47 protein-coding genes and 4 tRNA genes are annotated in these 46,739 nt (G+C 67.0%); 24 read left to right on the forward strand and 27 right to left on the reverse strand.

Going from position 1 to position 46,739, the window contains the following annotated elements; all coding sequences use genetic code 11:
• The first annotated feature begins 255 nt into the window (after nt 1-255).
• Complete coding sequence (gene htpG, locus V3B25_RS12365) at nt 256-2,145, forward strand: molecular chaperone HtpG (protein WP_329810781.1); 1,890 nt, start codon at nt 256-258, stop codon at nt 2,143-2,145.
• A gap of 325 nt (nt 2,146-2,470) precedes the next feature.
• On the opposite strand, the gene V3B25_RS12370 is transcribed toward htpG, so the two are convergent.
• The gene (locus tag V3B25_RS12370; protein WP_201118746.1) at nt 2,471-2,770 is read right to left on the reverse strand and encodes a hypothetical protein; all 300 of its coding nucleotides are present in this window, start codon (nt 2,768-2,770) and stop codon (nt 2,471-2,473) included.
• Nucleotides 2,771-2,899: 129 nt separating this feature from the next.
• On the opposite strand from V3B25_RS12370, the gene ftsY reads away from it, so the two are divergent.
• The 3 genes from ftsY to V3B25_RS12385 all read left to right on the forward strand — a co-directional run bounded on the left by ftsY (nt 2,900) and on the right by V3B25_RS12385 (nt 5,709).
• Nucleotides 2,900-4,228: a signal recognition particle-docking protein FtsY gene (gene ftsY, locus V3B25_RS12375; protein ID WP_201118745.1), complete on the forward strand. Its 1,329-nt coding sequence runs from the start codon at nt 2,900-2,902 to the stop codon at nt 4,226-4,228.
• Nucleotides 4,229-4,309: 81 nt separating this feature from the next.
• The gene (mutY, locus tag V3B25_RS12380) at nt 4,310-5,434 is read left to right on the forward strand and encodes an A/G-specific adenine glycosylase (RefSeq protein ID WP_049423543.1); all 1,125 of its coding nucleotides are present in this window, start codon (nt 4,310-4,312) and stop codon (nt 5,432-5,434) included.
• Nucleotides 5,435-5,439: 5 nt separating this feature from the next.
• Nucleotides 5,440-5,709, forward strand: a complete 270-nt coding sequence (locus V3B25_RS12385; protein ID WP_049423664.1) for an oxidative damage protection protein — start codon at nt 5,440-5,442, stop codon at nt 5,707-5,709.
• 74 nt (nt 5,710-5,783) lie between these two features.
• Here V3B25_RS12385 and V3B25_RS12390 read toward each other — a convergent pair whose 3' ends face one another.
• The 10 genes from V3B25_RS12390 to V3B25_RS12435 all read right to left on the reverse strand — a co-directional run bounded on the left by V3B25_RS12390 (nt 5,784) and on the right by V3B25_RS12435 (nt 12,832).
• Nucleotides 5,784-6,233 (reverse strand): DUF6491 family protein, encoded by a 450-nt coding sequence (locus tag V3B25_RS12390; protein ID WP_049423541.1) that lies wholly within the window; start codon nt 6,231-6,233, stop codon nt 5,784-5,786.
• A 204-nt stretch (nt 6,234-6,437) separates the two neighbouring features.
• The gene (lolD, locus tag V3B25_RS12395; protein WP_005409083.1) at nt 6,438-7,151 is read right to left on the reverse strand and encodes a lipoprotein-releasing ABC transporter ATP-binding protein LolD; all 714 of its coding nucleotides are present in this window, start codon (nt 7,149-7,151) and stop codon (nt 6,438-6,440) included.
• Complete coding sequence (locus V3B25_RS12400; protein ID WP_049423538.1) at nt 7,144-8,385, reverse strand: lipoprotein-releasing ABC transporter permease subunit; 1,242 nt, start codon at nt 8,383-8,385, stop codon at nt 7,144-7,146. Before V3B25_RS12400 ends, lolD begins: the two co-directional genes overlap by 8 nt.
• Before the next feature lie 23 nt (nt 8,386-8,408).
• The gene (locus V3B25_RS12405) at nt 8,409-8,858 is read right to left on the reverse strand and encodes a hypothetical protein (protein ID WP_032128867.1); all 450 of its coding nucleotides are present in this window, start codon (nt 8,856-8,858) and stop codon (nt 8,409-8,411) included.
• Nucleotides 8,809-9,057 carry a succinate dehydrogenase assembly factor 2 gene (locus V3B25_RS12410; protein ID WP_286075518.1) on the reverse strand — a complete coding sequence of 83 codons (249 nt, stop codon included), beginning with the start codon at nt 9,055-9,057 and terminating at the stop codon, nt 8,809-8,811. Before V3B25_RS12410 ends, V3B25_RS12405 begins: the two co-directional genes overlap by 50 nt.
• A 98-nt stretch (nt 9,058-9,155) precedes the next feature.
• The gene (locus V3B25_RS12415) at nt 9,156-9,941 is read right to left on the reverse strand and encodes a succinate dehydrogenase iron-sulfur subunit (RefSeq protein ID WP_005409079.1); all 786 of its coding nucleotides are present in this window, start codon (nt 9,939-9,941) and stop codon (nt 9,156-9,158) included.
• Between the two features lie 66 nt (nt 9,942-10,007).
• Complete coding sequence (gene sdhA, locus V3B25_RS12420) at nt 10,008-11,798, reverse strand: succinate dehydrogenase flavoprotein subunit (RefSeq protein ID WP_107432904.1); 1,791 nt, start codon at nt 11,796-11,798, stop codon at nt 10,008-10,010.
• A gap of 31 nt (nt 11,799-11,829) precedes the next feature.
• Nucleotides 11,830-12,216 (reverse strand): succinate dehydrogenase, hydrophobic membrane anchor protein, encoded by a 387-nt coding sequence (sdhD, locus tag V3B25_RS12425; RefSeq protein ID WP_005409077.1) that lies wholly within the window; start codon nt 12,214-12,216, stop codon nt 11,830-11,832.
• A complete protein-coding gene (gene sdhC / locus V3B25_RS12430) occupies nt 12,213-12,605 on the reverse strand; it encodes a succinate dehydrogenase, cytochrome b556 subunit (RefSeq protein ID WP_024958620.1) in 393 nt (130 codons plus the stop codon). The genes sdhD and sdhC overlap by 4 nt, the downstream gene beginning before the upstream one ends.
• A 56-nt stretch (nt 12,606-12,661) precedes the next feature.
• Entirely contained in the window at nt 12,662-12,832 is a 171-nt protein-coding gene (locus V3B25_RS12435; RefSeq protein ID WP_005409075.1) for a DUF1674 domain-containing protein, read from the reverse strand.
• Nucleotides 12,833-12,871: 39 nt separating this feature from the next.
• Between V3B25_RS12435 and V3B25_RS12440 the strand changes: the two genes are divergently transcribed.
• Nucleotides 12,872-13,747 (forward strand): folate-binding protein, encoded by an 876-nt coding sequence (locus V3B25_RS12440; protein ID WP_329810783.1) that lies wholly within the window; start codon nt 12,872-12,874, stop codon nt 13,745-13,747.
• A 224-nt stretch (nt 13,748-13,971) separates the two neighbouring features.
• On the opposite strand, the gene ugpC is transcribed toward V3B25_RS12440, so the two are convergent.
• Nucleotides 13,972-15,054, reverse strand: coding sequence for a sn-glycerol-3-phosphate ABC transporter ATP-binding protein UgpC (gene ugpC / locus V3B25_RS12445; protein ID WP_049423532.1), 1,083 nt, complete (start codon nt 15,052-15,054; stop codon nt 13,972-13,974).
• A gap of 352 nt (nt 15,055-15,406) precedes the next feature.
• On the opposite strand from ugpC, the gene zwf reads away from it, so the two are divergent.
• The 5 genes from zwf to V3B25_RS12470 all read left to right on the forward strand — a co-directional run bounded on the left by zwf (nt 15,407) and on the right by V3B25_RS12470 (nt 21,435).
• A complete protein-coding gene (gene zwf / locus V3B25_RS12450) occupies nt 15,407-16,843 on the forward strand; it encodes a glucose-6-phosphate dehydrogenase (protein WP_329810784.1) in 1,437 nt (478 codons plus the stop codon).
• Complete coding sequence (gene glk, locus V3B25_RS12455) at nt 16,840-17,847, forward strand: glucokinase (protein WP_049400948.1); 1,008 nt, start codon at nt 16,840-16,842, stop codon at nt 17,845-17,847. Before zwf ends, glk begins: the two co-directional genes overlap by 4 nt.
• Complete coding sequence (gene pgl, locus V3B25_RS12460; protein WP_012510707.1) at nt 17,844-18,569, forward strand: 6-phosphogluconolactonase; 726 nt, start codon at nt 17,844-17,846, stop codon at nt 18,567-18,569. The genes glk and pgl overlap by 4 nt, the downstream gene beginning before the upstream one ends.
• 58 nt (nt 18,570-18,627) lie before the next feature.
• Nucleotides 18,628-20,544 (forward strand): phosphogluconate dehydratase, encoded by a 1,917-nt coding sequence (gene edd / locus V3B25_RS12465; RefSeq protein ID WP_097047853.1) that lies wholly within the window; start codon nt 18,628-18,630, stop codon nt 20,542-20,544.
• A gap of 231 nt (nt 20,545-20,775) precedes the next feature.
• Nucleotides 20,776-21,435, forward strand: a complete 660-nt coding sequence (locus V3B25_RS12470; RefSeq protein WP_004153124.1) for a bifunctional 4-hydroxy-2-oxoglutarate aldolase/2-dehydro-3-deoxy-phosphogluconate aldolase — start codon at nt 20,776-20,778, stop codon at nt 21,433-21,435.
• A 330-nt stretch (nt 21,436-21,765) separates the two neighbouring features.
• On the opposite strand, the gene V3B25_RS12475 is transcribed toward V3B25_RS12470, so the two are convergent.
• The 3 genes from V3B25_RS12475 to ispG all read right to left on the reverse strand — a co-directional run bounded on the left by V3B25_RS12475 (nt 21,766) and on the right by ispG (nt 24,610).
• A complete protein-coding gene (locus V3B25_RS12475) occupies nt 21,766-22,413 on the reverse strand; it encodes a response regulator (RefSeq protein ID WP_004153112.1) in 648 nt (215 codons plus the stop codon).
• A gap of 201 nt (nt 22,414-22,614) precedes the next feature.
• Nucleotides 22,615-23,364 (reverse strand): phosphatase PAP2 family protein, encoded by a 750-nt coding sequence (locus V3B25_RS12480; RefSeq protein WP_032128858.1) that lies wholly within the window; start codon nt 23,362-23,364, stop codon nt 22,615-22,617.
• A complete protein-coding gene (gene ispG / locus V3B25_RS12485) occupies nt 23,345-24,610 on the reverse strand; it encodes a flavodoxin-dependent (E)-4-hydroxy-3-methylbut-2-enyl-diphosphate synthase (protein ID WP_032128857.1) in 1,266 nt (421 codons plus the stop codon). The genes V3B25_RS12480 and ispG overlap by 20 nt, the downstream gene beginning before the upstream one ends.
• 114 nt (nt 24,611-24,724) lie before the next feature.
• Here ispG and V3B25_RS12490 point away from each other — a divergent pair, with 114 nt between their 5' ends.
• Both V3B25_RS12490 and V3B25_RS12495 read left to right on the forward strand, forming a co-directional pair.
• Nucleotides 24,725-25,951, forward strand: a complete 1,227-nt coding sequence (locus V3B25_RS12490; RefSeq protein WP_032128856.1) for an ATP-binding protein — start codon at nt 24,725-24,727, stop codon at nt 25,949-25,951.
• A complete protein-coding gene (locus V3B25_RS12495; RefSeq protein ID WP_012510702.1) occupies nt 25,948-26,517 on the forward strand; it encodes a response regulator transcription factor in 570 nt (189 codons plus the stop codon). The genes V3B25_RS12490 and V3B25_RS12495 overlap by 4 nt, the downstream gene beginning before the upstream one ends.
• 18 nt (nt 26,518-26,535) lie before the next feature.
• Here the strand turns inward: V3B25_RS12495 and V3B25_RS12500 are convergent, their stop codons facing one another.
• The 9 genes from V3B25_RS12500 to pcnB all read right to left on the reverse strand — a co-directional run bounded on the left by V3B25_RS12500 (nt 26,536) and on the right by pcnB (nt 36,134).
• A complete protein-coding gene (locus tag V3B25_RS12500; protein ID WP_329810785.1) occupies nt 26,536-29,433 on the reverse strand; it encodes a type 2 lanthipeptide synthetase LanM family protein in 2,898 nt (965 codons plus the stop codon).
• An 80-nt stretch (nt 29,434-29,513) separates the two neighbouring features.
• A complete protein-coding gene (locus tag V3B25_RS12505; protein WP_049400943.1) occupies nt 29,514-29,720 on the reverse strand; it encodes a DUF6229 family protein in 207 nt (68 codons plus the stop codon).
• A gap of 316 nt (nt 29,721-30,036) precedes the next feature.
• A complete protein-coding gene (pgi, locus tag V3B25_RS12510) occupies nt 30,037-31,551 on the reverse strand; it encodes a glucose-6-phosphate isomerase (protein ID WP_329810786.1) in 1,515 nt (504 codons plus the stop codon).
• Entirely contained in the window at nt 31,548-31,928 is a 381-nt protein-coding gene (panD, locus tag V3B25_RS12515) for an aspartate 1-decarboxylase (RefSeq protein WP_032128853.1), read from the reverse strand. The genes pgi and panD overlap by 4 nt, the downstream gene beginning before the upstream one ends.
• Before the next feature lie 87 nt (nt 31,929-32,015).
• Nucleotides 32,016-32,513: a hypothetical protein gene (locus V3B25_RS12520; RefSeq protein ID WP_329810787.1), complete on the reverse strand. Its 498-nt coding sequence runs from the start codon at nt 32,511-32,513 to the stop codon at nt 32,016-32,018.
• A 66-nt stretch (nt 32,514-32,579) separates the two neighbouring features.
• Entirely contained in the window at nt 32,580-33,419 is an 840-nt protein-coding gene (gene panC / locus V3B25_RS12525; protein WP_329810788.1) for a pantoate--beta-alanine ligase, read from the reverse strand.
• Nucleotides 33,416-34,231 carry a 3-methyl-2-oxobutanoate hydroxymethyltransferase gene (panB, locus tag V3B25_RS12530; protein ID WP_005416119.1) on the reverse strand — a complete coding sequence of 272 codons (816 nt, stop codon included), beginning with the start codon at nt 34,229-34,231 and terminating at the stop codon, nt 33,416-33,418. The genes panC and panB overlap by 4 nt, the downstream gene beginning before the upstream one ends.
• 34 nt (nt 34,232-34,265) lie before the next feature.
• Nucleotides 34,266-34,751, reverse strand: a complete 486-nt coding sequence (gene folK, locus V3B25_RS12535; protein ID WP_032128850.1) for a 2-amino-4-hydroxy-6-hydroxymethyldihydropteridine diphosphokinase — start codon at nt 34,749-34,751, stop codon at nt 34,266-34,268.
• A gap of 3 nt (nt 34,752-34,754) precedes the next feature.
• Nucleotides 34,755-36,134: a polynucleotide adenylyltransferase PcnB gene (pcnB, locus tag V3B25_RS12540; protein WP_032128849.1), complete on the reverse strand. Its 1,380-nt coding sequence runs from the start codon at nt 36,132-36,134 to the stop codon at nt 34,755-34,757.
• A 52-nt stretch (nt 36,135-36,186) separates the two neighbouring features.
• On the opposite strand from pcnB, the gene V3B25_RS12545 reads away from it, so the two are divergent.
• Nucleotides 36,187-36,261 (forward strand) — tRNA-Glu (locus V3B25_RS12545).
• A 527-nt stretch (nt 36,262-36,788) separates the two neighbouring features.
• Here the strand turns inward: V3B25_RS12545 and V3B25_RS12550 are convergent.
• On the reverse strand, nt 36,789-38,213 hold the full coding sequence (locus V3B25_RS12550; protein ID WP_329810789.1) for a sugar porter family MFS transporter: 1,425 nt from the start codon (nt 38,211-38,213) through the stop codon (nt 36,789-36,791).
• A 192-nt stretch (nt 38,214-38,405) separates the two neighbouring features.
• On the opposite strand from V3B25_RS12550, the gene fdxA reads away from it, so the two are divergent.
• Nucleotides 38,406-38,729, forward strand: coding sequence for a ferredoxin FdxA (gene fdxA / locus V3B25_RS12555; RefSeq protein ID WP_004153066.1), 324 nt, complete (start codon nt 38,406-38,408; stop codon nt 38,727-38,729).
• Nucleotides 38,730-38,949: 220 nt separating this feature from the next.
• Here the strand turns inward: fdxA and V3B25_RS12560 are convergent, their stop codons facing one another.
• Nucleotides 38,950-39,465, reverse strand: coding sequence for a hypothetical protein (locus tag V3B25_RS12560; protein ID WP_006432432.1), 516 nt, complete (start codon nt 39,463-39,465; stop codon nt 38,950-38,952).
• 32 nt (nt 39,466-39,497) lie between these two features.
• The gene (gene dapA, locus V3B25_RS12565) at nt 39,498-40,391 is read right to left on the reverse strand and encodes a 4-hydroxy-tetrahydrodipicolinate synthase (RefSeq protein WP_049423505.1); all 894 of its coding nucleotides are present in this window, start codon (nt 40,389-40,391) and stop codon (nt 39,498-39,500) included.
• 164 nt (nt 40,392-40,555) lie between these two features.
• Between dapA and V3B25_RS12570 the strand changes: the two genes are divergently transcribed.
• The 10 genes from V3B25_RS12570 (at nt 40,556) to V3B25_RS12615 (ending at nt 46,463) form a co-directional block, all read left to right on the forward strand.
• Nucleotides 40,556-41,116, forward strand: a complete 561-nt coding sequence (locus tag V3B25_RS12570) for a glycine cleavage system protein R (protein ID WP_005409051.1) — start codon at nt 40,556-40,558, stop codon at nt 41,114-41,116.
• Nucleotides 41,117-41,195: 79 nt separating this feature from the next.
• Nucleotides 41,196-41,675 carry a peroxiredoxin gene (locus V3B25_RS12575; protein WP_201118733.1) on the forward strand — a complete coding sequence of 160 codons (480 nt, stop codon included), beginning with the start codon at nt 41,196-41,198 and terminating at the stop codon, nt 41,673-41,675.
• An 84-nt stretch (nt 41,676-41,759) separates the two neighbouring features.
• A complete protein-coding gene (locus tag V3B25_RS12580) occupies nt 41,760-43,160 on the forward strand; it encodes a PhoH family protein (RefSeq protein ID WP_010484287.1) in 1,401 nt (466 codons plus the stop codon).
• A complete protein-coding gene (locus V3B25_RS12585) occupies nt 43,157-43,663 on the forward strand; it encodes a hypothetical protein (RefSeq protein ID WP_004153046.1) in 507 nt (168 codons plus the stop codon). Before V3B25_RS12580 ends, V3B25_RS12585 begins: the two co-directional genes overlap by 4 nt.
• A 12-nt stretch (nt 43,664-43,675) precedes the next feature.
• On the forward strand, nt 43,676-44,344 hold the full coding sequence (locus tag V3B25_RS12590; protein WP_049463692.1) for a YoaK family protein: 669 nt from the start codon (nt 43,676-43,678) through the stop codon (nt 44,342-44,344).
• A 64-nt stretch (nt 44,345-44,408) separates the two neighbouring features.
• Nucleotides 44,409-45,218 (forward strand): bifunctional hydroxymethylpyrimidine kinase/phosphomethylpyrimidine kinase, encoded by an 810-nt coding sequence (thiD, locus tag V3B25_RS12595; RefSeq protein ID WP_032128843.1) that lies wholly within the window; start codon nt 44,409-44,411, stop codon nt 45,216-45,218.
• On the forward strand, nt 45,215-46,141 hold the full coding sequence (locus tag V3B25_RS12600; RefSeq protein WP_329810790.1) for an alpha/beta fold hydrolase: 927 nt from the start codon (nt 45,215-45,217) through the stop codon (nt 46,139-46,141). Before thiD ends, V3B25_RS12600 begins: the two co-directional genes overlap by 4 nt.
• Nucleotides 46,132-46,208 (forward strand) — tRNA-Arg (locus V3B25_RS12605). The genes V3B25_RS12600 and V3B25_RS12605 overlap by 10 nt, the downstream gene beginning before the upstream one ends.
• 69 nt (nt 46,209-46,277) lie before the next feature.
• Nucleotides 46,278-46,354: transfer RNA gene (locus tag V3B25_RS12610), tRNA-Arg, on the forward strand.
• Between the two features lie 32 nt (nt 46,355-46,386).
• A tRNA-Arg gene (locus V3B25_RS12615) sits at nt 46,387-46,463 on the forward strand.
• Nucleotides 46,464-46,739 lie beyond the last annotated feature (276 nt).

Genomic DNA, 46,739 nt, shown 5'->3' on the forward strand with positions numbered 1-46,739 from the left:
CGGTGTGGGTTGGCAGGACCGTTGGCGCCATGGATGGCGCCATCGAGCCCCCAGGGACGGGTTTACGGCGTGTCCTGCCAACCCACACCGCCCCGCCATCTCACGGAATGCCTGCTGTTGCTGTTGCTGTTGCTTCGGCCTCTGCGGGTGCAGGGCGCAGCCCTGCCAGAACAACCCCTTGATTTCGGGACAATCAGCCATACCCCTTGGCGAGGCCGCACGCGCTGGCGCGGCATTGCACACGGAGCCTTATCGATGACCGAGACCACCCAGACCGAAACCCTTGGCTTCCAGACCGAAGTCAAGCAGCTGCTGCAGCTGATGATCCACTCGCTGTACTCCAACAAGGAAATCTTCCTGCGCGAGCTGGTCTCCAACGCCGCCGACGCCGCCGACAAGCTGCGTTTCGAGGCCCTGACCCAGCCGGCCCTGCTGGAAGGCGACAGCGAACTGCGCGTGCGCGTCAGCTTCGACCCCACCGCCCGCACCATCACCATCGAAGACAACGGCATCGGCATGAGCCGCGCCGAAGCCATCGCCCACCTCGGCACGATTGCAAAGTCCGGCACCGGCGATTTCCTGCGCCAGCTGTCCGGCGACCAGAAGAAGGATTCGCAGCTGATCGGCCAGTTCGGCGTCGGCTTCTACAGTGCCTTCATCGTCGCCGACGAAGTGGAAGTGACCTCGCGCCGGGCTGGCCTGGCTGCAGGCGAAGGCGTGCGCTGGACCTCGCGCGGCGAAGGCGATTTCGAAGTCGCCACGATCGACAAGGCCGAGCGCGGCACCCGCATCGTGCTGCACCTGAAGGACGGCGAGCACGACTTCGCCGATGGTTGGCGCCTGCGCAGCATTCTCAAGAAGTATTCGGACCACATCGGCCTGCCGATCCAGATGCCCAAGGAGGGCGAAGACGGCGCTGCCGGCGAGTGGGAGACCGTCAACCGCGCCAGCGCGCTGTGGACCCGCCCGCGCACTGAGATCAGCGACGCCGAGTACACCGAGTTCTACAAGCACGTGGCACACGACCACAGCGATCCGCTGGCGTGGAGCCACAACAAGGTCGAGGGCAAGCTGGAGTACACCTCGCTGCTGTATGTGCCCGGCCGCGCACCGTTCGACCTGTATCACCGCGATGCACCCAAGGGCCTGAAGCTGTACGTGCAGCGCGTGTTCGTGATGGACCAGGCCGAGCAGTTCCTGCCGCTGTACCTGCGCTTCATCAAGGGTGTGGTCGACTCCAACGACCTGTCGCTGAACGTCTCGCGCGAGATCCTGCAGTCCGGCCCGGTCATCGATTCGATGAAGGCGGCGCTGACCAAGCGCTCGCTGGACATGCTGGAAAAGCTGGCCGCCGACAAGCCGGAGCAGTACGCCACGTTCTGGAAGGAATTCGGCCAGGTGCTGAAGGAAGGCCCGGCCGAGGACTACAACAACCGCGAGAAGGTGGCCGGCCTGCTGCGCTTCGCCTCCACCCGTGGCGACGGCGATGCGCAGAGCGTGTCGCTGGCCGACTACCTCGGCCGCATGACCGAAGGCCAGGACAAGATCTACTACCTGACCGGCGAGAGCTACAGCCAGGTGCGCAACAGCCCGCATCTGGAGGTGTTCCGCAAGAAGGGCGTGGAAGTGCTGCTGCTGACCGACCGCATCGACGAGTGGCTGATGGGCTACCTGACCGATTTCGACGGCAAGGGCTTCGTCGACATCGCCCGTGGTGACCTCGACCTGGGCGCGCTGGAAACCGAAGCGGACAAGCAGGAACAGGAAGCGGCGGCCAAGGACAAGCAGGGCCTGGTCGAGCGCCTGAAGACGGTGCTGGGCGATGACGTGGCCGAAGTGCGCGTCTCGCACCGCCTGACCGATTCGCCGGCGGTGCTGGCCATCGGCGAGCAGGACCTGGGCCTGCAGATGCGCCAGATCCTGGAGGCCAGCGGCCAGAAGGTACCGGACAGCAAGCCGGTGCTGGAGATCAACCCGGGCCACCCGCTGATCGCCAAGCTTGATGCCGAAGCCGATGGCGCGCGTTTCGACGACCTTGGCCGGGTGCTGTTCGACCAGGCTGCGCTGGCCGCCGGCGACAGCCTGAAGGACCCGGGTGCCTATGTGGCGCGCCTGAACAAGCTGCTGCTGGAGCTGTCGGTCTGATCGAGGCGGTGGTCGCCGGGCATGGCCTGGCGCTACCGGGTGCTGGTGGATGCCAACCTTGGTTGGCATTCCTGCTTTGGTAGGTGCCAACCTTGGTTGGCACTGCTGCCCTGGTAGAGGCCAACCTTGGTTGGCGCCCCAAAAGCGTGCCAACCAAGGTTGGCACCTACCAGGGCGGGTCGAGCGTGCCGACCAAGGTTGGCACCTACCAGGCTGGGTCGAAGCGTGCCAACCAAGGTTGGCACCTACCAGGGCGGGTCGAGCGTGCCGACCAAGGTTGGCACCCACCAAGGGCGGCGGTTGGCACCTGCCAAAACGGTGTTGCTCAGGCGTCCCGATCCAGCAGTGAGCCCAGCATCTGGTCCTGGCGGCGGATCACCGCAGCATTGGCAGCGAAGGCCACGACCTCGGCTTTCGCGGCCAGCAGATCACCCAGCGGTGCGGCGGCATCGGCGCCGGTGGAAGTCATCGAGGCCTGCACCCCGCCCTGCTCCACTGGACTACGCTGCAGCTGCAGGCGCTGGGCATCCGGGGTCGCCAGGTTGACCACGTTGTGCGCGGCCACCTGCACGCCCTGCTGGGCCGCCTGCATCCCACTGAGAGCAATTCCCATCACGTTGTTCATGGCGGTCTCCGGGCCGCCGTGCGCAGCCCTCCGGACCGGTTAACGGCCGGCAGGCCGCGATGTTGAGTCCACATCGGCCCGACAGGCCCGAGTGGTAGCATATCCCCCTGATTTCAGCGCCTTTTGCCAATGCTCAGTTTTTTCCGCCGCAAGAAGCCCCAGGATGCCCCCGCAGCGGAGGCACCCAAGACCCAGCACTACTCGGCTGAAGAGCTGGCGGCGGCATTCCCGTCGGCCGCGCCGGTCGAGGACAAGGAGCCGGCGCCGGTAGCAGTACCGGCCGAGCCTGTACCGGTCGAGCCGCCCCCAGCAACCGCCGTTCCGGTCGCTGTCGAGCCCACCCCGGTTATTCCGGCCCCAGCCGCACCGGTTCCGGCAGCTCCTGCGCCGACGGCTCAGATCGACGTCGCCCCTATCGCGACTCCGGCCATCGAACCGGCCCCCGTACCGCTGCCTGAGCCCACCCCGGCACCGACACCGGCACCGGTCACCGACGACCTGCCTGCCGCCGCCTCGATCGACGCCGTTCCGGCGCCGGCTGGCAAGCCCGGCTGGCGCGAGCGCCTGCGCAACAGCGTCATCGCGCGCAGCTTTGGTGGCCTGTTCTCGCGCAACCCCAAGCTTGACGACGACCTGCTGGACGAGCTGGAAACCGCACTGATCACCGCCGACGTCGGCGTAGGTGCCACCACCGACCTGGTCGAGGGCCTGCGCAAGCGCATGAAGTCGCGCGAATTCGCTGACGCCAATGCGCTGCTGGCCGCGCTGCGCAGCGAACTGATCGCGATCCTGCGGCCGGTGGCCAAGCCGCTGGTGATCGACCGCACTGCCAAGCCCTTCGTGGTGCTTACCGTCGGCGTCAACGGCGTTGGCAAGACCACCACCATCGGCAAGCTGGCCAAGCGCTTCAAGGACGAGGGCCACAGCCTGATGCTGGCCGCCGGTGACACCTTCCGCGCCGCCGCCGTGGCACAGCTGCAGGCCTGGGGCGAGCGCAATGGCGTGGCCGTGGTCGCGCAGGGGCAGAACGCCGATGCCGCCTCGGTGGCATTCGACGCGCTGCAGGCCGGCAAGGCCCGTGGCACCTCGGTGCTGATCGCCGACACCGCCGGCCGCCTGCATACCCAGTCCGGCCTGATGAACGAGCTGGGCAAGATCCGCCGCGTGCTCGGCAAGATCGACCCCACCGCCCCGCACGAAGTGCTGATGGTGATCGACGGCACCACTGGCCAGAACGCGCTGTCGCAGCTGCGCCAGTTCAATGCCGCAGTGAACGTGACCGGGCTGGTGGTGACCAAGCTGGACGGCACCGCCAAGGGCGGCGTGGTGTTTGCACTGGCCCGCGAGTTCGGCATTCCGATCCGTTTCGCCGGCATCGGCGAGCGCCCGGAAGACCTGCGCGTGTTCGACCCGGAAGCCTTCGTCGACGCCCTGCTGCCCGAAGCGCTGGGCGCCTGATACACCGTGCAGCCACGCATGGCGTGGCTCTACTGCAATCCAGTAGAGCCACCCCACGGGTGGCTCCTCTCTGGAACACCGATGCCCCGCCAGCCGCACGCCAGCGCCGGAACCACGCAGACCGATGGCTTCGTCGCCCACCTGCTGCATTGGTTCGACGACCACGGCCGCCACGACCTGCCCTGGCAGCACCCACGCAGTCCCTACCGGGTCTGGCTGTCGGAAATCATGCTGCAGCAGACCCAGGTGAGTACGGTCATCCCGTATTTCCAGCGGTTCCTGCAGCACTTCCCGACCCTGCCCGACCTTGCCGCAGCCAGCAACGACGCGGTAATGGCGCAGTGGGCCGGGCTCGGCTACTACGCCCGCGCACGCAACCTGCATGCCGCTGCGAAGCGCTGCGTGGAACTGCACGACGGCGACCTGCCGCGTGATTTCGATGCATTGCATGCCCTGCCCGGCATCGGCCGCAGCACCGCCGGTGCGATCCTCAGCCAGGCCTGGAACGACCCGTTCGCGATCCTCGATGGCAACGTCAAGCGGGTGCTCAGCCGTTACCACGGCATCGATGGTTTCCCCGGGCTGCCGGCCATCGAGAAGCAGCTGTGGGCGATCGCCGAGGCGCATGTGGCGCAGGTGCCGGCCGGGCGCATGGCCGACTACACGCAGGCGCAGATGGACCTGGGCGCGACGGTGTGCAGCCGTGCCAAACCGGCCTGCGTGATCTGCCCGTTGCAGGATGACTGCGTGGCACGGCGCGAAGGCCGCACCGCTGAACTACCCACGCCCAAGCCCAGCAAGACCCTGCCCGAGCGCGAGGCCGTTGCGCTGCTGCTGCGCGACGCCCAGCAGCGTGTGCTGCTGCAGAAGCGGCCGGACACCGGCATCTGGGCGCAGTTGTGGACGCTGCCGCAGGCCGATGCCGGCAGCGTGCTGCAGGACTGGTTCGACGTGCACGTCGACGGCTCGCTGGAAGAGGCCGAAGAGCTGCCAGTGCTGCAGCACACCTTCAGCCACTACAAGCTGCATCTGCAGGTATTGTCGCGGCAGGTACACGGACTGCGCGTGGAAGAACCCACGCTGCGCTGGGTCGCCAGCGACGAACTGCACGCGCTGGGCCTACCGGCACCGATCCGCAAACTGCTCGACGGCGCAACGATCAAGACGCCGAAACGAAATTCCAAGAAACCCCGCAACCACGAGTGAATGCCATGTCCCGAACCGTCTTCTGCCAGTACGAACAACGCGATGCCGAGGGCCTGGACTTCGTGCCCTACCCCGGCGAACTGGGCCAGCGCATCTTCAACAACATCGGCAAGCAGGCCTGGGCTGCGTGGCTGGCGCACCAGACCATGCTGATCAACGAGAACCGCCTGTCGCCGCGTACGCCGGAACATCGCGCGTTCCTTGAAGGCGAACTGGTCAAGTTCCTGTTCGAGAAGGACGCGCAAAAGCCGGCCGGCTTCACTCCGGAAGCCTGACGCACAGGTAGTGGCGGGTGCTGGCCGGCAACCTGGCATCTGCGCGATGCCGGCCAGCGGCCGGCACTACCGCGCTATTTCGTGCTTTCCTCGCGCTCCTGCACCTGCGCCTGGCGCAGCTCCTGCTCGGAGGCGCGCAGCGCCTTCACGTCCAGCTTGCGGATGCTGTCGATGAAGCACGGCATGCGCGGGCCACCGGCAGGGTCCCGCACCAGCACCTTGTCGAAGCGCGCCGAAACACGGTTCATCTGGCTGGTCAGGCCGATGGCGGTGGCATACGGCAGGTCCTGGCAGGGACCCCTCAATTCCAGCAGATAGGCCTCGCTGGGACGCGTCCACACCGCCAGCGCGTTGTCACCCAGTTCGGTCCAGCCGTTGAGGCTGCCGAAGAACTGCATGTCGTTCTGAGGCGCGCCGGCATGGGCACGGTACAGGTCAAGTTTCTCGGCAGAGCTGAGCCGGCCGGTGGTCGCGCAGGCGGCCAGCGCCAGGCAGAGTCCGGCCATCAGGATCGGGGTCTTCATGGCGATCTCCTCGGGGAACTGTCGCCATCATGCGCCTGCGCAGACAACGCCGGCGCGAAAGCCAGTACCCCATTCAGCAGCCGGTCGGCGGTCGCCCCAAGCAGGCCCAAGGCTCCGGATTCCGGTAGTCGCCAACCTTGGTTGGTGCTTGCCCTGCAAGAGCAGCCGACCAAGGTCGGCTTCCACCAAAGCGGGCCCAGCGCCTCAGACGTCGGCGTGGGCCAGCGCGTGCAGGCGCCCCTCGCGCAGCTCCAGCACCCGGTCCAGGCGCCGTGCCAGGCTGCGGTCGTGGGTCACCAACACCAGGCTGGTATGCCGCGCACGATTCAGTTCCAGCATCAGCTCGAACACCGTCGCCGCGGTGCGGTCATCGAGGTTGCCGGTCGGCTCGTCCCCGAGCACGCAGGCCGGATGATTGACCAGCGCACGCGCCACTGCGGCACGCTGGCGTTCGCCACCGGACAGTTCGCCGGGCTTGTGGTCCAGGCGATGGCCAAGGCCGACCGCTTCCAGCAGCGTGGTGGCCCGGCTGCTCGCCTCGGCCACTGCAGTACCGGCCAGCAGCACCGGCATCATCACGTTTTCCAGCGCGGTGAACTCAGGCAGCAGGTGGTGGAACTGGTAGACGAAGCCCAGCGCCTGGTTGCGCAGCAGGCCGCGCGCGGTATCGGACAGCGCTGACATGCGCTGGCCGGTCACATAGACCTCGCCGGCGGTCGGAATGTCCAGGCCACCCAGCAGGTGCAGCAGCGTACTCTTGCCGGCACCGGAAGCACCGATGATCGCCACCGTTTCGCCGGCGGTCACGGTCAGGTCCAGGCCATCGAACACCGGGGTCTGCATGCGCCCTTCGGCGTAGGTCTTGCCCAGTGCTTCGGCGCGGATCACTTCATCGCCGCGGTTGAAGACCTTATTCATAACGCAGGGCCTCCGCCGGCTGGGTGCGTGCTGCCCGCCAGGCGGGATACAGGGTGGCCAGGAAGCTCATCAGCAGCGCGACCACGGTGATCGCCACCACGTCGCCGGTCTGCATGTCGGTCGGCAGGCCGGTGATGTAGTACACATCCTCCGGCATCAGCTTGACGTTGAACACACTCTCGATGGCACCCAGGATGCGCTCCAGGTTGAGTGTGAGGGTGATGCCACCGAGCAGGCCGGCCAGCGTGCCGAAGATGCCGATCAGCGAGCCCTGCACCATGAACACCTGCATCACCCCGCCCGGGGTCAGGCCGAGCGTGCGCAGGATGGCGATGTCGGCCTGCTTGTCAGTGACCAGCATCACCTGCGAGGACACCAGGTTGAACGCGCCCATGGCGATGATCAGCGACAGCAGGATGCCCATCACCACCTTCTCCATGCGCAGCGAGTGGTAGAGGTTGGCGTTCTGCTGGGTCCAGTCACTCACGCGGTACGCACCACCGAGGTTCTGCGCGAGGTCCACGCCCACTTCCAGCGAGCGGTCCATGTCGTGCAGCTTCAGCCGCACGCCGGTGGCGCCATCGGAACGCAGCACGCGCTCCAGGTCCTTCATGTTGGCGAAGCCGACGCCGCGGTCGACCTCGTTGTAGCCGGCCTCGAAGATGCCGCTGACGGTGAAGCGTTTCATCCGTGGCACCGCACCGGCAGGCGTGCCCTGCACTTCGGCGAAGGTCACCAGCACCTGGTCGCCGACATCAACGCCCAGCCAGATCGCCAGTTCCTTGCCCAGAAGCAGGTTGAAGCTGCCCGGCGTGAGGCTGCCATAGCTGCCCTTGGTGACCTTCTTGTCGATCACCGATACCTTCGGCTCCAGCGCCGGATCGATGCCCTGGATGATCGCGCCCTGCACGCGCGGGCCGCTGATCATCGACTGGATCTCGATGTACGGCGCAGCACCGGCCACGCGCGGGTCCTTGCGGGCCACGTCGACCACGCGCATCCAGTCCGGCATCGGCTCGCCGTCGCGGCTGATGGTGGTGTGCGCGGTCATCTGCAGCAGGCGGCTGCGGATTTCCTTCTGGAAACCGCTCATCACGGCCAGGGTGGTGATCAGCACCGTGACGCCGAGCGCGATGCCCAGGATCGATGCCATCGAGATGAAGGAGATGAAGCCGTTGCGGCGCTTGGCGCGCAGGTAGCGCAGGCCAATGGCCACGGGAATGGGTTTGAACATGCAGGCACGCCGGTCAATTCAGCTTATGGTGCCATCGACCGGGGCCTACGGGAAACGCCACGTGCGGCCACGGCCAGTCGCAGTTCACGTCGCTGCCCGGAATCGAGCACATCCGGCCAGAACAGCAGGCGCCGGCGGCGCCGATCCTCACGCCAGAGCAACAACAGCCATGGGCCACGCACGACCAGCTGGGGTGCATCGGCGTCCTGCCCGGCCACCTGCAGCGGCTCGGGCGGTGCCGGCAGAAGCACCTGCACGCGCGGCCTGCGCTGTCGCCAGGCCAGTTCGGCCAACCCGATGACCCAGGCCAGCACCACCGCGGGCATCAGCAACCGTGAAGGCAGATCCGATGCGCGCAGCAGCCAGGGCGCAGCCAGCAGCACCGCCAACTGGGCGGCGGCCTGCAGCCGTGAGGGGCGCCACTCAAGGCTTGAGGGCGAGGATCTTCTGCATGAGGGGGATCGCGTGCGCATGCGGGCAGGCCTCGTAGCCCATGAACCAGCGCCACAACCTATCGTCCTCGCAGTCGAGCAGGAACAGGAAAACCTCGCGCTCTTCGGTCGGCGCAGTGCTCCATTCGTGGTCCAGGTAGCGACCGAACAGCTGGTCCAGCTCACGCATGCCGCGGCGGCAACGCCAGCGCAGCTTCTTCAGCAGAACGTCTTCTTCCATCATGTTTCTCCAGATACAGCAAAGCCACGCATGGCGTGGCTCTACTGGGGTGGCACAGCCACGCGTGGCGTGGCTCTACCGGGTACAGCCAGGCCTGATCAGGCGCGGCGTTCCATCATCAGCTTCTTGATCTCGGCGATCGCCAGCGCCGGGTTCAGGCCCTTCGGGCAGGTCCGGGCGCAGTTCATGATGGTGTGGCAGCGGTACAGCTTGAACGGATCTTCCAGATCGTCCAGGCGCGCACCGGTGTCCTCATCGCGCGAGTCGATGATCCAGCGGTAGGCCTGCAGCAGGATCGCCGGGCCCAGGTAACGCTCGCCGTTCCACCAGTAGCTCGGGCAGCTGGTCGAGCAGCAGGCGCACAGGATGCACTCGTACAGGCCGTCCAGCTTCTTGCGGTCTTCCGGCGACTGCAGGCGCTCACGATCCGGCGGTGCCGGAGTCTGGGTGCGGATCCACGGCTTGATCGAGGCGTACTGCGCGTAGAAGTGGGTCAGGTCCGGAACCAGATCCTTGACCACGTTCATGTGCGGCAACGGGTAGATCGGCACTTCCTTCTTGCCGCAGTCCGAGATGGCTCGGGTGCAGGCCAGGGTGTTGGTGCCGTCGATGTTCATCGCGCACGAACCACAGATACCTTCGCGGCAGGAGCGGCGGAAGGTCAGGGTCGGGTCGATCTCGTTCTTGATCTTGATCAGGGCGTCCAGGACCATCGGGCCACAGGCGTCCAGATCGACTTCATAGGTATCGGTGCGCGGGTTGCTGTCGTCGTCCGGACTCCAGCGGTAGATCTTGAAGGTGCGCACGTTCTTGCCGCCGTTCTTGACGGGGAAGTGCTTGCCCTTCGTGATCTTGGAATTCTTGGGGAGTGAAAACTCGGCCATGGCTGCTCTCGTTGGCTCAGGCGGCCCGCGCCCGTGGGCGCGGATTGCATGGTAGGCGGGGTCGGATCAGTACACGCGCGGCTTCGGCGGCACCACGGACACGTCGTCGGTCAACGTGTACATGTGCACCGGACGGTAGTCGAAGCTGCACTTGCCCTTCTCGTCGACGCTGACCAGGGTGTGCTTCTGCCAGTTGACGTCGTCGCGGTCCGGATAGTCCTCGTGCGCATGCGCGCCGCGGCTTTCCTTGCGCTGTTCGGCCGAGTTGATCGTCGCCACCGCGTTGAGCAGCAGGTTGTTCAGCTCGTAGGTCTCGATCAGGTCCGAGTTCCAGACCAGCGAACGGTCGGAGACCTTCACGTCCTGGAACGAGTCGAAGATCTTGTCCATCTTCTCGCAGCCTTCCTTCAGCGTCTGGCTGGTGCGGAAGACCGCCGCGTCGGCCTGCATGGTGCGCTGCATGCGATCGCGGATGACCGAGGTCGGGGTATCGCCGTTGGCGTGGCGCAGCTTGTCCAGCAGGCCCAGCGCCTTGTCGCAGGCATCGGCCGCCAGCGGCTTGTGCGACGCGCCCGGCTTGATGGTCTCGGCGCAGCGGTTGGCCACCGCACGACCGAACACCACCAGGTCCAGCAGCGAGTTCGAGCCCAGGCGGTTGGCGCCGTGCACGGACACGCAGGCCGCTTCACCGATGGCGTACAGGCCCGGCACCACCGCATCCGGGTTGTCGCCGACCTTGCGCACGACTTCGCCGTGGTAGTTGGTCGGGATGCCACCCATGTTGTAGTGCACGGTCGGGATGACCGGGATCGGCTGCTTGTGCACGTCGACGCCGGCGAAGATGCGGGCGCTCTCGGCGATGCCCGGCAGCTTCTCGTCGATCACGCCCGGGCCGAGGTGGGTCAGGTCGAGCAGGATGTGGTCCTTGTGCTCGCCGACGCCGCGGCCTTCGCGGATCTCGATGGTCATCGAACGGCTGACCACGTCGCGCGAGGCCAGGTCCTTGTAGTGCGGTGCGTAGCGCTCCATGAAGCGCTCGCCGCTGCTGTTGCGCAGGATGCCGCCTTCACCGCGGACACCCTCGGTGATCAGGCAGCCGGCGCCGTAGATGCCGGTCGGGTGGAACTGCACGAACTCCATGTCCTGCATGGCGATGCCGGCACGCATGGCCAGGCCGCCACCGTCGCCGGTGCAGGTGTGCGCCGAGGTGGCGCTGAAGTAGGCACGGCCGTAACCGCCGGTGGCCAGCACCACGCCCTGGGCGCGGAACAGGTGCAGGGTGCCGTCGGACATGTCCAGGGCCAGCACGCCGCGGCAGGCGCCTTCCTCGTCGAAGATCAGGTCGAGCGCGAAGTACTCGATCATGAAGCGCGCATCGTGCTTCAGCGACTGCTGGTACAGGGTGTGCAGCATCGCGTGGCCGGTACGGTCGGCCGCCGCGCAGGTACGCTGCGCCGCCGGGCCTTCGCCGTACTTGGTGGTCATGCCACCGAACGGACGCTGGTAGATCTTGCCTTCGGCGGTGCGCGAGAACGGCACGCCGTAGTGTTCGAGCTCGATGATGGCCGGGATGGCCTCACGGCACATGTATTCGATGGCGTCCTGGTCGCCCAGCCAGTCCGAACCCTTGATGGTGTCGAAGAAGTGGTAGCGCCAGTCGTCCTCGCCCATGTTGGCGAGTGCGGCCGAGATACCGCCCTGGGCGGCAACGGTGTGCGAACGGGTCGGGAAGACCTTGGTCAGGCACACGGTCTGCAGGCCCTTGGCGGCCAGGCCGAACGTGGCGCGCAGGCCGGCGCCGCCGGCGCCGACCACGACCATGTCGTACTTGTGTTCGGTGATCTTGTAAGCGGACATCTAATCTGGATTCCTGTGTTGGTGCCTGGGCTCAGGCAACGCCGAGGGCGATGCGGCCCACCGCAAACACACTGACGATCATGCCGAGCACGGCGACGAACTTCACCGCGGTCTGCAGCACCAGAGCCAGCAGCGATTCGTGGATGTAGTCTTCCAGCACGACCTGCATGCCGAGCTGCGCGTGCCAGAACATGGCGATCAGCAGGCCGATCAGCGGCACCGCATTCCACGGCTTGGCCACGGCAGCGGCGGCAGTCGCGTAATCCGAGCCCAGCAGGCCCAGCACGAAGACCAGGAACCAGATGCCCAGCACCACCAGGGCGGCGGCGGTCAGGCGCTGGTGCACGAAGTGCTCGGTGCCGGTCTTGGCCGAACCGAGGCCGCGCACGTTCTTCAACGGGGTACGGAACTTGCTCACGCGGCACCTCCGAACATCACATAGGCCCACACCAGCAGGGTGATCACCAGGCTGCCGATGACCGACAGCCAGCTGCTGCGGATGAAGGCGGGGATGCTGAAGCCGATGGCGAAGTCCTGCACCACGTGGCGGATGCCATTGCACAGGTGATAGGCGAACGACCATGTCCACGCGAACAGGAACACGCGGCCATACCAGGCCCCGGCATGGCCGGTGAAGCAGTTCCAGGACTCGGGCCCCATCATCAGGGCCAGCAGGCCGGCAGCGATGATGAGGGCACCAACAGACAGAAAGACGCCAGTGGCTCGATGCAGGATCGAGGTGGCCATCTGAATCTGCCAGCGATACACCTGAAGGTGCGGGGAAAGTGGGCGTTGTCTGGTCGCCATTCGCTGGGCTCGTTGTCTCGGCTGGGCGGCACGTGGCCGCGTTGGCTCAATGCTGATCAGAAATCGATGCAGCGTCCGTTTTTCTCCCAATCGCCATACCGCACCGGATCGAGTCCGCCGCGGCCGCCGAATTCCTCTGCTTTTTCCTGTTCCACGGGCACGGGTGCCGCGGGGACCAGCGGGGCTTCAGATTCGTCGTCGGGAGTGGGGGTTGTTTGGCCTATCATGTTCGGTCTCGCAACGCACAAATTTTAGACCTCGTTCACGTGCCTGACAACCTGCCCCCTGCTTTCGTCGGATATCCGCGCCTGCCCGGCCACCAGCTGCTGAGCCTGCAGGGCCCGGATGCGGCCGTCTTCGCCCACGCTCAGTTCAGCAGCGATGTCACCGCCCTGCCCCTGCTGCACTGGCAGTGGAGCGCCTGGTTGAGCGCCAAGGGCCGCACTCTGGCGGTGTTCCAGCTGCTTCGACTGGCGGACGACCACGTGATGCTGGTGCTGGCCGACGGTGATGCCGATGCGATTGCGTCGCAACTGCAGCGCTTCGTGTTCCGCCGCAAGGTAAAGGTGCAGGTGCGCAGCGATCTGGCCGTGGCCGGTGCGTTCACCGCGCCCGAGGCCGCCAGCGGCGCCGCGATCGCGCATGCTGCAGGTGACGGCTGGGAGCTGGACCTTGGCAGCGACGCCCTGCCGCGCACCCTGCGCATCGGCACGGCAGATGCCTTTGCCGCCGGCAGCGACACCGATGAGGCCGCTTTCGCCCTGGCCTGGCGCCAGGCCGACCTGCGCTACGGGTTGCCGCGGCTGGAGGAAAGCCAGCGCGAAGTGTGGACGCCACAGCAGCTGGGCCTGGACCGCCTGAACGGCTACAGCGTGAAGAAGGGCTGCTATCCCGGCCAGGAAATCGTCGCCCGCACCCACTTCCTCGGCAAAGCCAAGCGCGCGGTGCAGCTGCTGCATACCGCGGCACCGGCGCAGGCCGGCGATGGCGTGCAGCAGGATGGCGCAGCGCTGGGCACGATTGCCTGCGTGGCTGGTGACCTGGCGTTGGCGGTGCTCCCACTGGAGGCCGGCGACACCGAGCTGCAGGTAGGCGGCGCCGCCGCGCAGCGCGTGCCGCTGCTGGATGGGTTGGCACGCTGAATCTGAAGGGCTCTCATCCACGCATGGCGTGGATCTAGTGACCGACCCGGTGGGTGCGGACCGTTGGTCCGCACGCCTGAAATGGTAGTGCCGGGGGGGGGGGGGGGCCCCGGCGGGCGGGGGGGGGGGGGGGGGGGGGCGGGCGGGGGCGCGGGGCGCCGCCCGCGCCCGGCCCGCACCCCCCGTGGGCTTGGCCGGCCCCCCCGCCCCCCCGGCACTACCCCTTACAGGCGCGCGCCGGTTTCCGGATTGAAGAAATGCAGGCCCTGCGGGTGGATCGCCACGCGGATCTGCTCGCCCACATCGGGCAGCGCCTGCGGCGCTACGCGCATGGTCAGCGCGTGCTGGCCACTGCTCAGGTTGACGAAGATCTCGTTACCGACCGGTTCGATGCCTTCAATGCGTGCGACGAACGCATGCGCATCGTCGGCGGCCGCCGGCTGCAGGTGTTCCGGACGCACGCCCACCGCGATCGGCTTCTGCAGCCAGGCCGGATCGATGGTGGCCTGGCCCAGCGGTGCACGCCACTCACCATCGACCACGGTCACGCCACCGGCATCGCCCTGCAGCGTACCGCGCAGCACGTTCATCGCCGGGCTGCCGAGGAAGCCGGCCACGAACAGGTTGGCGGGGCGATCGTACAGCGCCATCGGCGTATCGATCTGCTGGATGACGCCATCCTTCAGCACCACGATGCGCTGGCCCAGGGTCATCGCTTCGACCTGGTCGTGCGTCACGTAGATCATGGTGGTGCCCAGCTTGCGGTGCAGCTGCGCGATCTCGGTACGCACGCTGTGGCGCAGCTTGGCATCCAGGTTGGACAGCGGTTCGTCGAGCAGGAACACCGCCGGCTCGCGCACCAGCGCACGGCCCAGCGCGACACGCTGGCGCTGGCCACCGGACATCGCCTTGGGCAGCTTGTCCATCATCTCGGTCAGGCCCAGCGTCTGCGCCGCCTCGGCGATGCGCTTGTCGATGGTCGCCTTGTCATGCCCGCGCAGCTTCAGGCCGAAGGCCAGGTTCTCGGCCACGGTCATATGCGGGTACAGCGCGTAGCTCTGGAACACCATTGCGATGTCGCGGTCCTTCGGCGCCACGTCGTTGACCACGCGATCACCGATGGTCAGCGTGCCGCCACTGATCTCCTCCAGGCCAGCCACCATCCGCAGCAGGGTCGACTTGCCACAGCCGGACGGACCGACCAGCACCATCAGCTCGCCATCGGCGACCTCGAAGCTGGCGTCCTTCACCGCGACCTGGCCGTTGTCATAGACCTTGCGCACACCCTGCAACTGCACTTTTGCCATATCACCTATCCGGTCCGCCCGAAGCCGGGCTGTCTTTTGGGACTGCCTCGGCCCTCCCGATGGCAGTGATGATTGCGCGCCTGCCGCATGACGGCGAGCACTGCAATCGAATACAGTTGCCCATTCTGCCATGTAAACGTTTTCACGTGGCACTATCCGATGATCGGTGCGCACCGATCTGCGTCGGCGGTTGAACGAAGGTTCCGCCGAGGCAGTGGTTTCGAATGGAACGGTCTTCCGCTACCCCGGAGATCGCCCCTGACGAACCTCGGACAGGCAGTTGCGCGGATGTCCCCCGAACCCAGCCATGAAGCGATTGACAACGATGTCACCCGGATCTGAAACTCGAGCGATGCACGACACCCTCTTCCTGTTCGGTGCCACAGGTGATCTGGCCCAGCGCTACCTGTTCCCTTCGCTGCTTCGCCTGCTTGGCGACGGCCTGCTGCCGGAGGATTTCCGCATCCGCGCGCTGGCCCTGTCCGGGCATGACACCGAAGCCTTCCATGACATCCTGCGGCCGCGACTGCAACAGGCCATGCCGATGGCCACGCAGGAAGACATCGGCGCCCTGCTGCGCCGCATCGACTACCGTTCGGTGGACCTGCGCGACGTCGACTCGGTGGCCGCCGCGGTCTCCGACCTGGTGCACCGCAAGTGCGTCAGCTACCTGGCCATTCCGCCGGGCCTGTACATCTCCACCTGCGAAGGCCTGGCCAAGGGTGGCGCCCTCGCCGCACCGGCACGCCTGATGCTGGAGAAGCCGATCGGCAGCGACAGCGAGAGCGCCGAGGAAATCATCAGCACCATCGGCCAGTGGATCGACGAGGACCGCGTGTTCCGCCTCGACCACTACCTGGGCAAGGCCGCAGTGCAGAACCTGATCGCGCTGCGCTTCGGCAACACGCTGCTGGAAGCGGTGTGGAACCGCAACTACATCGAATCGGTGCACATCCTTGTGGCCGAGAGCGAAGGCGTGGATGGCCGCGACGCCTACTACGCCCGCTCCGGCGCGCTGCGCGACATGGTGCAGAGCCACATCCTGCAGCTGCTGTGCATGGTGGCGATGGAGCCGCCGGCCTCGCTGGAAGCCGACCGCATCCGCGACGAGAAGGTCAAGGTGCTGCGCGCCCTGCGCCCGCTCGATGCCAAGCACGCCGCGCGTGACAGCATCCGCGGCCGCTACACCGCCGGTACCATCAACGGCCAGCCGGCCCAGGCCTACCAGCCGCCGGAAGGCAGCGACGTGGAGACCTTCGCCGGGGTCACCGCGCATATCGACAACTGGCGCTGGAGCGGCGTGCCGTTCCACCTGGTCACCGGCAAGCGCCTGCCCGAACGCACCACCCGCGTGGTGGTCACGCTGAAGCCGGTCACCCACTGGCTGTTCGAGCGCCCGCAGCGCGCGCAGGCCGCACCGAACCGCCTGGTGTTCCAGCTGCAGCCGCAGGAAAACATCGAACTGGGCCTGATGAGCAGCCTGGCCGGCCCGGAATGGGGCGCGCTGGAGCTGCATCCGCTGGAACTGGAACTGTCGGTGCCGACTGGCCTGCACCGCCGCATCGCCTACGAACGCCTGTTCCTGGATGCCTTCAACGGCAACCACACGCTGTTCGTGCGCGATGACGAAGTGCGCGCCGCCTGGGCGTGGATCGACAGCGTCGCCGACGCCTGGAAGGATGCCAAGCTGCCGCTGGAACCCTACCCCGCCGGCCAGTGGGGCCCGGCCAACGCGGGCGAGTTCCTGCCGCAGGGCGTGGACGCGCCGGACAGCGGAGCGTCGGCATGAGTGCCAGCTCGCAGCCGGTGCTGGTCGCCGACATCGGCGGTACCAACGCCCGCTTCGCCCTGGCCGACACCTCGCAGGACGCACCGCTGCAGAAGGACAGCATCCGCGAGTACGCAGTGGCGGAGTTCCCGTCGCTGGGTGATGCCGCGCGCCACCATCTGGAACAGATCGGCGCCACGGCCAGCCGCGGCGTGTTCGCGGTGGCCGGTCGCGTCGACGGTGACGAAGCGCGCATCACCAACCACCCGTGGGTGATCTCGCGCAGCCGCACCGCCGCCATGCTCGGCTTCAACGAACTGCACCTGATCAACGACTTCGCCGCACAGGCGATGGCGATTTCGCTGCTGCAGCCCGATGACGTGGTCCAGGTCGGCGGTGCCGCCTGGGTGCCGGGCAAACCCGGCCAGCCGCGCAACTACGCGGTGATCGGGCCGGGTACGGGCCTGGGTGTCGGTGGCCTGATCCTGCGCCACGGCCGCTGCTACCCGCTGGAAACCGAAGGCGGCCATGTCAGCTTCCCGCCGGGAACCCCGGAGGAGATCCGCATCCTGGAGATCCTGTCCGAACAGTTCGGCCGCGTCTCCAACGAGCGCCTGATCTGCGGCCCTGGCCTGGTCAACATCCATCGCGCCGTATGCGAGATGGCCGGCATCGATCCGGGCCAACTGCAGCCGGTGGACGTGACCGCCCGCGCCCTGCATGGTGACCCGCAGGCGATGCGCACCGTCGATGTGTTCTGCGCCGTGTTCGGCGCCATCGCAGGCGACCTGGTGCTGACCCAGGGCGCGTGGGACGGCGTGTTCCTGACCGGCGGGCTGACCCCGAAGATGCTCGATTCGCTGCAGCACTCCGGGTTCCGCCAGCGCTTCGAACACAAGGGCCGCTTCTCCTCGATCATGGCGCGGGTGCCCTCGTTGGCCGTGATGCACCCCCACGCCGGACTACTGGGCGCCGCCGCCTATGCCGCCGACGCCGAACGTGACGCACCTGGAGTTGCCGCATGAGCCCCACCACCTTCCACGACGACCGCATCGAGTTCATCCAGCACGGCGATGCCGATGGCTGGATCGAGGCGGTGGCCGCCGAGATGGCGCAGACCCTCAACCACGACATCAACGAAGTGGGCCGCGCCCGCATCCTGTTGTCTGGCGGCACCACGCCGGCACCGGTGTACCAGGCGCTGGCCGAACTGGACGTGCACTGGGACCGCGTGGAAGTGAGCCTGGCCGATGAGCGCTGGCTGTCGCCGCAGGATCGCGACAGCAATGCCTGGCTGGTGCGCGAGAATCTGCTCAAGCGCGCCGAAGGTGCCCACTTCGATCCGCTGGTGCGGATCGGCAAGCCGCTGCCGGAATGCGTGTACACCGCCAACCTGCAGGCGCAGCACAGCCAGCCGCCGAGCCTGGTGGCGCTGGGCATGGGCAACGACGGCCACACCGCCTCGCTGTTCCCGGGCTCGAAGGACCTGGCCCGCGCACTGGAAAGCACCCTGCCCTACGCGGCGCTGGATGCCACCGGCTGCCCGGGCGCGAACCAGTGGCCGCTGCGCATCACGCTGACCCCGCATGGCCTGCGCCAGTGCCGCCAGCGCCTGCTGCTGCTGCGCGGCAAGCAGAAGTTGCAGGTACTGCGCCAGGCGCTGGACAGCAATGACGCCCAGCAGTACCCCATCCTCAATGCGATCAACCTGGAAGGCGCGCGCCTGCGCGTCCACTGGGCTGATTGATGTTGGCGGCGGCACCGTGCCGCCGCTTGCCTCTCGCCACCACGAACGCCGGTAGCCAATGAGCCTCCATCCGCAACTGCAAGCCATCACTGAGCGTGTCATCCGCCGCAGCGCCGCCTCGCGCGCCGCCTACCTGGCCGCGATCGACGCCTCCCTGCGTGAAGGCCCGTTCCGCAGCCGCCTGAGCTGCGGCAACCTCGCCCACGGGTTCGCCGCCTGCGGCGGCACCGACAAGAGCCGCCTGCGCGGCGGCGTGACGCCGAACCTCGGCATCATCACCGCCTACAACGACATGCTGTCGGCGCACCAGCCGTTCGAGACCTATCCCGAGCAGATCCGCGAGATCGCCCGCGAGCTGGGCGCCACCGCACAGGTGGCCGGCGGCGTGCCGGCGATGTGCGACGGCGTCACCCAGGGCCGCGGCGGCATGGAACTGTCACTGTTCTCGCGCGATGTGATCGCGCAGGCCACCGCGATCGGGCTCAGCCACGATATGTTCGACACCACCGTCTACCTCGGTGTGTGCGACAAGATCGTGCCGGGCCTGCTGATCGGTGCGCTGGCCTTCGGCCATCTGCCGGCGGTGTTCGTGCCGGCCGGCCCGATGACCCCGGGCATCCCGAACAAGCAGAAGGCCGAAGTGCGCGAGCGCTATGCCGCTGGCGAAGCCACCCGCGAAGAACTGCTGGAAGCGGAGTCCGCGTCGTACCACGGCGCCGGCACCTGCACCTTCTACGGCACTGCCAATTCCAACCAGGTACTGCTGGAAGCGATGGGCGTGCAGCTGCCGGGCGCATCGTTCGTCAATCCAGGCACGCCGTTGCGCGACGCCCTCACCCGTGAAGCCACCGAACGCGCGCTCGACATCACGGCACTCGGCGACGACTTCCGCCCGTTGGGCCGGATCATCGACGAGCGCGCGATCATCAACGCGGTCATCGCACTGATGGCGACCGGCGGTTCGACCAACCACACCATCCACTGGATCGCGGTGGCGCGTGCGGCCGGCATCGTGCTGACCTGGGACGACTTCGACGAACTGTCGCAGCTGATCCCGCTGCTGGCCCGCGTCTATCCGAACGGCGACGCCGACGTGAACCGCTTTGCAGCTGCCGGCGGCCCGGCGTTCGTGTTCGGCGAACTGATCAAGGCCGGCCTGATGCATGGCGACCTGGTCAGCGTGGCACGTGGCGGCATGGCCGACTATGCGCGCGAGCCGCAGCTGCGCGACGGCCAGCTGGTCTACCTGCCGGGCCTGGAACGCAGCGCCGATGACGAAGTGGTGCGTGGCGTCGACAATCCGTTCGAACACCAGGGCGGCCTGCGCCTGCTGCGCGGCAACCTCGGCAAGTCGCTGATCAAGCTGTCGGCGGTGAAGCCGCAGTACCGCACGATCGAGGCACCGGCGGTGGTGGTCGACGCGCCGCAGGTACTGAACAAGCTGCACGCCGGTGGCCTGCTGCCCGAGCATTTCGTGGCGGTGGTTCGTTACCAGGGCCCGCGTGCGAACGGCATGCCGGAACTGCATTCGCTGGCGCCGCTGCTGGGCCTGCTGCAGAACCAGGGCCGGCGCGTGGCGCTGGTCACCGATGGCCGCCTGTCCGGTGCCTCGGGCAAGATTCCGGCGGCGATCCATGTGACGCCGGAAGCGGCGCGCGGCGGTCCACTGGCCAAGGTGCGCGAGGGCGACATGATCCGCCTCGATGGCGAGGCCGGCACGCTGGAAGTGCTGGTGGACGCGGCCGAATGGGCCGCGCGCCCGCTGGCGCCGAACACCGCGCCAGCCGCGCATGATCTGGGCCGCAACCTGTTCGCGATCAACCGTCGCGTGGTGGGTCCGGCCGACCAGGGGGCGATTTCGATTTCGTGCGGGCCGGCGGCGGCTGATGGTGGGCCGTGGGACTACGATGCGGAGTACGAGCTGGGGCACGATGCCGCGGCGGCGGCGGCGCCGCATGAGGCGAAAGACGCCTGAGGGTTGAAGAGCGTTGCGGGTGTGCGTTGGCGGTGAGTGTCCTGGTTGAGGCGGCGGGTAGCCCCCACCAGGACACGCCGTAAACCCATCCATGGGGGCTCGGTCGCGCCATCCATGGCGCTCACGGTCCTGGTGGGGGCTACCCGCCGCCTCAGGACAGTTTCCCGGCGCCCTCGCGCCGCGAAGTGATCACTGAAAATCAAATTCGAAAGCAAAGGCAGAAGCAGAGCTATGGGTATCGAACAACATCAGGTGAAGGCGGCGGAGCTGTTGCGTGCGGCGGGCATCCTGCCGGTGGTGACGATTCATACGCTGGACCAGGCGCGTGCGGTCAGCGCGGCGCTGCTGGAAGGTGGTTTGCCGGCGATCGAGTTGACGCTGCGTACGCCGGTGGCGATGGAAGCGCTGGCGATGCTCAAGCGCGAGCTGCCGGACGTGGTGGTGGGCGCCGGTACGGTGCTGACCGTGGAGCAGATGCAGCAGTCGATCGATGCGGGCGCGGACTTCCTGGTGACCCCGGGTACGCCGCCGGCGCTGGCTGATGCACTGGCCGCTGCGCCGCTGCCGGTGGTGCCGGGTGCGGCAACGCCGACCGAGCTGCTGTCGCTGTATGCGCGCGGCTTCCGCGTGTGCAAGCTGTTCCCGGCCACGGCCGTGGGCGGGCTGGCGATGATCAAGGGCCTGGCCGGCCCGGTTGCCGACCTCAAGCTGTGCCCGACCGGCGGCATCACCGAAAACACCGCCGCCGAGTACCTCGAGCAGAAGAACGTGGTCTGCATCGGTGGTTCGTGGATGGTGCCGGGCAACTGGATCGCCAACGGCGAATGGGACAAGGTGCGCGCCAGCGCCGCCGACGCCGCGAAGATCATCAAGCGCGTGCGCGGCCACTGAGCCCGACAAAGGTGTAGAGCCGCGCCCACGCTCGGCTCCGGCATCATCAGGGGTCAGAGCCCTTTCCCACCGGGAAAGGGATCCGACCCCGGGCGACGAGCGCGCACAGCGCGCGACCCGCTCCTGCTCTTCCTTCTTCATTCCGCGGTGGACGCGCACGGAACCTGTCCGTGGCCCTGCGGAGGGATTGCGCAGGGGCGTAAGCGCCATGGATGGCGCGCCCGAGCCTCCAGGGATGGATCCACGGCGTCCCCTGCGCAATCCCTCCGCAGGGCCAACCCCACGAATCCTGCCGCACACCGCGAGGGGCTCAGCCGTTGGCCGAAACCCTTACAGCGGCCGTGCCGGATCCACCAGCCCGTACTGGCTGGCCATCCGCGCCAACGCGATGTTGTCGTGGATCCCCATCTTCTCGAACAACCGCGCCTTGTGCGTGTTCACCGTCTTCGCACTCAGGCTCAACCGCCGCGCGATGTCTTCCTGGCGCAGGCCCTGGGTCAGCAGCAACGCCACCTCCAGCTCGCGCGGGGACAGGCTGTCGAACGGCGAACCGTTGCCTTCCACCGTCGACAGCGCCAGGTTCTGCGCGATGCTGGTGCCCAGGTAACGGCGGCCACCGGCCACGTCACGCACCGCGCGCAACAGCTCCTGCGCATCGCAGCCCTTGCCGATGTAACCGGCGGCGCCAGCCTCGAGCAGCCGCTTCGGCAGCGGGCCATCTTCCAGCACCGACACGATCACCACGCGGGTATTGCGGTGGCTGCGCACGATGCGCTCGGTCACTTCCATGCCGCTCACACCCGGCAGGTGCAGGTCACACAGCACCACATCGGGCAGCAGCTGGCGGACTTCACGCAGCGCGTCTTCGCCGGTCTCGGCTTCGCCCACCACCTCGATGTCGGTTTCCCCCGACAGAATCATCTTCATCCCGGTGCGGACCAGCGCGTGGTCATCCACCAGGTAGACTCGAATCGTCATTCACGTACCTCTTCGAATGCGGCCATTGCAGGTCAAGCTAGGCAGGGTGCCGATACCCCTGCAAGCGCGTTCGGAATGCGACCCCGGCAATCTGCCTTGCGCATCACACTACCGCGCGTTGTGCTTGCCCCCTGTCTTGCAGAACCTGCTGCAACGAAACAACTGATCTATCACGTAGACGTCCCTCAAGGGCCATCCACGTCAATCCCCCTGTGATGATGCTTCGCTGGCCTTCGCTGGCGGCGAGCCGTGACGTCGCCATGGGTGCCGGCGACTGAACATGACCAGATAGCACCCTACCACCCAAACCAGCGCGGCACACCATCCGGCCAGGATATCGGAGGGGTAATGCACCCCCAGGTAGACCCGGGACACGCTGACCAGCAGGCTGAATGCCGGTGCCAGCAGCAGCACCGGCCAGCGCCAGCGGGTGTTCCAGGCCAGCAGTACCAGGGTCACTGCCAGGGTCATCGAGCCCATCGCATGGCCGCTGGGGAAGCTGAACGTCGATTCCGGCGCGATCGATTCCCACAGGCTCGGCCGCTGGCGCTGGAAGAAGTGCTTGCTGCCCATGTTCAGCAGCGCCGAGCCGACGAAGCTGACCGCCACGAAGGTCGCCTCGCGCCAACGCCGGTAGCCCAGCAGCACGCCGATGATCAGCACGTCGGCCGGGATCAGGAACCATTCGTAGCCCAGTCTGGAAATGAGCACGAAGAAGCGGTCCAGCAGCGGCGAATGCAGGCCATGCATCTGCCACAGCAGCGGCGCATCGAAATGGAACGATTCAAACTCGTGCACCTCGTCAGCCAGGGCGACGAAGCCGGCCAGCGGCAGCAGCACGCCACCGAACAGCAGGACCAGGCGCCAGGCATTGCGCGCCATCCAGTGGCGGAAGCCGGAGGCGGACTCCGGTGCAGCGAGGATCGCAGGCTTATCCGGCGCTTCGGACATACTTGTGTTCGACGTAATCGTCGATCAGGGCGACGAATTCCTGGGCGATGTTCTCGCCACGCAGGGTCACCTTCTTTTCGCCATCGACGAACACCGGCGCTGCAGGTGTTTCACCCGTGCCGGGCAGCGAGATGCCGATATTGGCATGGCGCGACTCACCCGGCCCGTTGACGATGCAGCCCATCACCGCCAGGGTCATGTTCTCCGCACCCGGGTGGTGGATCTTCCACAGCGGCATCTTCTCGCGCACGTGGTTCTGTACCACCTTGGCCAGCTCCTGGAAGAACTCGGAGGTGGTGCGGCCGCAGCCCGGGCAGGCCGTGACCAGCGGCGTGAAGGCGCGCTGGCCGGTGGTCTGCAGCAGCTCCTGGGCGACGATCACTTCCTGCGTACGCGACTGGCCCGGTTCCGGGGTCAGCGAGATGCGGATGGTGTCACCGATGCCCTCCTGCAGCAGCACGCTCAGCGCCGCGGACGAGGCGACGATGCCCTTGCTGCCAATTCCGGCCTCGGTCAGGCCCAGGTGCAGGGCGAAATCCGAGCGCTGGGCCAGGTCGCGGTACACCGCGATCAGCTCCTGCACGCCACTGACCTTGGCCGACAGTACGATGCGGTCGCGCGGCAGGCCGAGCTCCACCGCCTGCTCTGCCGAATCCAGCGCCGAGCGGATCAGCGCCTCGCGCAGCACGCGGCCGGCGTCCCACGGCTGCTCACGCAGGTTGTTCTCGTCCATCAGCTTTGCCGCCAGGGCCTGGTCCAGCGAGCCCCAGTTGGCACCGATGCGCACCGGCTTGTTGTAGCGGATCGCGAACTCGATCAACTGGGCGAACTGCAGGTCCTTCTTCTTGCCGAAGCCGACATTGCCCGGGTTGATGCGGTACTTGGCCAGCGCTTCGGCACAGGCCGGTTCGGCGGTCAGCAGCTGATGGCCGTTGTAATGGAAGTCACCGATCAGCGGCACGTCGATGCCCATCATCGCCAGCTTGTCGACAATGCGCGGGATCGCCGCAGCGGCTTCCACGGTATTGACGGTCAGCCGCACCATTTCCGAACCCGCACGCCACAACTCGGCCACCTGCTTCACGCTGGAGGCCACGTCGGAGGTATCGGTGTTGGTCATCGACTGCACCACGACCGGCTTGCCTCCGCCTACGGTGACCCCGCCGATCTGGACGGCATGGGTCTGGCGGCGGGGCCAGGCAGTGGCATCGGAAGGGGGCGTCGGGCGGGTAACGGCGTCGTGCATGGGCGCATTCTACCGCCCGCCTCCGCATTCCGGGTGACTCGCATTCAGCCGGCGGCACGGCTGCGGCCGATTGTCGCAGGCACGGTCACGCGTGAACGCATACGATGAGCGTGAATGACCGGTCCCGACGCCCCGTTTCTCCGAACCCTGTGCAGCCTGCGCTGGCTTGCCGTAGGCGGCCAGGCCGCCACCATCCTGGTTGCCACCTGGGTGCTGGGCCTGCCGTTGCCGCAGCTGCCATTGTGGGCGGGCGTGGCCGTGCTGACCCTGTTCAACATCTACACCCAGCTGCGCCCGGAGGCGGCCGACACCGCGCCACTGACCGCATTCGGCCACATTCTGGTGGACGTGATCATCCTGACCTGGATGGTGGGCTGGAGTGGCGGCATGGCCAACCCGTTCAGTTCGCTGTTCCTGATCCTGATCGCGCTCGCCGCGTTCGCCCTGCCCCTGCGCTGGGCACTGGCGGTGGCGCTGGCCTGCCTGCTCGGCTACGCCGCCAGCGGCATCTTCGGCCAGTCGCTGCCGGATGGCTATTTCCGCGCCCAGGACCTCAACCGCTGGGGCGTGGTCGCCAATTTCCTGATTTCCGCAGCGGTCGTGCTGACCTTTTCCACCCGCCTGGCACTGGCGCTGCGCCAGCGCGAACTGGAACTGTCGGCCCTGCGCGAACGCTTCGCCCGCAACGAGGGCATCGTCGCCCTGGCCACCCATGCCGCCTCGGTGGCGCATGAACTGAACACGCCGCTGGCGACCATGACGCTGCTCGCCGATGACGTCGCCGAGCGCAGCGAAGAGCCCGAAGTACGCGAAGACATGGAAACCCTGCGCGAGCTGCTGGTGCAGTGCCGCGAGCGCGTGCTGGCGCTGGCCGCACCGGCCTCGGCCGATGCACCGGGTCGCAGCCACTCCAGCGCCCAGCAGGTACTGGAACAGTGGCGCCTGGTGCGGCCGACCATCGACCTGCATCGCAATGACGATGCGCCGCTGCGGCTGCCACTCGACCCGGGCGTGGGCCATCTGCTGATGGTCCTGCTCAACAATGCCGCCGATGCCGGCGAACAGGCCGGCCGGCCGCGCGTGGACCTGGACCTGCGCATCGAAGGCGACGACTTGATCGGCGAAGTCCGCGACTACGGCCACGGCTTCGACGCCCGTGCCGCGGTGCTGCCGGGCAAGCTGTTCGGCAGCAGCAAAAGCGAGGGCATGGGCGTCGGCCTGGCCCTGTCCCATGCCACCATCGAACGCCTCGACGGCGAGATGTGGATGCGCCCGGCCCAGGGGGCCGGCAGCCGCGTCGGCTTCCGCCTGCCGCTGACCCCACGTGAGGACACCCCATGAGCCTTCATCACTCCACCCTGGGCCTGCTGGTCGACGACGACGAGCTGTACCTGCGCACCCTGCAGCGCAGCCTGGCCCGCAAGGGGCTTGAAACGCAGACCGCACAGGATGCCGCCAGTGCGCTGGCGCTGGCCCGCCAGCATCCGCCGGCGTTCGCGCTGATCGACCTGAAGCTGGGCAGCGATTCCGGCCTGGCACTGATCCAGCCGCTGCGTGCCCTGCGCGCGGACATGCGCATCCTGCTGGTGACCGGCTACGCGAGCATCGCCACCGCCGTGGAGGCGATCAAGCTCGGTGCCGACGACTACCTGCCGAAGCCGGCCACGGTGCCGATGATCCTGCGCGCGCTCGGCGAGGAAGACGACGGCCCGGCCGACGATGGTGAAATGGAAGTGCCTGATGCGATGACGCCGATCAGCCGCCTGCAGTGGGAACACATCCAGCAGGCGATGCACGAGACCGGCGGCAACGTGTCCGCAGCCGCCCGCCTGCTCGGCATGCACCGGCGTTCGCTGCAGCGCAAGCTGGCCAAGCGGCCGAGCCCGGAACGCGATCCCAGCCGTTGATCGCCGGACCCGTCCGGCTCAGACCTCGGCCAGCACTGCTCGGTCCTGCGCGGCGCTGGAGCGCGACGCCGACGCATCGACCCGCGCCGCTACCGTCTCCTGCAGCAGCGGCGACGGCAGCGTGCAGGCCGGATGCATGCGCAGGAAGCCATAGATCGTACCTGCCAGACCGATCATCAGGCCCGGAGTAAAGGCCGCGCGGGTCAGCCCGCCGACCATGCCCCGGTGCTCCTCGATCGAAGAAACGATCTCGATGGCGGCCTCGTCCTGCGGATAGGGACACCCCTCCGGATCCAACGCAGCCGCCAGCACCAGCAACTCCCGGGTGGACACATCGCCATGGCACAGGGTGTGGCTGAACCCCCATTTGCCGCGCGCGTCGGCCACAGCCCGCCGCATGTCACGCAACTGCGCGGGATCGCCGGTGCGGGCGTACAGATCCGCCGCCGCCAGACCGATGCCAACACTGCCATGGCACCAGGTCGGGAAATTCTTCTGCCCGTCCTCCAGGTGGATATCGCGCCAGCGCCCGGTATGCGACTCGAACAGCGCCGCCTGGAACGCAAAGGCTCCTTCGGCCAGCTGCCGCCAGGCGGCCCGCTCAGGCACGCTGCCGGCATCCGAACGCGCCAGCCGTGCCAGCGCCCAGCCCATGCCCATCGCGCCGTGGCCAAAGCCACCGATCGGCTCGCGGAACTGTGGCGTCGGCCAGCGTGCGCCGTCGGCATCGACGATCGCTGCTTCCTGCATGCGGCGCCCGGCTGCAGCCGCCAACTCCAGCCAGCGCGATCTGCCGGTGGCCTCGGCCAGCGCCAGCAACGGCAGGATCATGCCGGACACGCCATCAATCAGTTCGAATTTCACCGGCCCCTGGAAACCACGACGTTCCACTCCTTCCGCACAGCGCTCGGCCAGCGCGAGCAGTGCGGGGCGCTGCAGCAGATCATGCAATGCCAGCAGGGTCCAGATCTGCGAGCCCGAGCCGACGAAACCACCATCGATCCCGGCGGGATGGCGCTCGCACATGGTCTGGAACACCGCAATGGCGCCTTCGATGGCCGGATCCAACCCAGCCACCGGATCGGCACGTCCCTGCTCCACTTCCCGGCGGTAGGCCGCCAGCGCGAACGCAATGCCTCCCAGCCCGAAATACAGGTCGGGCTGCACCGGCTGGACGGTCCATCCTGTGCGGGTCACCTCGGGCGTGATCCAGGTCATCGAACCGTCTTCACCGTGCACGGCAAGCCGCAGAAGATTCTTCACCGCGTGTGCCGCAAGCGTTCGTCGGCGCAGGTCCAGATCGTCCGCGCGAGGCTGCTGCGCGGCGTAGCTATAGCCGGCCCGAGCCTCGGCGCGGGCCAGCGCGTGCTGGTTCAGGTCGGTGGCCACCAACGTGCTGCGGATGGTCACGTCTTCGAGGTCGATGCGCATCGCACGCCAGTTGTCGGCGATGGAGCGGATGCGGGTCGCGTCAAGCTGTGAAGTGAAGATCGGAATGTCACCGTGGCGCAGGTCGTCCACTTCTCCACGTACGGTTTCCAGGTCCGATGGCGCAGCCGGTGACACCGCTGCATTGCGCACCAGCAGATCGATCGCGCGTTCAACCGCCTGGGCTTCCTTGTGCAGCGATGCCGGATGCCAGAGCATCCGCCCGAGCTCGGCGTAGGCCATGGTCGGCCGCCGCACATCGCGCACCTGGCAGCCTTCGAAACCGGCCAGCAACGGCATCAGTTCGCCCCTGGCATCCAGCGCACGCAGGCGCCCGCTGGCATCGACGAAACCCTCGCTGATGTGATCCCAGTACAACGACACATCGGGCTGCGGGCTCGGATGGTTCTGTGCGATGGCGACCTCTGCCTCGACCAGGCCCAGCCGCGCCGGCGCCGTCCCGTCTTCGATGATCACCGGCACCTGCACACGCGGCTGCTCGCCCGGCAGTGCGCCGGCGGCGGACAGGTCCACGCCTTCCATGCCGAGGCCGGTGGTGCGGAACGGCACGATACCGGTGCGCAGCACCGAATTGCGCATCAGCTTGACTGCCGTGTCATAGGCATCGCCCAGACCGGATGGTTCGACGTCGATGACCTGCGAGAACACGCTTTCGGCGTCGACCACCACCGGCACCGGCCCGACCGCGATCAGGTTCTCCAGATGGATGTCGGTCCCGCCCACCAGGCGCAGGATGGCCAGCCAGTGACCGAGACCGCGGTAGTAGGCGCGCAGCTCTTCGTCACCGGAACAATAACGGTGCTCGGCAAATGCAGCCCAGCCGTGGCTGCCACGATCCACCACGCGCGGCACGCGTACCCGGCCAGGGCCCTCGCCGAAGACGGCTTCAAGCAGGCCATCAAGCGTGGCATCGATGCGCAGCGAGCGCGGCTTGTACATCAGCGTACCGCCGTCGAACTGCAACCGCGCCACGGTCCGGCCGCCACCGTGCAGGTCACCGCGCCCCAGCGACACCGCACGCAGCGATCCTGCCGGACTGCCGAGCAGGTCCGTCAGCAGCGCACGATCACGGCCGATGCGCGCGGCCAGCTCCACCACAGCCGCACATTGTCCTTCGAGCATGCGCGACAGTCGCGGCAGCAGCACCGGGTAGCGTCGCTGCAGATGCTCATGGAAGCCCTCGCCGGTGGCGAGGGCCACGAATTCGTCCAGCGCACCGGCGCCCTCAAGCGGGCCGATGTCACCACCGCGCGCGGCCGCATGCAGTTCCAGCAGCAGTACGCGGTTGAGCTTGAGCTGGGCATGTTCACGAAGCGCCGCATCGCCCTGCTCATGCAGGAGTGCGCGCTCGTCTGGCCGCAGATCGATGGCGGGGTCATGCAGGCCAGCCGCCAACACTGTGCGCGCGTCGACAAGAGAATGTTCGGTGATGCGCGCAAACGCGGCCGCAGCCGGAGAAGCGGTCATTACGCCCCCTGCAAAGTGTCCAGAGTCTGTTCCAGTCGCCGGCACGCAGCGCAAGCCGCTGCGTGCCGGCTCGGGCTACATCAACAGCACAGGCAGTGATTGACCACCGACATCGTGGTGGTGCACTCGGTACCGCCACCGGTGATCAGGGTGTCGGAGGCCGACGTGAGCGCGGACTCGGTGGCCCCAGCGCCATAGATGAACAGCGAACCCGCAGGGTTGGCACACCCATCCACATCGTCCGAGCCATTGAGCCAGCCGGACACAACATCGTCGTTCAGATCCATTCGCAATCTCCTGTCATTCACAACATGAGGCGTTGAGGACATGGATCGATTCCACGTCCCTTCGGATACGGCCAGTCCCTGGCATCAACATCATGCTGCGAGCGATACTGGATGACAGGTACAGCCGCCCGTGCACACTGCATCCGCGTGCGAAGTGCGTCAAGCTGCGCTGCGGCAGGGCGCACGAATACGCTGCACGTGCGGTACGGAAGTGACGTGGAATGAGTGGCCGCGCCGCCATTCCTGCGCGACCGGATCGAAGGCAACCCCAGAGGCATCGGATGGCCGGCCGGCGCCGGCACATCCGCAGGCCGGGTCAGCCCTTCAGCTGCGCCAGGATCTCGCGGGTCATCGGATCGGCAATCGCCACATCCTCACCCTGCAGCGCCGGCAACAGGCCACTGGCCAACTGCTTGCCAAGCTCGACACCGAACTGGTCGAAGGCATTGATGTTCCAGATCACCGACTGCACGTACACGGCGTGTTCGTACATGGCGATCAGCGCACCCAGCGCCTGCGGGGTCAGCGCGTCGAGCAGGATCAGCGTGCTCGGGCGACCGCCCGGGTAATCACGGTGCGGATCATCGCTGCTCTGGCCATTGGCCAGTGCCTCGGTCTGTGCGAGCAGGTTGGCCAGCAGGGCCTGGTGATTGATCGTGTAGGGATCATCGTTGTGCACGCAGCCAATGAAGTCGGCCGGAACGATGCTGGTGCCCTGGTGCAGCGCCTGGAAGAAGCTGTGCTGCACGTCGGTGCCTGCCCCGCCCCACCACATCGGCACGGTGTCGGTGGTGACCGGCGCACCATCACGCTGCACGCGCTTGCCCAGGCTTTCCATCACCAGCTGCTGCAGATAGGCCGGCAGCAGCGCCAGGCGCTGGTCGTAGGTCATCACCGCATGCGTGGCATGGCCCAGCACGTTGCGGTTCCAGATGTCGGTCAGGCCGTGCAGCACCGGCAGGTTGCGCTCCAGCGGTGCATCCAGCGCATGCGCATCCATCTGCGCCGCGCCTTCCAGCAGCTGCTCGAAGCGCTCGAAGCCGATCGCCAGCGCGATCGGGAAACCGACCGCCGACCACAGCGAATAACGGCCACCGACCCAGTCCCACATCGGCAGCACGCGATCGGCGGCGATCGCGAAGGCCTTCGCGGCACGTTCCGGATTGGCGCTGACTGCATACAGGCGCTCGCTGCCGCCCAGCCAGTCGTGCAGGATCTGGCCGTTGAGCAGGGTTTCCTGCGTACCAAAGGTCTTGGAGATGAGGATGCCGGCGGTCTTGGCCGGATCCAGCGTGGCCAGCGTGCGCTGCATGGCGGCGCCGTCCACGTTCGACACGAAATGCACGCGCAGGCGCGCACCGGTGACCGGACGCAGCGCGTCGGCGACCAGACGCGGGCCAAGGTCGGAACCACCGATGCCGACACTGACCACATCGGTCACGCCACTGTCTTCCAGCGCGCGCACCAGCACGCCCATGCGCTGGCGGATCCCGCGCGCGGTGGCATAGGCCTCGGCTGCAACCGGCGCATCGACCACGTCGCCGCGCAGCGCGGTATGCAGCGCGGCGCGACCTTCGGTCAGGTTGACCTGCTCGCCACGGAACAAGCGGGTGATGGCACCACCGACATCACGGTCGGCGGCCAACGTGAGCAGGGCCTGCAACGCCGCGGCATCGTATTTCTGCCGCGCGAAGTTGACGTACAACGGACCGACCCGCAGCGCTAGGTCCTGCACGCGGCCGGGTTCGGCGGCGAGCAGGCTGGGAATGCTTGCGCCCTTCAGGCGCTGGGCGTGGGAATGCAGCGAGTCGAATCCGTTGTTCGTTGTCATGCGGCCTGGGTCGGGATCGTGTCGTTGGTATGGGAGATCTGGTTCTTGCCATCAACGTACACCAGCTTCGGCTTGAAGCTGTCAGCTTCCTGCTCGGTCATGCTGGCGAACGCGGCGATGATGATGATGTCACCGACCTGCACGTGGCGCGCAGCACCACCGTTGAGCGAGACAACGCCGCTGCCGGCTTCGGCGCGGATGGCGTAGGTCGAGAAGCGCGCACCGTTGGTCACGTCCCAGATGTGCACCTGCTCGAACTCGCGGATGCCGGTGGCAGCCAGCAGGTTGTCATCGATGGCGATCGAGCCTTCGTAGTTCAGCTCGGAATGGGTGACGGTGGCGCGGTGGATCTTGGTCTTGAGCAGGGACAGGTGCATGGGGGCGCTGCAACGGCAAAGGAAAGAGCGGATTCTAGCACCCGCTTGGCCATCGTCAGGGGGCCGCAACAGGACGCTGAAGGCTGTTCAGGCCCCCTCCCCCGGCGGCGGCGGCGCGGCATGCCCGGAACGGCCCTCCAGAGACAGCCGGAACACCGTATGGAAGGCCAGCCCGGCGACCAGGCCGAAGCCACCTGCGGCCAGCACCTGCAAGGCATAGCTGATCACGTCGAGGGTGTCGACATAGCGCAGGCGCTGCAGCAGCGGACCATTGTCCGCGCCCGGCCAGGTGCAGGTGGCCATGGCCAGCGCGCCCAGTCCGAAACCGACCAGCACGAATCCAGTCCGGCGCAGCCGCTGTTGAGACTGCAGGATCAGCGCCATCGACAGCAACACCGCGATCGCATTGCACACGGCCAACACGAACATCAGCCCACCGCCGGTGAGCGCAGGCATCGGCGTGCGCCTGAATTCAAGCGCGAACAACAGGCCGCCAAACAACTGGGCCGGCAGCATGCCGGCGGCCAGCACCGCCAGGATCGAGGCCTGGGCAAGACGGCCGGTATCAGTGCTGGGGGTCTTCATTTCCGGTCTCCCGTCCGTGGGAAGTCGAGAGGCGCCCGTTGCGGGCGCCCCGGAGCCGCATGCGGCTCAGAACTCCAGGTTGTCGATCAGGCGCGTGCTGCCCAGGCGTGCGGCGATCAGCGCCACGCGGCCACCGCCGTCGAAGGTCGGCTCGGCCAGCTCCGGCGTGCGCAACACGGCGTAGTCGACCTGGAAACCATCCGCCTGCAGCGCGGCCGTTGCGTCGGCCTCGATCTGCGCGCGCGACTGGCCAGCCACGTAACCCTCGCGCATGCCCAGCAGGGTGCGGTGGATGCTGGTCGCGACCGGGCGCTGTTCGGCGCTCAGGTACTGGTTGCGCGAACTCTTGGCCAGGCCATCCTCGTCGCGCACGATGTCCGCACCGACGATCTGGATCGGGAACGACAGCTCGGCCACCATCTGGCGGATGACCGCCAGCTGCTGGTAATCCTTGCGGCCGAACACGGCCACATCCGGCTGCACCTGCAGGAACAGGCGCGCCACCACCGTGCACACGCCATCGAAGTGCCCCGGACGGCTGGCGCCTTCCAGCACTTCACTCACGCCCGGCGCGTGCATGCGCGTGGTCTTGTCCACCCCCAGCGGGTACATCACCTCGACGCTGGGCAGCCACACCGCATCGCAGCCGGCCTGCTCCAGCCCGGCCACGTCGGCCTCGGGCGTGCGCGGGTAGCGACTGAAATCCTCGTTCGGCCCGAACTGGGTCGGGTTGACGAAGATGCTCGCCACCACCTTGTCGGCGTACTGACGGGCCAGGGTCACCAGCGAATGGTGACCTCCATGCAGGTTGCCCATGGTCGGCACCAGCGCCACCCGCAGGCCCTCGCGCTTCCACTGGGCGATCTGCCCGCGCAGTGCGCCGAGCTCGTTGAAGGTCTGGATCATTGGGCGTAGGCGTGCTGTTCGTCGGGGAAGCTGCCGTCGCGCACCGCGTCGGCATAGGCGCGGGTGGCACCGGCCACCGAACCGCCTTCTGCAAGGAAATCCTTGACGAACTTGGGACGGCGATGACCACTGTCCAGGCCGAGGAAATCGTGCAGCACCAGCACCTGGCCATCGCACTGCGGGCCTGCGCCAATGCCGATGGTCGGCACATCCACCGCAGCGGTCACTTCGGCGGCGACCGGAGTCGGCACGCATTCGAGCACCATGATGCTGGCGCCGGCAGCGGCCACAGCCTTGGCATCTTCCACCAGCTGGCGCGCGGCATCGCCACGCCCCTGGATCTTGAAGCCGCCCAGTCGCAGCACCGACTGCGGGGTCAGGCCCAGATGCGCGCAGACCGGAATCTCGCGCTCCACCAGGTAGCGGATGATGTCGACCTTGAAGCCGGCACCTTCGATCTTGACCATCTCGGCGCCGGCCTGCAGCAGCTGCAACGAGGCATCCAGCGCGCGCTCCGGGGTGGCATCGGCGCCGAACGGCAGGTCGGCCACCAGCAACGCACGCTGCAGCACGCGGGCCACGGCGCGGGTGTGGTAGACCATGTCGGCCACGGTCACCGGCAAGGTCGAATCATGGCCCTGCACGACCATGCCCAGCGAATCACCGATCAGGATCAGGTCGACGCCGTTGGCATCGAAAGTGCGGGCGAAGCCGGCGTCGTAGGCGGTCAACATGACCAGCTTCTGGCCATTGCGCTTGGCCTCGGCCAGGGCGGGAACGGTCCAGGGCTTGCTGTCTGCGTGGGTGCTCATGTGCTGATAACCGGGGGAGATAACCCGGGCATTATCACCCTATCGGCGCAATCCCGCAGGCATCCACCCGCATCACTGCATCCCGCACGCGGCCATGGCCGGGAATGGCCAGATCCGGCGCGATTTCGGCCAGCGGCACCAACACGAAGGCACGCTCGTGCAGGTAAGGATGCGGCACCTGCAGACCAGGCTGGTCGAGCACCTGCGCGCCATACAGCAGCAGGTCCAGGTCCAGCGCGCGCGGGCCCCAGTGCACCGCCGGATCGCGTACGCGACCAAAACGCTGCTCCAGCGCCAGCATCGCCTGCAGCAGCGTATCGGCGGGCAGCGTGGTCTCGACCGCAGCCACCGCGTTGACGAACGGCGGCTGGTCTTCATTGCCCCAGGCCGGCGTGGCGTACAGCCTTGAGGCTTGGCGCAGGCGGGTATCGGGCAGCCCGTCGAGCGCGGCAATCGCCGCGCCGACGGTGACGGCCGCGTCGCCAAGGTTGGCGCCGAGGCCGATCCAGGCGAGGGTCATCGTTTACTCGCCAGCCGCGCCGGCCGGGGCACCCGGACGACGGCGGCGACGGCGGCGCTTGCGCGGTGCCCCGCTCTCGTCATCCCCCTCTTCGCTGTGCATCACGTCCAGCGACGACTCCAGCTCACGACCGGACTGCGCCTGCGCCTCACGCCAGAACTCGACATCGGCGGCGTGCTCGGCCGAGGCCACCTGGCGCAGACTGAGGAAGTCGAACGCAGCGCGGAAACGCGGATGGGTCAGGGTACGGAACACGCGCTTGCGCTGGCGCGAGCTGAAGCGCGACTGCAGCAGCCAGATTTCCTGCATCGGCAGCGAGAAGCGGCGCGGCAGCGCGATGGTGCTCAGCTGCTGCACCGTGACGCGATCGGCCGCACGGCGCTGCGCCTCTTCCGGTGCCACGCCCTGCTTGAGCAGGGTTGCCTGGGCGCGGCAGAACGCCGGCCACAGCAGCAGCGCAAACAGGAACGCGGGCGAGACTGGTTCATCGTTGGCCACGCGTGCATCGGTGTTGGCCAGGCCCTCCACCAGCATGCGGCGCAGCGCGCCGGTGCGGTTGGACTTCAGCGCCTTGGCGCTCTCCGGGAACAGCACGTCCAGCAGGCCGTAACGTTCGAGGCCTTCGAAGCTGGCCACGCCGTGCCCGGACAGGAACAGCTTGAGCACTTCCTCGAACAGGCGCGCCGGCGCGGCTTCATTGAGCAGGCCGGCCAGGTGCGGGATCGGCGCGGCGGTGCCCTCTTCGATCTGGAAGCCGAGTTTGGCCGCCAGGCGCACCGCACGCAGCATGCGCACCGGATCTTCGCGATAACGCTGCTCGGGGTCGCCGATCAGCTTCATCAGGCGCGCCTGGACGTCTTCGAAGCCACCGGTGTAATCGCGCACCGAGAAGTCCTCGATGGCGTAGTACAGGGCGTTGCAGGTGAAGTCGCGGCGGATGGCGTCGTCTTCGATGGTGCCGTACACGTTGTCGCGCACGAGCATGCCGTTTTCCATCTCGCGGTCGCCGCTGCCGTCATCGCTGTTGGCACGGAAGGTGGCGACTTCGATGATCTCGCGGCCGAACACGACGTGGGCGAGGCGGAACCGGCGACCGATCAGGCGGCAGTTGCGGAACAGCTGCTTGACCTGTTCGGGCGTGGCGTCGGTGGCCACGTCGAAATCCTTGGGTTGGCCATTGACCAGCAGATCGCGCACCGCGCCGCCGACAAGGTAGGCGCCGAAGCCGGCATCGCGCAGGCGATAAAGCACGCGCAGGGCGTTCGGGCTGATGTCCTTGCGGGAGATCGTGTGCTGGTCGCGCGGGATGACGCGCAGGCTGAACGGTGATGTAGCAGAGGAAATGATGTTGGCGCTTCCGGTTGAAGTTTCGGGATTGCCCAATGGCATCGAGGTGCATATACTAGCGCTCCTGCCTCGGCAGCGACACAGTTACGCTCCCTTCGTCTAGTGGTTAGGACGTGGCCCTCTCAAGGCTAAAACAGGGGTTCGAGTCCCCTAGGGAGCGCCAGTCGCCGCAGCAGGAACCGAAAAAGCCCGCCTTTTGTGCGGGCTTTTCTGTTTTCCGGGGATTGCATTGGCATCGGTCGGCCTGGTCGCAGTAGCGCCTCCCTGTTCCTGCGCGGGAGGGGGCAGGCCACCCCGGCCTGGACACGCAAAAGCCCATCCATGGTGCTCGATGGCGCCTTGCTCGCGTGCGCTGTCCTGCGCACACGGCAAGACCGGGGTTGGGCTCCTGGCCAACCCGTCGGGCGCATGCACCCAACCCATGGCGCCAACGGTCCCGCCCTGAGTGACCCCACCGGCTCTGGACGGTTTCCCGCGACCCTCGGCAACAACCGACCAGCGCTTCGCCGCGTCCGCACGCACCATGAAACTGTCAGGAGGGGGCAGACCGCCCTCTCCAGGACCGTTGGCGCCATGGATGGCGCCATCGAGCACCATGGACGGGCTTTTGCGTGTCCTAGAGAGGGTGGCCTGCCCCCTCAAACTCGGGACAACCAGGCGCCAACAGGATGCAACCGAAGCCGGGCAGCGTCAGCCTTCCATCTGCTCCAGCTCCTTGCCTTTGGTCTCGCGTACGTAGCGGACCACGAAGAAGATCGAGAGGATCGCAACGACAGCGTAGATGCCGTAGGCCCCGGCCAGGCCGATGCCGGCCAGCAGCATCGGGAAGGTCACGGTGATCGCGAAGTTCGAGGTCCACTGCGCCGCACCGGCAACGGCCAACGCCGGGCCGCGGATCTGGTTGGGGAACATCTCGCCCAGCATCACCCACATCACCGGGCCCCAGGACATGTTGAAGAACACCACATAGACGTTGGCCGCAACCAGCGCCAGCCGGCCCATGCCATCGGACAGCTGCAGCCGACCATCGGCCAGGCTGCCGCTGGCAAATGCCACCACCATCAGCACCAGCGCCACCGACATGCCAACCGAGCCGATCCACAGCAGCGGCTTGCGCCCGATGCGGTCGATCAACAGCACCGTCAGCAGGCAGGCACCGATGCTCAGCCCACCGGACAGCACGTTGATCAACAGCGCGTCGCTTTCCGAAAAGCCCACCGCCTGCCACAGCACCGCACCGTAATAGAACACCACGTTGATGCCGACCAGCTGCTGGAACATGGCCAGGCCAATGCCTACCCAGAGGATCGGGCGCAGCTTGCCGGTGACCGTATCGCGCAGGTCGCTGAAGCGCGGCTTGTGCTGATCCTGGGCCAGGCTGGCTTCGATCTCGGCCTGCTTGGTCGCCGCTGCCGCCTCGCCGTACAGCCGCGACAGTACCGCCCTCGCCTGCTGCTGACGCCCCTTCAGGACCAGGAAGCGCGGGCTTTCCGGAATCACCAGCAACAACAGCAGGAACAGCCCGGACGGCAGCGCCTGCATCCAGAACATCCAGCGCCAGGCCTCATGGCCCAGCCATAGCGGCTCGGTTGACGCCCCAGCAGCTCGGGCCAGCAGGTAATTGCTGAGGAAGGCGGCGAACAGGCCGCAGATGATCGCCATCTGCTGCACCGTGGCCAAACGCCCGCGATAGCGCGCCGAGGCCACCTCGGCAATGTAGGCCGGCGACATCACGCTGGCCGCGCCCACCGCGAAGCCGCCGAGCACGCGTGCGGCGATGAACAGCCAGGAGGCGTGAGCGGCACCGGCGCCCAGCGCCGAGACCAGGAACATCAGTGCCGAGGCGATCAGCACGCCACGACGGCCCAGGCGATCCCCCAGCCAGCCGGCCAGGAAGGCACCGATCGCGCAGCCCAGCAGCATCGAGGCGACTTCGAAACCGAGCGCCGCCTCGCTGGAGTTGAAGGCCTGGCGCAGGCCGTCGACCGTGCCATTGATGACACCACTGTCGAAGCCGAACAGGAATCCACCCAGCGTGGCCACGCAGCTGATCAGGACGATGAATGCAGTGTTCTCACCGCCATGGGAGGCGATGTTGGGCTGGGCTGGGGACATGAACGATCCTGCTGGGAAGGGGGCCGGCCATCCAACGCAGCCGGCTGACCCGCAGCGTCGCACAGGCCTCACCCTGCCGCCAACGACCACCACGGCCGCGCCTGCCAGACGCCCGATTTCCGCCCCGCGCCGACACCGGGGGCCAACCTGTTCTAGAATTGGCGGGTTCAGGAATCGATCCACCCCCAGCCCATGCCCTTTGTCGTCACCGAAAACTGCATCAAGTGCAAACACACCGATTGCGTGGAAGTATGCCCCGTGGATTGCTTCCACGAAGGCCCGAACTTCCTGGTGATCGACCCGGATGAGTGCATCGACTGCACCCTCTGCGAACCGGAATGCCCGGTCAATGCGATCTTCCCGGAGGACGATGTTCCTGCCGGCCAGGAGAGCTTCGTCGCCCTCAACGCCGAGCTGGCGAAGGAGTGGCCGGTACTGACCGTGCGCAAGGACCCGCCCGCCGACGCCGGCGAATGGGACGGCAAGCCGGACAAGCTGAAGCTGCTGGAGCGCTGAGAAGCGCCTCTTGCGGCAACGAAAAGGGCGCCTATGGCGCCCTTTTTCGTTGCTCGGCAGATACCAACCGCGCGATCCGGTCGGTGCCAACCGCAAGATCCGGTAGCTGCCAACAGCAGGATCCGGTAGGTGCCAACCTTGGTTGGCACCGAAGCGCCGACCAAGGTCGCCCTCTACCCGGGCACGTGCGGACCTGGGCCCGCACCCACCCGACCGGCCCTTACTGGGCCAGCTTTGCCTTGAGCGCGGCGATCAGCTTCACCGGCGCTTCTGCAGTCGCCGGCAGGCCACGCGGGTCGACCGCGGAGATGTAGGCGCCGGCATCGACGGCGACCACGCGGACCAGGAAGTTGCTGCCTTCGTAGGCCACGTCATACGAGCCCAGCAGCTGCGCGCGGCTGGCGATGGTCACGCCTTCCACGCCTTCCAGCGCGGTGCCGACCTTGGCGAAAGCCTCGTCCTTGCCGCCGGCGATGGTGAAACCGGTGTTGCCCACGGCCGGGGCCGCAGCCACCGGGGCCGCCGGCTTGGTCGCCGAGGCAAGGGTCGGCACCTTGTTGTCACTGGTGGCGTTGGGCAGGTTCAGGTCCGGCGGCACTTCCAGCGGACGCATTTCCGGGGCCAGGGCGTAGTCGCCCTTGACGCCACGCTTGAAGCAGCCGGTGGTGCCGGCGGCAACGGCCACCGCAAGCAGGGCGTAGGACAGCACGCGGACGGTGGATACGGATTGACGCATGTGAATCTCCTGGGTCAGACCAAGACGGAAGGTCAGTGGCTGGAAAGGGCTTCGAGGGCGGCGATGTCGCCGGCAAGATGATCGGCCGCCGGATGGTGCGCCACCGACAGCGGCAGCAGCGGCAGGCGCAGGTCGTGACCGATGCCGATACGGCGCAGCAGCGCCTTGACCGGAATCGGGTTCGGCTCAACGCCGCAGAAATCATGGAACGGCTGCAGGCGCGCATCCCAGGACCCGGTGGCTTCGTGGTCGTGGGCGGCAGCCAGCTCGCACATCCGGCGGTAGGCGCCGGGCAGCACGTTGGAGCCGACCGAGATCAGGCCATCGATACCGGCCTGGATCGAGCGCGCCGCCGTACCGTCGTCGCCACTGAACACGGCAAACTGCGGGCTGCGCAGGGCGAGCAGCGCCTGCACCCGGCCGGTGTCACCCACCGCCTCCTTGATGCCGACGATGTTGGGATGGCTGGCCAGTTCGGCCACGGTCTCCGGCTGCATGTCGCACCCGGTACGGCCGGGCACGTTGTACAGCACGACCGGCAGCCCGCCCTGGTCGGCAACCGCGCGGTAGTGGGCGATCAGGCCAGCCTGGGTCGGCCGCACGTACGGCGGGGTGACCACCAGCGCGTGGCTGGCGCCAAGCGCGGCGGCACGGCGGGTCTGTTCGATGGTCTTGGCGGTGCCCGACAGGCCGGTACCGGCCATGACCGGGATGCGGCCGCCGATGCGCTCGACCGCGCTGGCCAGCAGCAGGTCGTACTCGGCATCGGTGAGGGTCGCTGCTTCACCGGTCGAGCCGGCTACGACAACGCCATGGACGCCACCTTCCAGTTGCAGGTGCAGCAGGCGCTGCCAACCGTCGGGATCGAGGGCGCCGTCGGCCCGGAACGGGGTCGCCAGCGCGGTGATGAGGCCGGAAAGGGACAAGGACGTGCTGCTCTTGGCTGGAAAGGGAAAACGCCCGCCACGAAAGGCCGGGGGCGACCTGAATGTTACTTGCGGCGCGAAAGCACGGGCAAGTATGCTGGACACCGGTGGATCCCCGCCTCTGGCGGGCATTCAGACTAACGCATGCATTACCCGGAATCGCCTTGACCGACACCACCCCGCGCCCCGCGCCGAGCGAAAACCACCTCCTGATCAACGCCTACACGACGCATCCGGAGTCCCCCCTGCTGTCCGTCACCCGCCGCATTGCCGACAGCGGCTGCAATCTGGTGGACGCACGCCTGGCCACGGTCGGCCGCGATGTCTCGGTCACCGCCCTGGCCACCGGCTCCTGGGACTCGGTGGCCAAGCTGGAAGCGATGCTGACCCGGCTGGAGCGCGAAGAGGGCCTGAAGCTGGTCTGGTACCGCACTGCCGCCAAGCAGGCGCAGTCCAACCTGCTGCCGTACATCGTCGAAGTGATCGCCGCCGACAAGCCGGGCATCCTGTTCCAGCTGGCCGATTTCTTCGACCGCCAGGGCATCACCATCGAGAACCTGCAGAGCACGCGCTACCGCGCCATGCAGACCGGTGCGGAGATGTTCAGCGCGCAGGTCACCATCGGCGTGCCGGCCAACATGCACATCGCCGCACTGCGCGACGACTTCCTTGAATTCTGCGACCACCTGAACCTGGACGCGATCATGGACCCGATGAAATTCTGATTCTTCGCGCGCCTCTCACGGGCGCGTGGCGTTTCATGCAATTGTCGTAGAAAGAACCCAGGCTCGACAGAAGGACCTCATGAACAACGGCGATACCCTGGACAGCACCACCCTCTCCCTGCCGCTGGCGCTGTCCGGTGGCGAACAGGCCACCCTCGGCGACTACGCCGGCCACTGGCTGGTGCTGTACTTCTATCCCAAGGACAGCACCCCCGGCTGCACCACCGAAGGCATCGACTTCAACGCACTGCTGCCGAAATTCAAGAAGGCAGGCGCGGTGGTACTCGGTGTCTCGCGCGACTCGGTGAAGTCGCACGACAACTTCTGTGCCAAGCAGGGCTTCAACTTCCCGTTGGTCAGCGATGGCGACGAAGCGCTGTGCAGCGCCTTCGACGTGATCAAGATGAAGAACATGTACGGCAAGCAGGTACGTGGCATCGAACGCAGCACCTTCCTGATTTCCCCCGACAGCCGCATCGTGCAGTCCTGGCGCAAGGTCAAGGTTGCCGGCCATGCCGATGCCGTTCTCGCCGAACTGAAGGCCACCCAGTCCAAGTGAGTCCCACTGCCTACTGTGTCTGCCATCACCCTGCCCCGCAGCAGGCCGTGGTGGTTTTTCCCTGTCCGTAACCAGGAATCGACGATGACCCGAGGCAAGCGCATCTACGTGCTGGATACCAACGTGCTGATGCACGATCCCACCGCGCTGTTCAAATTCGAGGAGCACGACGTCTACCTGCCCATGCAGGTGATCGAGGAGCTGGACAACGGCAAGAAGGGCACCTCCGAAGCGAGCCGCAACGCCCGCCAGGTGAGCCGCTTCCTCAACGAGCTGGTGCAGGAATCCGGCCTGGACAACCTGGCCGACGGCATTCCGCTGCAGCGACCCAATGGCCTGCAGCTGCGCGGCAAGCAGAGCGCCGGCAAGCTGCGCTTCCAGACCAGCCATTTCGACGCCGGCAAGAGCTTCGGCAAGGTCATCCCGGACAACGCCATCCTCGGCGCGATCCTGGCACTGAAGGAAGAAACCCCGGACCTGCCGGTGGTGTTCGTCTCCAAGGACATCAACCTGCGGATCAAGGCCGCGATCGCCGGCATCGTGTCCGAGGACTACGAGAACGACCGCGCGCTGGACGATTTCAGCCTGCTCTACACCGGCGCCACCGAGCTGCCGGAAGACTTCTGGAAGCGCCACGGCGATGACCTGCGCAGCTGGAGCGACAAGGGCCGCACGCATTACGAAATCCTGGCGCAGGATGGCGAGGAGTGGTACCCGAACCAGTACGTCTACCTGCCTGGCGAAGATGAAGTCGAGCTGCGCGTCAGCCGCGTGGTCGGCGACGGCAAGGTGGTGCTGTCACTGGTCGATGATTTCCGCCACGGCAGCCACGCCGTGTGGGGCATCAGCGCACGCAACCGAGAACAGAACTTCGCGCTCAACGCACTGATGGATCCGGAGATCGACTTCGTCACGCTGCTGGGTACCGCCGGCACCGGCAAGACCCTGCTGGCGCTGGCCGCCGGCCTGGCGCAGACGATGGACCAGCAGCGCTACCGCGAGATCATCATGACCCGCGCCACGGTCAGCGTCGGCGAGGACATCGGCTTCCTGCCCGGCACCGAGGAAGAGAAGATGACGCCGTGGATGGGTGCACTGACCGACAACCTGGAAGTGCTCACGCACAACCAGGAAGGCGGCACCTGGGGACGCCAGGCGACCAACGACCTGCTCGCCAGCCGCATCAAGATCCGCTCGATGAACTTCATGCGCGGCCGCACCTTCCTGTCGCGCTACCTGATCCTGGACGAGGCGCAGAACCTCACCCCCAAGCAGATGAAGACGCTGATCACCCGCGCCGGCCCCGGTACCAAGATCGTCTGCCTGGGCAACGTCGAGCAGATCGACACCCCGTACCTGACCGAGACCACCTCGGGCCTGACCTACGCGGTGGATCGCTTCAAGAACTGGCCGCATAGTGCGCACATCACCCTGCGCCGAGGCGAACGCTCGCGCCTGGCCGATTACGCTTCGGAGGTGTTGTGAACCGCTGCACCCGCCTGCTGCTGCCCACGGCTGCGATCGCCCTCGCAGCCGCCCTGGGTGCCTGCACCACCACGCGCGGCCCGGCCAGCGTGCCGACCGCCGAGCGTACCGGCCAATCCTGGGTGGTCACCCGCCCGATCATCGCCGCGCAGGTGCTCGACACCTGCTCGCGCCCCAGTCCCGGCCGCGAGGCCGGGCGGGTCAGCGGCTACTGGGCACCCAGCCGGCAGCAGATCGACCAGCTGGAAGCGCAGCTGTCGTCGCTGGAATCACAGGTACCGAAGGTGCTGGACTTCGACCGCCAGTACGTCGGCATCGAAAGCGCCGGCAAGCGTCTGATCTACATCAACGCCTTCCATCTGCCCGACGACAGCGGCATCAACCCGGCACGGGAAGCGATCCGCGTCTGTGACGGCGGCACGCAGTTCTGGGGCGCGGTATTCGACCCGGCCAGTAACACCTTCAGCGAGCTGCAGTTCAACGGCGGCTTCGGCGGGCCCTGAGGGGCCCCGCCGATGGGAATACGCCTGCCCACCTGGGTCTGGATCGGCGCGGTCGCGCTCTCGTGCGTGGCCGGCATGGTCAACGTGGTCGGCTTCCTCGGTTTCGAACACCAGGCGGTCAGCCACATGACCGGCAGCACCAGCCAGCTGGGCATGGCGCTGGCCCAGGGTGACTGGCGCGCGGTCGGCCACCTGTGGGGATTGCTGATCGCGTTTTCGCTGGGCGCGATGCTCAGCGGCCTGCTGATCCAGGACAGCGCATTGCAGCTAGGCCGCCGCTACGGTGTCGCGCTGGCGCTGGAATCGGCACTGCTGCTGGTGGCCATTCCGCTGTTCGAACAGCATCAGATCTGGGGTGCACTGGCCGCCGCCATGGCCTGCGGCCTGCAGAACGCGATGGCCACCACCTTCAGTGGCGCGGTGGTGCGCACCACCCACCTCAGCGGCATGTTCACCGACCTCGGCATCGGCCTGGGCCACCTGCTGCGCGGACTGCCGCTGCAGGTACGGCGGCTGACCCTCAGCGGCCTGATCATCAGCGGCTTCCTCGCCGGCGGCATCCTCGGCGCCTGGTTGTTCATGCGCTGGCAATACGACGCCCTGCTCGCCCCCGCCCTGCTGACCGGCCTGACCGGGCTGGGGTATGTGGTGTACCAGCAGTGGGCGCGCTGGCGGCATTGAATCAAAGGCATCCACGCATGGCGTGGATCTACCTTCCCCTGCGGGACCACGGCACAATCAACTGATGAGCCCGACCACTCCCGTTTCCGCCCTCACCATCGCCGGCTCCGACTCCGGCGGTGGCGCCGGTGTCCCTGCCGATCTCAAGGCCTTCGCCGCGCACCGCGTGCATGGCCTGGCCGTGTTCGCCGCGCTGACTGCACAGAACACCCGTGGCGTCACCGCCGTGCATGTGCCACCGATCGCATTCCTGCAGGCGCAGATCGAGGCCTGCTTCGATGACTTCGACATCCATGCCGTGAAACTCGGCATGCTGGCCAACGCCGAGGTGATCCATGCCGTCGCCGACGCACTGGAAAAGCATCGCCCGCCGCACGTGGTGCTGGACCCGGTGATGGTCGCCACCAGCGGCGCGCGCCTGCTGGAGGAAAGTGCGCTCAAGGCCATGCGCGAACGCCTGCTGCCGTTGGCGACGCTGGTTACGCCCAATACCCCGGAAGCAGAACTCCTGATCGGCCGGAAGATCGGCAACGGCGATGACGCCGAACAGGCTGCCTCTGCCCTGCTCGAGCTCGGTGCCGGTGCGGTGCTGCTGAAAGGCGGCCACCTGCAGGAAGGCAACCGCGTGATCGATCGCTACTTCGACGGCGTCAGCAGCGAAGAATTCATCCACGCCCGCCTGCCGCTGGACGCACATGGCACAGGCTGCACGCTGGCCTCGGCCATCGCCGCGCAGCTGTGCAATGGCCTGAGCCTGGCCAATGCCTGCGAAGCCGGCATCGACTACGTTGCGCGCGGCCTGCAGCAGGGCTACGCGCCTGGTCGCAGCGAGGTGCTGGTACTCGATCACTTCGGCGCGGCACCGCACGCATGAGCCTGACGTCGAGCGTCCTCGCCGTGCAGTGCGACGACGGCCATCGCTACGAAGTGATCGCCTGCGTGCCTGCACAGCCCATCGCGCGCCTGCTGTGGCTGCCAGCGCTGGGCGTGGCCGCGCGTCACTACCTGCCACTGGCATTGGCGCTGGCGGCGAAGGGCGTGGCGGTCTACCTGCATGAGTGGCGCGGCAACGGCAGCAGCTCACTCCGCCCGTCGCGCACGCAGGACTGGGGCTATCGCGAGGTACTCGAACAGGATCTGCCGGCCAGCCAGGCCGTCCTGGCCGCAGCCGATGACGCCGCCGACGCCCTGCCCTGGATCATCGGTGGACACAGTCTGGGCGGGCAGCTGGCCTGCGTGCATGCCGGCCGCAACCCGCAGCACTTCAACCGGCTGTGGCTGGCCGCCAGCGGCTCACCGTTCTGGCGCGGCTTCCCACCACCGCGTGGCTGGCTGCTGCCACTGGTCTATCGTTTCCTGCCGTGGATCGCGCAACGCCAGGGCGTGCTGCATGGTCGGCGCCTCGGCTTCGGTGGCACCGAAGCGCGCGGGCTGATCGCCGACTGGGCGCGCGTTGGCCTGAACAACCACTACGCCGCGGCCGGCATGAACGAAGACCTCGATGCGCAGATGGCGCGCGTGCATGGCAGCGCACAGGCCGTATTGATGGAGCACGACTGGTTGGCACCGACCGGATCGATGCAGACGCTGCTGGCGAAGCTGCCGAATGTGGACGCGCAGCTGCGCGTGCTGTCCGCGCAGGAATTGGGCACGCGCGCCGATCATTTCGCGTGGCTGAGGGCGCCGGAGGCCGTAGCTGACAGCTTTTTCATTCAGTTGGATGAAAATTTTCACAAAACTGTTGACGGTACGCGCCGACATCCGCATAATTCCGCTCCTGTCGCAGGGCGCCCGTAGCTCAGTTGGATAGAGTACCTGGCTACGAACCAGGCGGTCGGGAGTTCGAATCTCTCCGGGCGCACCACTCGACAGGTTTTCAGCATCCGCCGCTGGAAATGCAGTAAAATTAAGCAGTAAGTTGATTGTGTACCGCGCGCCCGTAGCTCAGTTGGATAGAGTACCTGGCTACGAACCAGGCGGTCGGGAGTTCGAATCTCTCCGGGCGCACCATACACAGTCAGCACAACAAGTTTATGTAATTGGCGCCCGTAGCTCAGTTGGATAGAGTACCTGGCTACGAACCAGGCGGTCGGGAGTTCGAATCTCTCCGGGCGCACCATTACACCGAAACAGCAGGCCTCGGCCTGCTGTTTTTTTATGTGTGTTTTTCGGCAGGGCTGCGCCCTGCACCCCTGGTAGTGCCGGCCGCTGGCCGGCAACCTCAACAGCAAAAGCAAAAGCAAAAGCAAAAGCTGGCATTCCGTGGGTTGGCGGGGCGGTGTCGGAGTGCGGGGACGCCGCAAGTACGTCCCTGTAGGCTTGGCAGCCGCATCCATGCGGCGGACACCCCGCACTCCGACACCGCCCCGCCCCCGACAGATTCCCGGTGGTCAGT

It is taken from the genome of Stenotrophomonas sp. SMYL8 (assembly GCF_036320065.1).
GTDB lineage: Bacteria > Pseudomonadota > Gammaproteobacteria > Xanthomonadales > Xanthomonadaceae > Stenotrophomonas > Stenotrophomonas maltophilia_A.

What these genes read in the sequence shown, in the direction of transcription:
- panB (WP_005416119.1), bottom strand. Translation starts at nt 34,231, where the DNA reads ATGAGCACCCACGCAGACAGCAAGCCCTGGACCGTTCCCGCCCTGGCC.
- V3B25_RS12560 (WP_006432432.1), bottom strand. Translation starts at nt 39,465, where the DNA reads ATGCGTCAATCCGTATCCACCGTCCGCGTGCTGTCCTACGCCCTGCTT.
- V3B25_RS12600 (WP_329810790.1), top strand. Translation starts at nt 45,215, where the DNA reads ATGAGCCTGACGTCGAGCGTCCTCGCCGTGCAGTGCGACGACGGCCAT.
- V3B25_RS12520 (WP_329810787.1), bottom strand. Translation starts at nt 32,513, where the DNA reads ATGAAGACCCCCAGCACTGATACCGGCCGTCTTGCCCAGGCCTCGATC.
- lolD (WP_005409083.1), bottom strand. Translation starts at nt 7,151, where the DNA reads ATGAATAAGGTCTTCAACCGCGGCGATGAAGTGATCCGCGCCGAAGCA.
- V3B25_RS12400 (WP_049423538.1), bottom strand. Translation starts at nt 8,385, where the DNA reads ATGTTCAAACCCATTCCCGTGGCCATTGGCCTGCGCTACCTGCGCGCC.
- V3B25_RS12490 (WP_032128856.1), top strand. Translation starts at nt 24,725, where the DNA reads ATGACCGGTCCCGACGCCCCGTTTCTCCGAACCCTGTGCAGCCTGCGC.
- edd (WP_097047853.1), top strand. Translation starts at nt 18,628, where the DNA reads ATGAGCCTCCATCCGCAACTGCAAGCCATCACTGAGCGTGTCATCCGC.
- V3B25_RS12580 (WP_010484287.1), top strand. Translation starts at nt 41,760, where the DNA reads ATGACCCGAGGCAAGCGCATCTACGTGCTGGATACCAACGTGCTGATG.
- V3B25_RS12575 (WP_201118733.1), top strand. Translation starts at nt 41,196, where the DNA reads ATGAACAACGGCGATACCCTGGACAGCACCACCCTCTCCCTGCCGCTG.
- V3B25_RS12500 (WP_329810785.1), bottom strand. Translation starts at nt 29,433, where the DNA reads ATGACCGCTTCTCCGGCTGCGGCCGCGTTTGCGCGCATCACCGAACAT.
- sdhA (WP_107432904.1), bottom strand. Translation starts at nt 11,798, where the DNA reads ATGTCCGCTTACAAGATCACCGAACACAAGTACGACATGGTCGTGGTC.
- V3B25_RS12550 (WP_329810789.1), bottom strand. Translation starts at nt 38,213, where the DNA reads ATGTCCCCAGCCCAGCCCAACATCGCCTCCCATGGCGGTGAGAACACT.
- V3B25_RS12590 (WP_049463692.1), top strand. Translation starts at nt 43,676, where the DNA reads ATGGGAATACGCCTGCCCACCTGGGTCTGGATCGGCGCGGTCGCGCTC.
- htpG (WP_329810781.1), top strand. Translation starts at nt 256, where the DNA reads ATGACCGAGACCACCCAGACCGAAACCCTTGGCTTCCAGACCGAAGTC.
- V3B25_RS12470 (WP_004153124.1), top strand. Translation starts at nt 20,776, where the DNA reads ATGGGTATCGAACAACATCAGGTGAAGGCGGCGGAGCTGTTGCGTGCG.
- panC (WP_329810788.1), bottom strand. Translation starts at nt 33,419, where the DNA reads ATGATCCAGACCTTCAACGAGCTCGGCGCACTGCGCGGGCAGATCGCC.
- sdhC (WP_024958620.1), bottom strand. Translation starts at nt 12,605, where the DNA reads ATGGCGACCAGACAACGCCCACTTTCCCCGCACCTTCAGGTGTATCGC.
- mutY (WP_049423543.1), top strand. Translation starts at nt 4,310, where the DNA reads ATGCCCCGCCAGCCGCACGCCAGCGCCGGAACCACGCAGACCGATGGC.
- V3B25_RS12415 (WP_005409079.1), bottom strand. Translation starts at nt 9,941, where the DNA reads ATGGCCGAGTTTTCACTCCCCAAGAATTCCAAGATCACGAAGGGCAAG.
- folK (WP_032128850.1), bottom strand. Translation starts at nt 34,751, where the DNA reads ATGACCCTCGCCTGGATCGGCCTCGGCGCCAACCTTGGCGACGCGGCC.
- V3B25_RS12385 (WP_049423664.1), top strand. Translation starts at nt 5,440, where the DNA reads ATGTCCCGAACCGTCTTCTGCCAGTACGAACAACGCGATGCCGAGGGC.
- V3B25_RS12475 (WP_004153112.1), bottom strand. Translation starts at nt 22,413, where the DNA reads ATGACGATTCGAGTCTACCTGGTGGATGACCACGCGCTGGTCCGCACC.
- ispG (WP_032128857.1), bottom strand. Translation starts at nt 24,610, where the DNA reads ATGCACGACGCCGTTACCCGCCCGACGCCCCCTTCCGATGCCACTGCC.
- ugpC (WP_049423532.1), bottom strand. Translation starts at nt 15,054, where the DNA reads ATGGCAAAAGTGCAGTTGCAGGGTGTGCGCAAGGTCTATGACAACGGC.
- ftsY (WP_201118745.1), top strand. Translation starts at nt 2,900, where the DNA reads ATGCTCAGTTTTTTCCGCCGCAAGAAGCCCCAGGATGCCCCCGCAGCG.
- panD (WP_032128853.1), bottom strand. Translation starts at nt 31,928, where the DNA reads ATGCACCTGTCCCTGCTCAAGACCAAGATCCACCGCGCCACCGTCACC.
- thiD (WP_032128843.1), top strand. Translation starts at nt 44,409, where the DNA reads ATGAGCCCGACCACTCCCGTTTCCGCCCTCACCATCGCCGGCTCCGAC.
- V3B25_RS12370 (WP_201118746.1), bottom strand. Translation starts at nt 2,770, where the DNA reads ATGAACAACGTGATGGGAATTGCTCTCAGTGGGATGCAGGCGGCCCAG.
- V3B25_RS12495 (WP_012510702.1), top strand. Translation starts at nt 25,948, where the DNA reads ATGAGCCTTCATCACTCCACCCTGGGCCTGCTGGTCGACGACGACGAG.
- V3B25_RS12390 (WP_049423541.1), bottom strand. Translation starts at nt 6,233, where the DNA reads ATGAAGACCCCGATCCTGATGGCCGGACTCTGCCTGGCGCTGGCCGCC.
- V3B25_RS12505 (WP_049400943.1), bottom strand. Translation starts at nt 29,720, where the DNA reads ATGGATCTGAACGACGATGTTGTGTCCGGCTGGCTCAATGGCTCGGAC.
- V3B25_RS12410 (WP_286075518.1), bottom strand. Translation starts at nt 9,057, where the DNA reads ATGGAAGAAGACGTTCTGCTGAAGAAGCTGCGCTGGCGTTGCCGCCGC.
- glk (WP_049400948.1), top strand. Translation starts at nt 16,840, where the DNA reads ATGAGTGCCAGCTCGCAGCCGGTGCTGGTCGCCGACATCGGCGGTACC.
- V3B25_RS12405 (WP_032128867.1), bottom strand. Translation starts at nt 8,858, where the DNA reads ATGCGCACGCGATCCCCCTCATGCAGAAGATCCTCGCCCTCAAGCCTT.
- V3B25_RS12435 (WP_005409075.1), bottom strand. Translation starts at nt 12,832, where the DNA reads ATGATAGGCCAAACAACCCCCACTCCCGACGACGAATCTGAAGCCCCG.
- zwf (WP_329810784.1), top strand. Translation starts at nt 15,407, where the DNA reads ATGCACGACACCCTCTTCCTGTTCGGTGCCACAGGTGATCTGGCCCAG.
- V3B25_RS12480 (WP_032128858.1), bottom strand. Translation starts at nt 23,364, where the DNA reads ATGTCCGAAGCGCCGGATAAGCCTGCGATCCTCGCTGCACCGGAGTCC.
- pgi (WP_329810786.1), bottom strand. Translation starts at nt 31,551, where the DNA reads ATGACAACGAACAACGGATTCGACTCGCTGCATTCCCACGCCCAGCGC.
- fdxA (WP_004153066.1), top strand. Translation starts at nt 38,406, where the DNA reads ATGCCCTTTGTCGTCACCGAAAACTGCATCAAGTGCAAACACACCGAT.
- pgl (WP_012510707.1), top strand. Translation starts at nt 17,844, where the DNA reads ATGAGCCCCACCACCTTCCACGACGACCGCATCGAGTTCATCCAGCAC.